The 41,152-nt window shown below is 72.2% G+C and carries 38 protein-coding genes and 1 pseudogene; 11 read left to right on the top strand and 28 right to left on the bottom strand.

All coding sequences use genetic code 11. The features are described from left to right. Positions 1–298, bottom strand: a pseudogene (locus tag B7P34_RS20015) (hypothetical protein); the annotation flags it as partial. A 120-nt stretch (positions 299–418) separates the two neighbouring features. Further along, complete coding sequence (locus B7P34_RS20010) at positions 419–1,822, bottom strand: transcriptional regulator (RefSeq protein WP_106678310.1); 1,404 nt, start codon at positions 1,820–1,822, stop codon at positions 419–421. Between the two features lie 323 nt (positions 1,823–2,145). Between B7P34_RS20010 and B7P34_RS20005 the strand changes: the two genes are divergently transcribed. Further along, positions 2,146–2,820: a bifunctional DNA primase/polymerase gene (locus tag B7P34_RS20005; RefSeq protein ID WP_106678308.1), complete on the top strand. Its 675-nt coding sequence runs from the start codon at positions 2,146–2,148 to the stop codon at positions 2,818–2,820. A 52-nt stretch (positions 2,821–2,872) separates the two neighbouring features. Here the strand turns inward: B7P34_RS20005 and B7P34_RS20000 are convergent, their stop codons facing one another. From B7P34_RS20000 to B7P34_RS19950, 11 genes are all read right to left on the bottom strand, one after another. After that, positions 2,873–4,342: an FAD-dependent monooxygenase gene (locus B7P34_RS20000; RefSeq protein ID WP_106678306.1), complete on the bottom strand. Its 1,470-nt coding sequence runs from the start codon at positions 4,340–4,342 to the stop codon at positions 2,873–2,875. Positions 4,343–4,463: 121 nt separating this feature from the next. Continuing rightward, on the bottom strand, positions 4,464–7,550 hold the full coding sequence (locus B7P34_RS19995) for a BTAD domain-containing putative transcriptional regulator (RefSeq protein ID WP_106678304.1): 3,087 nt from the start codon (positions 7,548–7,550) through the stop codon (positions 4,464–4,466). A 115-nt stretch (positions 7,551–7,665) separates the two neighbouring features. Continuing rightward, positions 7,666–8,166, bottom strand: coding sequence for a pilus assembly protein TadG-related protein (locus tag B7P34_RS19990; RefSeq protein ID WP_106678302.1), 501 nt, complete (start codon positions 8,164–8,166; stop codon positions 7,666–7,668). Continuing rightward, positions 8,163–8,621 carry a TadE/TadG family type IV pilus assembly protein gene (locus tag B7P34_RS19985; protein WP_223268029.1) on the bottom strand — a complete coding sequence of 153 codons (459 nt, stop codon included), beginning with the start codon at positions 8,619–8,621 and terminating at the stop codon, positions 8,163–8,165. The genes B7P34_RS19990 and B7P34_RS19985 overlap by 4 nt, the downstream gene beginning before the upstream one ends. A 2-nt stretch (positions 8,622–8,623) precedes the next feature. Continuing rightward, a complete protein-coding gene (locus B7P34_RS19980; protein ID WP_106678298.1) occupies positions 8,624–9,001 on the bottom strand; it encodes a TadE family protein in 378 nt (125 codons plus the stop codon). Between the two features lie 237 nt (positions 9,002–9,238). Further along, entirely contained in the window at positions 9,239–9,496 is a 258-nt protein-coding gene (locus B7P34_RS19975) for a hypothetical protein (protein WP_106678296.1), read from the bottom strand. A gap of 38 nt (positions 9,497–9,534) precedes the next feature. Further along, a complete protein-coding gene (locus B7P34_RS19970) occupies positions 9,535–10,473 on the bottom strand; it encodes a type II secretion system F family protein (RefSeq protein WP_223268028.1) in 939 nt (312 codons plus the stop codon). Continuing rightward, positions 10,466–11,428: a type II secretion system F family protein gene (locus B7P34_RS19965; protein WP_106678294.1), complete on the bottom strand. Its 963-nt coding sequence runs from the start codon at positions 11,426–11,428 to the stop codon at positions 10,466–10,468. Before B7P34_RS19965 ends, B7P34_RS19970 begins: the two co-directional genes overlap by 8 nt. 4 nt (positions 11,429–11,432) lie before the next feature. Then, positions 11,433–12,740 (bottom strand): CpaF family protein, encoded by a 1,308-nt coding sequence (locus B7P34_RS19960; RefSeq protein WP_106678292.1) that lies wholly within the window; start codon positions 12,738–12,740, stop codon positions 11,433–11,435. Then, entirely contained in the window at positions 12,737–13,660 is a 924-nt protein-coding gene (locus B7P34_RS19955; RefSeq protein ID WP_106678290.1) for a hypothetical protein, read from the bottom strand. The genes B7P34_RS19960 and B7P34_RS19955 overlap by 4 nt, the downstream gene beginning before the upstream one ends. A gap of 60 nt (positions 13,661–13,720) precedes the next feature. Next, positions 13,721–14,482 (bottom strand): hypothetical protein, encoded by a 762-nt coding sequence (locus B7P34_RS19950; protein ID WP_223268027.1) that lies wholly within the window; start codon positions 14,480–14,482, stop codon positions 13,721–13,723. Positions 14,483–14,770: 288 nt separating this feature from the next. On the opposite strand from B7P34_RS19950, the gene B7P34_RS19945 reads away from it, so the two are divergent. The 6 genes from B7P34_RS19945 to B7P34_RS19925 all read left to right on the top strand — a co-directional run bounded on the left by B7P34_RS19945 (position 14,771) and on the right by B7P34_RS19925 (position 18,679). Then, positions 14,771–15,445 carry a hypothetical protein gene (locus B7P34_RS19945; protein ID WP_223268026.1) on the top strand — a complete coding sequence of 225 codons (675 nt, stop codon included), beginning with the start codon at positions 14,771–14,773 and terminating at the stop codon, positions 15,443–15,445. Between the two features lie 65 nt (positions 15,446–15,510). Continuing rightward, complete coding sequence (locus B7P34_RS19940) at positions 15,511–16,485, top strand: hypothetical protein (protein ID WP_223268025.1); 975 nt, start codon at positions 15,511–15,513, stop codon at positions 16,483–16,485. A gap of 33 nt (positions 16,486–16,518) precedes the next feature. After that, entirely contained in the window at positions 16,519–17,253 is a 735-nt protein-coding gene (locus B7P34_RS19935; protein WP_106678286.1) for a hypothetical protein, read from the top strand. Between the two features lie 183 nt (positions 17,254–17,436). Then, on the top strand, positions 17,437–17,991 hold the full coding sequence (locus tag B7P34_RS19930; RefSeq protein WP_146166866.1) for a hypothetical protein: 555 nt from the start codon (positions 17,437–17,439) through the stop codon (positions 17,989–17,991). 44 nt (positions 17,992–18,035) lie between these two features. Continuing rightward, positions 18,036–18,161 carry a hypothetical protein gene (locus B7P34_RS39430; protein WP_286157493.1) on the top strand — a complete coding sequence of 42 codons (126 nt, stop codon included), beginning with the start codon at positions 18,036–18,038 and terminating at the stop codon, positions 18,159–18,161. Between the two features lie 98 nt (positions 18,162–18,259). Further along, positions 18,260–18,679 carry a hypothetical protein gene (locus B7P34_RS19925; RefSeq protein WP_146166865.1) on the top strand — a complete coding sequence of 140 codons (420 nt, stop codon included), beginning with the start codon at positions 18,260–18,262 and terminating at the stop codon, positions 18,677–18,679. 72 nt (positions 18,680–18,751) lie between these two features. Here B7P34_RS19925 and B7P34_RS19920 read toward each other — a convergent pair whose 3' ends face one another. The 3 genes from B7P34_RS19920 to B7P34_RS19910 are packed head-to-tail and all read right to left on the bottom strand — an operon-like array spanning position 18,752 to position 21,335. Beyond that, positions 18,752–19,531, bottom strand: coding sequence for a hypothetical protein (locus B7P34_RS19920; protein WP_106678280.1), 780 nt, complete (start codon positions 19,529–19,531; stop codon positions 18,752–18,754). Further along, positions 19,528–21,042, bottom strand: coding sequence for a C2 family cysteine protease (locus B7P34_RS19915; protein WP_106678278.1), 1,515 nt, complete (start codon positions 21,040–21,042; stop codon positions 19,528–19,530). Before B7P34_RS19915 ends, B7P34_RS19920 begins: the two co-directional genes overlap by 4 nt. Beyond that, positions 21,042–21,335 carry a hypothetical protein gene (locus B7P34_RS19910; protein ID WP_223268024.1) on the bottom strand — a complete coding sequence of 98 codons (294 nt, stop codon included), beginning with the start codon at positions 21,333–21,335 and terminating at the stop codon, positions 21,042–21,044. Before B7P34_RS19910 ends, B7P34_RS19915 begins: the two co-directional genes overlap by 1 nt. A gap of 293 nt (positions 21,336–21,628) precedes the next feature. Between B7P34_RS19910 and B7P34_RS19905 the strand changes: the two genes are divergently transcribed. Then, positions 21,629–22,219, top strand: a complete 591-nt coding sequence (locus tag B7P34_RS19905; protein WP_106678274.1) for a hypothetical protein — start codon at positions 21,629–21,631, stop codon at positions 22,217–22,219. A gap of 226 nt (positions 22,220–22,445) precedes the next feature. Here the strand turns inward: B7P34_RS19905 and B7P34_RS19900 are convergent, their stop codons facing one another. From B7P34_RS19900 to B7P34_RS19890, 3 genes are all read right to left on the bottom strand, one after another. After that, positions 22,446–23,885 (bottom strand): PE-PGRS family protein, encoded by a 1,440-nt coding sequence (locus tag B7P34_RS19900; RefSeq protein WP_106678315.1) that lies wholly within the window; start codon positions 23,883–23,885, stop codon positions 22,446–22,448. A 156-nt stretch (positions 23,886–24,041) separates the two neighbouring features. Beyond that, a complete protein-coding gene (locus tag B7P34_RS19895; protein ID WP_106678272.1) occupies positions 24,042–24,869 on the bottom strand; it encodes a hypothetical protein in 828 nt (275 codons plus the stop codon). A 66-nt stretch (positions 24,870–24,935) separates the two neighbouring features. Further along, positions 24,936–25,196 (bottom strand): hypothetical protein, encoded by a 261-nt coding sequence (locus B7P34_RS19890; protein ID WP_106678270.1) that lies wholly within the window; start codon positions 25,194–25,196, stop codon positions 24,936–24,938. Between the two features lie 214 nt (positions 25,197–25,410). On the opposite strand from B7P34_RS19890, the gene B7P34_RS19885 reads away from it, so the two are divergent. Next, a complete protein-coding gene (locus B7P34_RS19885) occupies positions 25,411–25,683 on the top strand; it encodes a WXG100 family type VII secretion target (RefSeq protein WP_223268023.1) in 273 nt (90 codons plus the stop codon). A 147-nt stretch (positions 25,684–25,830) separates the two neighbouring features. Here the strand turns inward: B7P34_RS19885 and B7P34_RS19880 are convergent, their stop codons facing one another. From B7P34_RS19880 to B7P34_RS19870, 3 genes are all read right to left on the bottom strand, one after another. After that, on the bottom strand, positions 25,831–30,270 hold the full coding sequence (locus B7P34_RS19880; protein WP_106678268.1) for an FtsK/SpoIIIE domain-containing protein: 4,440 nt from the start codon (positions 30,268–30,270) through the stop codon (positions 25,831–25,833). Between the two features lie 100 nt (positions 30,271–30,370). Further along, on the bottom strand, positions 30,371–31,240 hold the full coding sequence (locus B7P34_RS19875; RefSeq protein ID WP_106678266.1) for an alpha/beta fold hydrolase: 870 nt from the start codon (positions 31,238–31,240) through the stop codon (positions 30,371–30,373). Between the two features lie 581 nt (positions 31,241–31,821). Further along, positions 31,822–32,514: a metal-dependent transcriptional regulator gene (locus B7P34_RS19870; protein WP_106678264.1), complete on the bottom strand. Its 693-nt coding sequence runs from the start codon at positions 32,512–32,514 to the stop codon at positions 31,822–31,824. A 197-nt stretch (positions 32,515–32,711) separates the two neighbouring features. Here B7P34_RS19870 and B7P34_RS19865 point away from each other — a divergent pair, with 197 nt between their 5' ends. After that, positions 32,712–33,470 carry an SIS domain-containing protein gene (locus B7P34_RS19865; RefSeq protein WP_106678262.1) on the top strand — a complete coding sequence of 253 codons (759 nt, stop codon included), beginning with the start codon at positions 32,712–32,714 and terminating at the stop codon, positions 33,468–33,470. Positions 33,471–33,603: 133 nt separating this feature from the next. Here the strand turns inward: B7P34_RS19865 and B7P34_RS19860 are convergent, their stop codons facing one another. Both B7P34_RS19860 and pdxH read right to left on the bottom strand, forming a co-directional pair. Next, entirely contained in the window at positions 33,604–35,016 is a 1,413-nt protein-coding gene (locus B7P34_RS19860; RefSeq protein ID WP_223268022.1) for a PAS domain-containing protein, read from the bottom strand. Positions 35,017–35,448: 432 nt separating this feature from the next. Continuing rightward, on the bottom strand, positions 35,449–36,144 hold the full coding sequence (gene pdxH / locus B7P34_RS19855; protein WP_223268021.1) for a pyridoxamine 5'-phosphate oxidase: 696 nt from the start codon (positions 36,142–36,144) through the stop codon (positions 35,449–35,451). A 398-nt stretch (positions 36,145–36,542) separates the two neighbouring features. Here pdxH and B7P34_RS19850 point away from each other — a divergent pair, with 398 nt between their 5' ends. Continuing rightward, entirely contained in the window at positions 36,543–37,661 is a 1,119-nt protein-coding gene (locus tag B7P34_RS19850; RefSeq protein ID WP_106678258.1) for a citrate synthase 2, read from the top strand. Positions 37,662–37,703: 42 nt separating this feature from the next. On the opposite strand, the gene B7P34_RS19845 is transcribed toward B7P34_RS19850, so the two are convergent. Genes B7P34_RS19845 through B7P34_RS19830 form a run of 4 tightly spaced genes read right to left on the bottom strand, consistent with a single transcriptional unit; the run spans position 37,704 to position 41,097 of the window. After that, complete coding sequence (locus B7P34_RS19845) at positions 37,704–38,303, bottom strand: TetR/AcrR family transcriptional regulator (RefSeq protein ID WP_106678256.1); 600 nt, start codon at positions 38,301–38,303, stop codon at positions 37,704–37,706. Further along, positions 38,291–39,019, bottom strand: a complete 729-nt coding sequence (locus tag B7P34_RS19840; protein WP_106678254.1) for an enoyl-CoA hydratase family protein — start codon at positions 39,017–39,019, stop codon at positions 38,291–38,293. The genes B7P34_RS19845 and B7P34_RS19840 overlap by 13 nt, the downstream gene beginning before the upstream one ends. A 15-nt stretch (positions 39,020–39,034) precedes the next feature. Further along, complete coding sequence (locus B7P34_RS19835; protein WP_106678252.1) at positions 39,035–40,192, bottom strand: acyl-CoA dehydrogenase family protein; 1,158 nt, start codon at positions 40,190–40,192, stop codon at positions 39,035–39,037. Next, entirely contained in the window at positions 40,189–41,097 is a 909-nt protein-coding gene (locus B7P34_RS19830) for an acetyl-CoA carboxylase biotin carboxyl carrier protein subunit (protein WP_223268030.1), read from the bottom strand. Before B7P34_RS19830 ends, B7P34_RS19835 begins: the two co-directional genes overlap by 4 nt. Positions 41,098–41,152: the final 55 nt, after the last annotated feature.

Raw genomic sequence — 41,152 nt, 5'->3', positions numbered from 1 at the left:
GTCCCGCGCCGCCCTGGGCGTAGGGAGCCGGCGGCCGCGGGGCGCCCGGAAGCGGGCCGGAAGCGACCGGCGGCAAGTACTGGGTGGCCTCGGAGGAGGCGTCGGGCGCGGCCGGTGCGGGGGCGGTGCCCAGGACGGGTGGCATGTACTGCGTCGCTTCGGAGTCGCCGGGGCCCGCGGGGCCGCCCGGCGGCATCTCGGGCGGCAGGGGGGCGCGCTGCGCGTCGGGCCCCCACGGCTCGCTCCAGGGCCGGCCGGCGGCCGGCTGAGGCGCGTTGCCCTGTCCGCTCTGCGTCACCGGGACTCCTCAAGCTGTACGGCAACTTATCGATAGCGCGGCCACGCTACCGGGTCACCGCACGACAGGGCCATGCGGCCGGATCCGGCCGCACCCCCCGCGCCCCAACCGCGGCGCCCCCTACGCCGCCTGCACCTCCAGCCGTGCCCCGAACTCCCGTACGACCGGCTCCTCCCGGTACGGAGCCAGCCGCTGCTGGAAGTCCTCCAGGTACTCCGCGCCCCGGTTGGACCTCAGCGTGCCCAGCAGGTCCAGCGCCCGGACCCCTGTGGCGCACGCCTCGTCGACGTCCCGCTGCTGGACCTGCGCCGTGGCCAGCAGCAGCATGCCGATGGCGCGCCTGCGCACCCGTCCTTCCGCGTGCCCGGCGATGGCGTCCTCCGCGTGCCGGCGGGCCTGCTCGGCCTGGCCGAGGTCGCGGTGGCAGTGCGCGAGCTCGTCCGCCAGGTAGGCGTGGTCGAAGTGCCGGATCCACGAGGGGTCGTCGCCGGAACCCGCGGACGCGGACGCGGAGGGCTCACCGGCCTCCTCGAGTTTGGCCATGGCCTTGGCCGCGACCGTCTGGCAGGAGCGGGCGTCGCCGAGCAGCGCGTGCCCCCGCGCCTCGGCGGCGTAGAACATGGCTTCGGCCCGCGGTGTGACGTGCCCCCGCGCGCCTTCCTGCGCGGCCTTGGCCAGTTGGGCGATCTCCCTCGGGTTGCCCAGTGAAGCCGCCAGGTGACTCATGCTGGCGGCCAGCACATACCCCCCGTACCCACGGTCCCCCGCAGCCTGGGCGAGACGCAGTGCCTGGATGTAGTACCGCTGGGCGAGGCCGGGCTGGCCGGTGTCGACGGCCATATAGCCGGCGAGTTCGGTCAACCGTGCGACGGCGGCGAACAGTTCGCGGCCCACGGACTCCCGGTACGAACCGGCGAGCAGCCCGGAGACGACGCTGTTCAGGTAGTGCACGACGACGGGCCGGACATGCCCGCTGCCGTACCGGTGGTCAAGTTCGACCAGCGCCTCGGTCGTGGCGCGCACCGCGTCGACGTCCGAAGCCCCGACCCGCGCCCCGGCGTTGCGCGCGACTTGTGGATCGGCCCCGGTGATGAGCCAGTCGCGGCTCGGTTCGACGAGGGCGGACGAGGCGACGGACGTCCCGCTGAGGAAGTCCCGGCGCCCTACGTCGCTCCGCCACAGCTCACACACCTGCTCGATCGCGCCGAGCACGGTGGGCGAGAACTGCAGGCCGACCCCGGAGGCGAGGTTCTTGCCGTTCGCCATGCCGATCTCGTCGATGGTGACGGTGCGCCCGAGCTTGCGGCCGAGCGCCTCGGCGATGATGGCGGGGGCCCGCCCGCGCGGCTGCTGTCCGCGCAGCCAGCGGGCTACGGACGTTTTGTCGTAGCGCAGGTCGAGCCCGTGCTCGGCACCGCACATATTGACGCGCCGGGCGAGGCCGGCGTTGGAACAGGCGGCTTCCTGGATGAGCGCCTGCAGCCGTTCGTTCGGCTGCCGCGCCACGAGTGGCCGTGCGGCCATGCTGTACCCCCTGGGACTGCTAAGCGTTCGCGGCGCGGTCCGCCGCGGAATGCGGAGAAGCTGAGACAGCTGACTGCGTCTTCCCCTGTGATCTTTGCCCCCTGAATGTCCGGAGAATGCGGACTTAACGGTAATGACAGCAAAGGCGGCAATGGCCAGACATTGACTGTCTCGCCCCGTCGCCGCACAGGTGGCTACCCAGCCTCGGCGGCCAACCCGCGTCTGCGCCCCCGTACATGCATCCGTGCGCCCCACGTGCATGTCCTGGCACCGCCCACAAGCGTGAGCCTGAGCCGTAACCCCTCGTGACAGGGGGAGTTGTGATGGGCGTGGAAGAGACCATCGCAGTAGGAGCCCCGCACCTCCCCCAACAGCGCAGCGACCAGCTGCTGGACGCCGCTGTCAGGTACGCGGAGGAGCGGCACTGGGACGTATTCGGCGGCACGTGGCTGAAGGTGGAGGAGGGGCGGGAGTACTGCTCGTGCGGTGATCTCGGCTGCCCCTCCCCCGGTGCGCACCCGGACCGCCCGGACTGGGCCACGCAGGCCACCGGCAGCGCGGTCGCCATCCGCCGCATGTGGCAGAAGCAGCCCGCCGCTTCGGTCCTGCTTCCGACGGGCCGCACGTTCGACGCGCTGGACGTCCCGGAGACGGCGGGCTGCCTGGCGCTGGCCCGGATGGAGCGGATGAACATCCAGCTGGGGCCGATCACGTGCACCCCGTTCCGCCGGATGCTGTTCTTCGTGCTGCCGGGCGGGGCGCTGAAGGTGGGGGACGCCGCCCGGAAGCTGGGCTGGCACCCGACGTCGCTGGATCTGATCGCGCGCGGCGAGGGCGACTACGTGGTCGCGCCGCCCACCCGCGTGGGGACGCGCGGTTCGGTGCAGTGGGCGCGCCAGCCCACGGTCGCCAACCGCTGGCTGCCGGACGCGGACGAGCTGGTGAGCGCGCTCGCCTACGCGTGCGGGCGCGATGCGGCGGACGCCCGCCGCAGGTGACCGCGGCGGGCGCCGGACGGGCCCCGGCGGCGGCCCCGGGCCCGAGTCCGGGTCAGCCGAGCTCGCGCGCCTCGGCCACGTACCCGTCGGGCCGTACGAGGAGGGCCGTGCCACGGGCGTCGGCGCGGGTGACCGCGGTGACGCCCGTCTCCTTCTGTTGCGGTGCGCCCGCCCCGCGCGGCAGCACGCGCACGTGCGTCCCGGCGCGCAGCGCCTCGTACAGGCGGGTGGGTCCGCCGGCGCGCTCCGCGAGCGGCAGGTCGGGGGCGCGGCGCCCGGTCATCGGGTGCGCTCCGGGCGGGGCGGGGTAGTGGATGCCGATCCCGGAGACCAGGAGCGCGCCGCGGTCCGCGGCGAACGGGAGGGACACGGCGGCCACGGCGGCGGCGTCGCGCAGGCGGCGGGTGACGGGCGAGGTGAGCAGGACGCCCCGCACGATGGTGCCGCTGATGCGGAGCACCTGCTTGCCGACGGGGTGGCGCTCGTCGTGGTAGCTGTCGAGCAGGGATTCCGGTGCCGTTCCCTTGAGGACGGCTGCGAGCTTCCAGGAGAGGTTGGCGGCGTCCTGCAGGCCCGTGTTCATGCCGAGCCCGCCGGCGGGCGAGTGGACGTGGGCGGCGTCGCCGGCGAGGAAGACGCGGCCCGCGCGGTAGTGCGGCACCTGCCGCTCGTCGCTGTGGAAGCGCGAGGTCCAGCGGGGGTCGTGCATGCCGAAGTCGGTGCCGAAGGCGGACCGGGTGACGGCCTTGAGCTCCTCGAAGTCGACGGGCGCGGTGGACGGCAGGTCCGAACCGTGCACCCAGGCGATGGCGCGGTAGTAGCCGTCGCCGAAGGGCACCAGGAAGGCGACGCCTTCGCCGGAGCTCCGGAAGGCCGGCAGCCCCGGCGGCTCGCTCGTGAGGCGCACGTCGGCGAGCATGACGGACCGGAGCACGGACTTCCCCGGGAAGGGGAGACCGAGCTCCTTGCGGACGGCGCTGCGCACGCCGTCGGCGCCTACGGCGTAGGCGGCGCGCAGGGTCTCGGTGGTGCCGTCCGCGGCGCGGAGGTCGGCGTCGACGCCGTCCGCGTCCTGGCGCAGCCCGGTGACCTCCTCCCCGCGCCGCAGCACGGCCCCGGCCTGCAGGGCACGCTCCTCCAGCACCCGCTCGGTCTCGTACTGCGGCGTGAACAGGACGCCGGGGAAGCGGCTGGGCAGCCGGGACAGGTCGACCCCGGCACCGCCGAAGAGCCGCAGGCCCGAGGTGAAGGTCCCGGTGGCGATCAGGGGCTCGGCGATGCCGCGGGCGTCGAAGGTCTCCAGCGTGCGCGCGTGCACGGCGAAGGCCCGCGTCAGGTTCGACTCCTGAGCCCGCTTCTCCACCAGGGTCACCCGCACGCCGGCGGCGGCGAGATCCCCGGCGAGCAGCAGCCCGGTGGGGCCGGCGCCGACGACGAGGACGTCGGTGGAGGCGGGGGCGGGGGCGGGGACAGGGCCGGGGATGGGGGCGGAGGCGGCCTGGGAGGAGAGCGAGGAGGACATGACGGCACCTCGGATGGCTCGTGCGGGCATCTGGCCTTACTGCCAGTGCACACCCGCGCCCGAGATATGTCAACGCTTGTTGAATTAATGTGCAGCGCGCCGGCCGCCGCCCCTTCCCTTGTCAGTTGGCCTGCGCCCCGCGCCACGCGGGCAGCAGTTCGTCCAGCAGCGCCTCCGTCCGCGGCGGCAGGCCGCGGGCCGCACCGCCGAGCGCGGCGTTCCGGGCGACGAGGGAGCTCGCCGTCTCCGCGAGCAGCGCCACGTCGCCCGTCGCGTGCACAGCCCGGAGCAGCTGATTCCACAGCCGCTCGTCGGCGGGCGCCGTCACCAGCGCCGCGTTCACGGCCTCGGCGGCGGCCTCCGGCCGCCCGGCCTCCATGCGGTGGCCGGACAGCGCGAGCGCGACGTCGGCCACCAGCAGGGGCAGCTGGGCGTCGATGATCTCGTGCTCCAGCCAGCCGTAGCGGCCCGCGGGGCGGTCGGCGAGCAGCGGCCCCCGCGCGAGGCCGAGGGCGTCGGCGAGCAGGCGCTCCCGGACGGCGGGCCGCCCGGCTCCCTTGCCCTCCATCGCCTCGTGGTGGAGCGTGCGCAGCACGTCCAGGTCCGAGACCACCGAGGGGGCCAGGGTCAGCCTGCCCGCGGCGTCGGTGCGGAGCCGGTGCGTGCCGTCCGGCTCCGTACCGAGCCAGTCCCGCAGCCTGGCCACGAGCGCGTCGCGCACCTCGGTGGTGACGCCGCGCGGCCACAGACCGGAGGCGAGGACCCGCGGGTGCACGCCCTCGCGGTGGAGCAGGAGCATGGCCAGGGCCTCGTGCAGGAGGGGGCTGCGCTCGTCCTCGGGTGCCGCCGGCCCCATGACCTCGTACGAGCCGACCAGGCGGGCGTAGACCGCGGGCCTGCCGGCCTCGGTGATGTCGACCAGGAAGGGGCTGTCCGCGGGGTCCGGGTCGTGCTCGGGCCCGCGGTCGGCGTCGGCCGCGGAGAAGAGCTCCACGACCGCCTCGACCTGCGACTGCGGCAGCCTCTGGGCGTCGAGCTCCAGGCCGAGGAGCGGCGCGAGCAGCCGTCCGGCCGGGGTGATCTCCAGCTCCCACGCCGCGCCCGGCAGGCCCGCCCCTCCGGTGCCGACGAGGTAGCCGATGCCGAGCCGGTCGGAGCCGGCCGCGAGCTCGGCCAGGGCGGCGGCCCCGGCCTCGTCCGGCTCGGCGGCCACGATCACCAGGTGGGGTGCCCACTGCGCGTGCTGAGCCCGTCCCGCCCGGCCGGTCAGCACCGAGTCGTGGCCGGCCGTGCTGAGGGCGGCCCGCCGCTGCCGGGTCTCGACGCGCATGGTGTCGACCAGGGCGTCGATGTCGTCGAGCCGGCGGATGCGGGCGGGGGCCAGGGCCCGGAAGTCCTGGCCGAAGCCGACGAGGGTGAGCGTGAGCCGGTCGGACCAGCCGTTGGTGGCGAGCTCGGCGGCCACGGAGGCGAGCACGGCGGCGCGGTCGGCGGCGGAACCGGTCAGGGCGACGAGGCCCGGAACGGCCTCCAGGTTCAGCAGCAGCCGTGAAGCGCCGTCGGTTCCCAGGCTGACGAGACCGGGGTACGGGGCGGCGGTGTCCGCGGTGCTCCCAGTGTTCGCAGTGTCCGCAGTGCCCGCGGGCAGGCGGATCGCGGAGCGCGGCACGCTCCACAGCAGCGGGCCGGAGCCCTGCCGCCAGGGCGCGGGCGGCTCGCCCGACGGCTGGGCGAGCTGGAGCTGGAGTTCGGTGCCGGTGAGCCAGGCCGCGTAGACCGCGGGCAGCTCGCGGGAGTCGGCGGACAGCGCGGCGGACAACGAGCGCAGCCCGCGGTCCAGGTCCCGCACCGCCTCCGGATCCGCGCCGACGAGCAGCGCGTCCCGGGCGTTCGCCGGGTCCCCGGCCGGTACGGTCCCGGCGCGGCGGTGACCGGCCACGGTGGCCGCCGCCTGCCACAGCGACGTGCGGCGCCTGCGCCCCAGGGCGGCGAGCAGGCCCGCGGCGAGCAGGGGCGCCGCGACGAGGGCCTCGCCGACGCCGAACGACTCGGAGCCGGCGGCGGGGGCGGCCGCGGAGGCGCCCGGGGAGGCGTCCTGGGCGGGCTCGGCGGGGTGGATCGGGGCTTCCAGAGGCTGGTCGGGTCGGTCCACGGGCCGGTCGGCGGGCCGATCCGCGGGCCGGTCGGCGTTGATGTCCTGCGCGGGCTGCTGGTGTCCAGGCTGGTGGTGCTCGTGTCCGGGCTGCTGATGCTCGGATCCGGGCTGCTGGTCCTGCCGCCCCGGCTGCTGGTCGCCGGTCTGCCGGTCCTCCGCGTGGGGGCCCGTCCGGTCGTAGTCCCGGATCTCCTGGCGGACCTGCTCGGGGACGCGGGGCGCCTCGTCCGGCATCTCCACGAGTTCGCCGCCGTGCGCGTCCGCCGGCATCTCCATGATCCAGCCGGGGCGGATCAGGCTGGCCTCGGTGAGCTTCTCGCCGTCGGGCTGCACCCGGTCCTTGTTGAGCTCGTAGATCTCCTTGTAGCGACGGCCGTCGTCCAGGTGCCGCTCGGCGATCTCCCACAGGGAGTCGTGGTGCCGGCCCTCGGGCGGGTGGACGCGGTAGAACTTCGTTCCCCTGCGCAGCTCCTCGGCCGTGGAGTCGGCCGGCGCCGGACGGGCCCGGTCCGCGGCCGCGCCGGGCGCACCGTCCGCCCGGTCACCGGCCTGCTGCTCCTGTCCGCCGCCCGGAGTCCGCTCGGCCGCGGCCACGGCCGGGTGGTGGTTGCCCCCGTCCAGCGTGTGCCCCAGCTGCGACAGGCCGGGGGTGAGGCTCGCCGCCGTGGCGCCGACCAGCAGGACGGCCGCCACGAGCTGACGGGCGAGGAGCTGGCTCGCGCCGGCGCCGGGCACCCGCGGGGGCAGTCCGACGCCGGAGACCTCCGCCTTCACCTCGACCAGCACGCACGCCGCGAACTGGGCCCAGGCCAGCCAGACGAGGGCCGTCAGGGCCTTGATGAAGACATCGGCCGTGATCTCCCGCTGGAAGACGTCGGCGGAGGGCATGGAGTGCGGCAGCGGCCAGCCGACGAAGTGCGCGAGCGCGCCGGGCACCCCGACGAGGAGCGCCGCGAGCGCCACGAACGCGAGGAACGCCTTGACGAAGTCGCCCGCGGTGCGGCGGTGCCGGGGCAGCCCCGGCCCGGGGGTCCTGGTGGTGTTGCGCGCCATGGCTCTCTGCTCCCGTGGACGACGGTGACAACTGCTGTGATGACTGTGAAGACGGTGGTGACGGTCGTGACTGTGAAGACGGTGAGGACTGATCGGTGGGACGGCGGGGCCCGGCTCAACCGGTGCGGGACTCCGCCTTCGAGGTTCCGTGCACGGTGAGGTCACCCTTGTAGAACAGGCCGGTCAGCACCGGCCGGTACGTCAGCCGGACCTCGACCTCGACCTGCCGGGGCCCGCTGGCGTCCGTGCAGTGCGAGGCCGCGACGTCGGCGCCGGACATCCCCGCCTCGGCCATGTACGCGCGGGCCCTGGCCGTGCAGTTCTCGTAGTTGATGGGCGCGGAGCCCCGGCCGGCGCGCAGGGCCGACTCGTCGATGTCCTGCGCGGCGTACCGGGCGGCCTGCTCGGCGATGTCGGCCGCGCGCTCCCGCTGGGAGATGGACATCCCGCCGTCGACGACGAAGGCGGCGAGGGCCAGGAAGAGCAGCGCGAAGACCAGCACGGCCGCCGCTCCGGACCCCCGGTCGCCGAACCGCCCCCCGAGCCGGCCGAGCCGTCCTCCGAGCCGCCCTCCGGACCGCCGGAGGAGGCCGGCGGCGCGTTCCCGGGCCGTCATGCCGCCCTCCGGTACGGGTCGATGGGTGAACTGGAGTGCCCGGTCATCGTCTTGCCGATGTCCAGGCCGAGCATGGCCAGCCCCCGGACCTCGCAGCTCACCTCGACGGTGAAGAAGCCGCCGGGCCGGAACTCCGACGTCATGCGGACCGTCACCGGCCCGGTGCACACGTCCTCCAGGTCGGCCTCGGCCGCCTTGCGCGCCTCGCTCATGGCCACCGGGTAGGCGTGCTGGATCGACCCGGCACGGGCGGCGTCCCGGGCCGCGCCGTCCACGGCGCCGCGCCCGTCGACCATCTGCCCGAAGGCGACGAGGACGAGGATGAAGAGGATCATCACCGGGGCGAGGATGACGACTTCGATGGTCGACAGCCCCGCGTCACCGGCCCGCTCCCACCGCCGCTCGCACCGCCGCTTCCACCCCTGCGCCACGCTCACCCGGGGTCCCTGCGTCACGCTCACCCGCGGTCCTCCACGAATCGCTCCACAGGGCCCTGCGACTGCGCGTGCACGGTGAGCCGCATGCCCGGGAAGATGGTCGGGACCCCCGCTTCGATCTCGACGCCCACGGTGCCCGGGCCGGGCTGGACCGTCTTGACCTCCGGGTGGACGAGCAGGCTGGGGCCGAGCTGGCGGATGTACGAACGGGCCTGCGCGCCGGCCTTGCCCCGCCAGCCGCCGGGGTTCTCGTCCGCCTCGGCGCGCGCCTTGCGCGCCCCGGCCTGGGCGGCTGCCTGGGCGACGTGGTCGGCCCAGAAGTAGAGGGCGAACTGCACCGTCGCGAAGATCATGAAGAACAGCACGGGGGTGAGCAGGACGAACTCGATGGCGGTCATGCCACGGTCGCTCGTACGGCCGCGACTGCCGCCGCCCGTACGGACCTTGCCCGTACAGACCTTGCCCGTACGCGTGACCGTGCCCGTACCCGCAACCCTGCTTGTACGCGAGCCCCCGCCCGTACGGACACCACAGCCCGTACGGACGCCGCAGCCGGCGTCACCTCGTACGGCTTCCACCCGGCGGCGCACTGCCCGCCGCACTGTCCGCCGCACGGCCCCCGGTCGTCCCATGCGTCACTTGCTCGTGCAGGTCTTGTCGGCGTCGGCGCCCTCGATGCAGTGGCTGACCTTGTCCGCGCCGCCCTTGAGGGCCTTGCTGATGATCGCGGCGACCACACCGACGATGGCGACGACCACCGCGGAGATGATCACCCACTCCACCGCCGACGCGCCGCGGTCCGTCTCGGCGGAGCGCGCCTTGGCCACGCGGCCCTGCAGGAAGACGACGAGGAAGTCCACGGCCGGGTGGCTGATACGGAATCGGGATGTCACTGGGTGTCCTTTCGGAGAAGAAGAAGGGCTGCGGCGGGTCATCCCTGCTGGAAGACCCGCATCGCCGCCGGGAAGATCAGGAAGACCAGGAAGCCGGCGCAGAGGAGCAGCTGGGCGACGAGCATCGACTGCGACTTCTCGCCCGCGCTTCCCTCGATCTCCGCCATCTCCCGGTGCCGCATCGTTTCTGCGCGGGAACCGAGCGACTCCCGGACCTTCGCGCCGTCGTCGGCCACCAGGGCGAGCGAAGCGGAGAGGTCCTTGAGCTCGTCGATCCCGAGCTCCTCGCCGAGGTTCCCGAGGGCCTGCCACTGGCTCATGCCGGTGATGCGGGCGTCGGCCAGGGCGTTGCGCACCCGCCGGATCGCCCAGCCGTCGCTCACCTCGGCGGCCGCCATCAGCGCCTCGGGCAGGCCGCGGCCCCCGGCGAGGTTCATGGCGACGAGGTCCAGGTAGGCGCCCACCACCCTGCGCAGGTCGCGGCGCTTGCCGGCCGCGTCCCGCCGGACCTCCAGGTCGGGCAGCATGAAGAAGACCGCCGCGAACACCAGGGCCAGCCAGACGGGGATCACCGGCCCGCTGCCGAAGCCGAGCGTCCACACCACCACGAAGACGAACGGTCCGAAGACCAGGCCGGCTGCCGCCAGCAGGACCTTCGTCGCCAGGAACGTCTCCCAGCTGCGGTCGAGGACGGCGAGATCGGCGCGGAGCGAGCGCTGTTCCCAGCCCTGCTGCCGGTAGAACTCGGCCGCCCTGAGACCCACCCGCGCCCGCAGCGACCCGAGCCGGCGGGCCTCCTCGTCGGACGGCGGCTGATCGGCGGCGAGGGCCGCCGCGCCCCGGGCCCGCAGCGCGTCGATCCGCGCCACCTGCGACAGGGCGCTGCGCTTGCCGGGCACCAGGGCCCGGATCAGGAGGAAGAGGCCGAGGCCGAAGACCGCCCCGACGAGCACGGGCATGGAAAGCGCGTCACCCACGCGGTCCCACCTCCTCCTGGGCCGTGCGCGGCCTCACGAACTGCACCGCCGGCTCGTCGCGGACGAGGAAGCGGTCGGGCGTCTCGATCCGCGACAGCTTCCGCAGCCACCAGAAGCCGAGGCCGAACAGGCCGCACACGCAGGCCAGTACGAGCTGGCCGAGCGGCGAACCGTACGGGGAGACGAACTCCCGGTTGAAGACGGACAGGCCGAGCACGAAGGCCACCGAGACCCCGACGACGATCTGCACGCTGCGCCGGGTCGACGCCCGCTGGGCCATGACGCGCCGGCGCATGTCCACCTCCTCGCGGGCGGACTTGGCGAGGGCGCCGAGCACTTCGCGCAGGCCGGGGCCGCGCAGCCGCGCGTTGAGGATGAGCGCGGCGACGACGATGTCGGCCGACGCGTCGTCGATCTCGTCGGCGAGCGTCTGGAGCGCGTCGGGCAGCGGCGTACGGGCGCGCAGCCTGTCCACCAGGGCGTCCAGGTGGGGGCGGAGCGCCGGGGCCGCGCCGCGGGCGGACGCGGGAATGGCCTGTTCCAGGCCGACCGCGCCCGCGATGGTGTCGCGCAGCGACTCGGTCCAGGCCGCGAGCGCCTCGATCCGCCGCATGCCCGCCCGCTCTTCGGCGGCGCCGCCGAAGAGCCGGTCCCAGACGAAGACGAGCAGGCCGGCGGCGATGCCCGCCACCAGCCACCGGGTCAGGAGCAGCACGGCCAGGCCGACGCCGGCCGCCAGCGTGCCGCGCCGGCCGGCGAACCGGGCCAGCTCGGCGAGCCGGTCCCTGCCCTTCGCCTTCTCGTGGGCGGGCTTCGCGGGCAGCCCGCGCACCGCGACGATCAGCAGCGCGAGGCCGCCGCCCGCCACGACGCCGCAGAGCAGCGCGTACAGCACGGGGAGGGAGAAGAAGCCGCCCGCGCCGGTCGCGGAGAGGCCGCTCGGGAAGAAGCCCATGCCACTACCTCCAGTGCCCGGTCGGCCGGTACCCCTGGGCGACCAGATCGTCGAGACACGCGATGGGCGCGTGCGGCAGCACCCTGCCGTCCGGGCCCTCGGCGAACACCTCGCTCGACAGCACCCGGCCGTCGACGCCGTTGACCTCCCGCACGGAGGTGACCATGCGGCTGAGCCGGCCCCCGTTCTGGTACTGGTTGCGGCGCTCGACGAAGACGACGAAGTTGACGGCGCCCGCGATCAGCATCTGGCTCGCCTCGATGGGCAGCCGTTCGGCGGCCTGGAGCGCGTACGTCGAGATGCGGTTGAAGACCTCGGCGGAGCTGTTGGCGTGGATGGTGGACAGCGAGCCGTCGTTGCCCTGCGACATCGCGTTGAGCATGGTCACGATCTCGTCGCCGAGGACCTCGCCGACGATGACGCGCGAGGGGTTCATGCGCAGGGACCGGCGTACGAGCTCCGCCATGGCGATGGAGCCGAGGCCCTCCGAGTTGGGCAGCCGCTCCTCGAACGCCACCACGTTGGGGTGCAGTTCGGGGAACTGGTCCAGGCCGAGTTCGAGCGCCCGCTCCACGGTGATCAGCCGCTCGTGGGCGGGGATCTCGTTGGCGAGGGCGCGCAGCAGGGTCGTCTTGCCCGCGTTCGTCGCCCCGGCGATCATGATGTTCTTGCGGGCCCGGACCGCGCAGGTCAGGAAGTCGCCGAGCTCCGGCGTGAGGGTGCCGTTGCCCACGAGGTCGGCCAGGAACACCTTGCCCAGGCGGGCGCGGCGGATCGACAGCGCCGGCCTGCGGGTGACGTCCATGACGGCCGAGAGGCGGGAGCCGTCCGGCAGCCTCAGGTCGAGCTGGGGGTTCGCCGAGTCGAAGGGGCGCGACGACAGGCCCGAGTAGGCGCCCAGGATCTGGATGAGCTCGATCAGCTCCTCGTCGCTCTCGGCGACGGGCTCCCCGCGCAGCTCCCTTCCGTCGGCGTAGCCGATGAAGACCTGGTCGCAGCCGTTGATGTCGATGTTCTCGACGTCCGGGTCGTCCAGGAGGGGCTGCAGGCGGCCGACGCCGAAGAGGGCGGCGTGCACGGCGTTGGCGTACTGCTCCTCGGTCACCGCGTCCAGCGGGGTGCGGCCGGCGCCGATCTCGGCGCGCGCGTGCTCCTCCAGGATCTGGGCGATGACCGCCCGCGCGTACTGCCGCTCGTCCTCGCCCGACATCGGGGACAGGCCCGAGGCCTGGTCGAGGCGGCGCTGCTCGGCTATGCGGTCGCCGGCTTCCTGCCGGAACTGCTTGACGAGGTGGTGGTTGACGACGCTCATCGCGGATCACCCGGCCTGTCGGGGGTGGCGAAGCCGGGGGCGACTCCTGGTACGGCTCCGGGGGCGGTCCTGGGCGCGGCGCCAGTGACTCCGGGTACGGCTCCGGGGGCGAATTCGGCTGCCCACGCCGGTCCGAACTGCCGGTGGAGGTCGACGGCCAGCTTGCGGACCGACCGCACCAGCAGCGACTTCCCCGCGCTGCCGCGGCGGCGGCCGGCGAGCTGCTCGGCACCCGCGGGGTCGTGCGCGACCACGCCGACGACCCGCGCCACCGACTGGGAGGCGACGAGCATGTCGTTCACCTGCCCGGCGATCTTCGCGCTGTCCCGCGCGCCCGTGACGAGCACCACGCCGATGAGGGGCGTGACGACGTGCGCGGTGCCGCGCTGGGTGCCGTGCAGCCGGTTGGAGAGCGCAGCCGCGCGGTCGCGCACGCGGGCGAGCTGCTCGGGCTCCGTGCGGGACACCAGCAGGACGAGGGAGGCCGGGGCGAAGAGGCCGGCGACCGCCGGGTCCACGCCGATGCGCCCGCAGTCGGCGATCACGTCGGCGGCACCCTGCTGCGAGCGGGCGAGCCCGGCGAAGGCGTTGCCCAGGACGGGCCACACTCCGCTGAGGCCGACCGACTGCTCCGAGTTGCCCAGCCCGACGAGCACCTCCAGCCCGCCGGAGACCGGCTGGGCGTGGTCCCAGAGCTGTTCGGCGACGAGACCCCGCCGCGCGGCAGCGGCGAGGGACAGCATTCCGGTATTGGGGTCGAGCGGGCCGCCGTGCGCGGCCGCGCACCGGTAGACCAGGTCGCCGCCGGCGGGGTCGGCCTCCGCGAGCAGGGCGCGCCGGGGCCAGACCGCGGCCAGGGCGACGGCCGTCGTGGTGACGCCGGGGGACCCCTTGTCGGCAGCTATGGCGATGAGGGCCATGTGTTTTCTACGTCTCCGCCGTGTCCGCGGCCATCGATGACATCAATTCCTGCCGGGCCATCAGCCCGCGCTCGCAGGCACCTTGACGACGGCGACCTGTCCGGCTGCCGCGGCCTGCGTCAGCGCGGCGCTCTCCGCCTCGGTGACCACGACGGTCACGGGCAGACCGCCACCGCCGAAACCGTCCTTGTTCCCGGAGGGAACGGACTGGACCTTGGCGGAACGGGCCAGCAGATTTCCGCTGCCGGTCGCGGTATTGGGGGTTCCGTTGTTCCTGTCGCCGGAATTCCCGGATCCGGAAGACTTGTCGCCCGAACCCTTCTGGGCGTCGGAACCGACGTGGTAAACGGAGACCGTATCGCCCTCCGCGAGCCCCTGCGGATACTGCCCTTCCTTGAGGGAAAGCCCGACGACGACCTTCCCTTCGGCAAGGCCTTCCTTACCGGTCAGCATCGAGCCCACGAGAAGGCTGCCCGGGACGATGTCCGAGACGGCGTGGTACTTGGCGAGCAGCCCCCGGTCGCTCCAGCGCACGTACTTGATGGACGGATCCTCGGCCACCATGACGGGCTCGATGACGTCCCGGGAATCGGAGATCTTCTTACCCGCGGTCACCCGCTGCTTGACCTTCACGACCTCAATGCGTTCACCGGCGCGCATGACCAGCACGGTGGCGCCGAGCGCGCCCACGAGAATCAGCAGCACGGCGAGCGCGGCCAGAGCGGGTTTGCGCTCACGCGGCGCGGAGGGAAGCCTCTCCCCCGCCGCGGCACCGGCTCCCTTGAGACCCGCAGCCGCACGCTCCTGGACCTTCACGCCCATCGCCCCCGCAACGTTTGTCCGGATTAATGCTCTTGATCCACCCTCACCCCGCCCGGACCGGCGCACCCCGGACAGGCGCTTCCTCATGGTCGACGGGGCGTCAGTTGACACGGCACGTTATCAGCCACCCATATCCACCTCAACGCGCACCAGCCCCGTCCGCCGCACCACCCCGGCAACTCCCACCGGGAACTGCAGGCACGCAGCTGTCGTCTTGCGCCATGTACATCCATGCCATCATCACGTAAGCACGCCGAATGGACCGGAACGCCCTGGGAGATGGGGAAGTTGACTATCCACGTACGAAGCCGGGCCGGTATTGCCTTTGTCACAGCGACGGCCGCACTCGCCCTGACGGCGTGCGGCGGCGGAGCGAAGCGGGCGGACGACGGCAAGATCGACGGCGCGGAAGGCTCGGCATCCGCCTCCGCCGACCCGGCTTCGCCCTCACCGAGCGGTGGTCCGGGCGGGGACGGGGTGGAACGACCCAAGATCACTTTGCCGGATGACGTGAAGCACGTCTTCGAGCCGCGTTCCACCGGCGACGCACGCCAGGATGCCGTGCTCGCGGACAACGAACGAAACATCATCTCCGAGGACGACGCCATTCTCCGTGGCGACCCTCGTTCCACCGCGCTGTCCTTCTACAACACCGGAAGCGCATTGGCCGGGGCCGTGGACTGGGTGAAGAAGTTCCTGGATGCCGACCTCACCCTCACCGGCACGACCCGCTACTACAACCGGCATGTGAAGCTCGACGGCGACAAAAAGGCCACACTCACTTACTGCGGCGACGAGAGCAAAGCGTTCAACAAGAACCGCAAGACGGGCAAGGTGGACCGGGACGAGCCGTCCAAGGACAGCTACGTCCTCTACAACACGCGGCTCGTCAAGAGCGACAAGGGCGTGTGGCAGACCACAGAAATGCTTTCCTGGCGGGGGTCGGATTCATGCCAGCCGTAAAACGAACCGGACGAATCATCACGACGGCGGTCGTCACCGCTGCACTCTCCTGTGCGCTCACGCCCATGGCCTCAGCCAAGACCGGCCCGGGCGGGTCACGCGGCTCTGCGAGCGGTGGTGCCGGAGACGGGAAGATTTCCGCCGGCGCCCAGGTCTCGGGGGTGCAGACCACGGTCAACGGCGGTTCCGAAGGATCGAAGACCAAGGCGCTCACACCCCAGAACTCCAACTGGACGCCGCCTGCCTGCTGGTACGAGCCCGTCATCTCTCCCAAGGACCTCAAGGAGAGAATCGAGACGCTGGAGAAGGACAAGCCCATCCTCGGCATGGGGGGCTTCGGGCAGATATTCGCCGGCCTCTACAAGGTGATCTACCAGACGGACAAGTACGACGACTACAACATGGCCAAGCAGGGCAAAGGCATGTTCTGGGGCCCCGTCGTCAATCCTGCCCGCAAGGACGACCCGGAAGCGATGTCCTGCGACAAGCTCCCCTTCTGGGTGGACGACAACACGACTCCCGACATACCGCTCGCCGTCTCGCCGAAGATCCTCGCCGAATACGCCTACGACGAGCTGCCCATCCCGTCCACGGACTTCTCCATGAGCCCGGACGGCAAGCAGACCGTCAACCTCTCCACCTGGATCTGGGCCGACAAGGCCCGTTTCAAGCCGGTCTCCGTGACCGCCTCCCTGCCCCACACCAACCTGTCGGCGACCACCACGGCAACCCCGGTCTCCCTGAAACTCGAGCCCGGCACCGGCGAAGCGAACCTCCACCCCGCCTCGGGCGAGTGCCCCATCAACCCCGACGGCAGCATCGGCTCGCCGTACTCGGACGCGAAGAAGAACGACAGCCCGCCCTGCGGCCTCACCTACCTCCGCGCGAGCACGAAGTCCGGCACGTACCCGCTGAAGGCCACCGTCACCTGGAAGATCTCCTGGAAGAGCTCGACCGGCGAAGGCGGCAACCTGCCCACCGGCACCTACGGCAAGACCACCGCGGTCACCGTCCAGGAAATCCAGGCCGTCAACCGCTGACCGAAACAGCGCCGAAGTGCCCTGGGGAAGTGAATGCAAAACGCCAATCCAGAACATCTCGACCAGTTGGCCGACCTGCTGGCGGGGAAGCGCGGCGGGAGCCTGTCCAACGGCCTGGACGAAGCCTTCCGCAGGGCGTCGGCGCTCGGTGTCAGCGAGAGGCTGGCTCCGCTGAAGCCGATGCGGACCTGGACGTCCGACACCGCCCCGGACCTCCGCCGCCGGGCGACGGTCCTCAGGCTGGAGAACGGCGACCCTCAGGCAGGGCTGAAGTGGGCAGGTTTCACTCCCGAGGAGCTGCAGGCCCAACCCGGCCTCGCTCAGCATCCCATCGTTCTCCTGCTCTCCAACGCGGTGGCTTCTTCGAAATGGGTGGCCGAGAGCTATTACTTCCACCGCAAACCGAATGAATCGCTGGACGATTGGGTGAAGCGCCTGGAAGGCAAGTCCGTGTCCAAGGTCGTCGGGGGAGACCCGAAGAACTGGACCACCCTCCTTGCCGACGTGAGCGACGCACGCAGCATCCTCGACGCCGGATCCGTCGCGTTCGTCCAGGGCGGTGCGCTCACCCTCACCCTCGGCGGAAACTACCTGAAGAAGGCGTTCGACGAGTCGGTCAGGGTGACCCGGATCCGGAATGCCCTGGGCGCCAAGGCCACACAATGGCTGGCACATAGCAATATCTTTGTCCGAGGTCTGGGCTGGGGAACTCAGAAAGTTGCCGATTTCCGCTTTCCCATCCGGTCGCTCTCAGCACCCGGCGCCTGACTTCCGGGGAAGGTGGCAGGTCTGCTCTCGGGGAGCCAGCGATATCAGCAGCTGGCCGGGATCCCGGGTACGGGTGGATTTCTCGGCGACCGATGGGCTTGGGGCTGGGACTGGTTCCGCCGGCAAGCATTCATGAACTGGGCACCCAGGTCGGCGATGCTGCGTGGGATCACGCCCAACCGGATGATCGACTTGTTCGTCGGATCAGACGAAGCGGCGAAGGTTTTCGGCGGGCGTACTCACTCCGGCCAGCTCGTGCAACGCGCCGGACAGGTGGATCTGAGACGGGTCAGCAGGGGTGTCACCGCCCTCCAGCGGGAAGCCGGAATGGCTCACCCGAGGCTCGGAGGGATCGCCGCGGCCGCCAAGACCGCCGGCGCTTTCCGGTCCCTCAACATAGGCACATCAGCCGCCTCGACGGTGTATGACGTCACCAACGTGGCCTCTCAGGGCCGGCCCTGGAACGCCTTCAAGAAAAACAAGGTAGGGTATTCGGCCGACGTAGCTCAGACGCTCTTCGACGGCTCCATGACCGCAGCCCTCGTCGCACCCAATCCGGTGACCATCGGGGCGGCGGTCGTGACCGGCGCCGTCTACGGGGGCCTCAAGGTCGCCCAGCACTGGCCCGAAATCAAGAGCGGCGCGAAAAAGCTGGGGCATGCGGCGGTGAACGCGGGGAAGAGTCTCGCCGGCGGCGCAAAGAAAGTCGCCAAGAAACTCAACCCGTTCAACTGGTGATCCGTGGCGCGCCAGGATCCATTTCATCACGGAAGCGAGCGAGGATGACGACGTTCACCTTCGAGCTGTCGCCGTACGTCGTACCGGCCCCGGAGAACAAGCTCGTCGACCCTTCACAGGACCCGAGGAGGGTGGGGCGGAGCGGAACCTGGCCGGATTCGGCGACGTGACAGTGGAGTTCATGCACTGGGACAGCTCGAGTCCTCGTCGCGAGGCGGGCTGGAGAACGGTCAACGTCGAAGGCCAGGCGCTTCCACACACTGCGCTCATGGGCAGAGACTTCTCCGGCCAGCCGACACTGCCGGACTCCACTTTGCGGCTGGGAATCAAGTCCACCAAACTCAAGGTGCGGAACCTGGGGCTCACCAAGTCGGCCCGCGCCGTTCACTTTTCCATCGCCGACAGAAATTACGTGCTCAAATCCGCGGGCGCATACGGCAACGTGGCCGTACAGCGCGAGGATGTACAGGTTTACTTTCGGCAAGCCGACGACGTCGTGGATTGCTACAGGGCTCAGCGCAAGTCCACGCTAGGGACGGTCGAAGGACCGGCAGACGCTACCGACCTTGCGATCGCCCTTCTGTTCACCGAGGTCGACACCTATTCCTTCACGGCCGGAATGAGCACGTTCGTCGGTTCTTTGAAGGCCGTAGGGTCCCTGCTGCAGCCCGGCGGTGACGGCGTCTGAGGCGCGACGGCAGTGGTCTCCACCCGTCAGGCCGCCTGTGGGCCTCCGAACGGAGGCCCACAGGTCGCCGCCTCAGCCGATGGCGCGAAGGTCCACGTAGCCGGCCTTGAAGTCGTGCGAATTCGCCGGTACGTCCATGTTCCCGATGTTGATGTCCTCGACCTTCCAGAGGCGGCCGGCGATCTCCAGCGTGTCGCCGACGCGCGCGTCGGTGTAATTCGCCCTGTCGCCCTGGACGGCGCCGACGCCGATGTCGGCCCGCTTCGGGTCGTCCGAGACGTTCGACAGGACGGCGCTGTACCCCGCTCCCCCGTACTGGGTGTCCGGCACGTGCCAGCGCAGCCGCCAGCGGCCGTCGACGGTCGTGGGCCAGTTCTTCATCGTGTTTCCCTGTTCGCTGGGGGACGGGGCGGGTGTGGTGTCATCCGGGTTCTTGGGGGTGAGCACGACCCGGTACGTGCAGATCTGCCGGACGGTGTAGGCGTGCCCCTTGACGGTGAGGTCGTCCCCCGGCGCGACGGTCCAGTGCTGCCCGTCGCGGCGATCGGCGGGCGTCTCGCCTTCGGCGAGCACCGCCTTGCGGTGCGTGCCGTCCGCCGTGGCCTCCGCGTAGGCGATCGGCGCGCCACCCGGGAGCCGGGTGAAGCCGCCCCTGAGGATGCGGGTGCCCCCGACGCCCGGTCCGCCGTCCTTGTCCCCGTCGCAGAGCGGGCCCTTGTCGGGCGGCGGTGGTGCCGCGTCCGGCTTCGTGGGCGTGGCCCGGGGCATCTCGGACGGACCGCTGCCGGACGTGCCGCATCCGGCCGCGAGCAGCACCAGGCTCACGGCCGCAGCGATGCGTACGGCCCTCATCGCGGCACCTTCAGTGCTTGCGGGTCGTTGAAGAACTTCTCGTACTGCTCCGGCGTGGCCTTGATGTCCGAGAACGACGGCCCCCATGGGTTACCCAGCACGATCTTGCCGTCCTCGAAACCCTTGACGTAATAGACGTGCCGGGTCGAGAACGTGTTGCCCCACAGCGCGTTGCCTTCCTTCTGCAACTGCTCGCCGCTCGGAGTGCTCACCACGACGGGCCGCTGTTCCGTCTGGAACGCCTTCTTCGCCGATTCGAAGTCGTCGTCGATCGACTCTGAACCGTTGCCGGTGACGTACGGGGCGCCGTTCTTGGGGAAGTCCCACTCCGTGGCACCGTAGTTCCCGCGCTCGGCGCGGTCGTAGCGTTTGTCGCCCTCGTGCCCGTCGGGGGCACCGCCGTCGTCCTCCCCGTACATCAAGGCGAAGGCCTTCTCGTAGTACGCCGGCCACCTCTCGTGACTGACGCGGTTGTAGGCCGTCATCGGCTCGCCGTTCTCGTCCATCGGCAGGTCCGGCGTGACGGTCACCCAGTGATTGTTGCCGTCCTTGTCCCAGATGCGGACGTCAATGGTCCCGTTGGGGTTCTCCTTGATGCCCTCACGGATGAACTGGGGGTTCCGCTGGGCGGTGGCGGTGAGCTGCGAGATGTACCAGCAGTCGCCGAACCGGCCCTGGGATATCTCGCCCGCGGTCAGTTCCCGCCCCGGAGCGAACAACGGGTCCGTGGGCGTGCCCCAGTGCATCCCCTTGGCCTGCTGACCACTCTGGGCGTTCTGGCCGTCGAGCCAGGCGTCGGTGGTGTCGAATCCGGGCTGGACCTCGGGAAAGGCACCTTTCAGCTTCTCCCAGTTCGAGGGTCCGATGCGCGCCAGAAGGCGGCTCAGGTGGTCCCGCCTGGCCGACTCCGGAATGCCGTTGTGGTCCCACCACTTCAGCCAGCTGCCGTCGTTCTCGTTCGAGGCCAGCTTCCCGTACAGGCGGAAGTCGGCGTCCGGGACCTTGGCGAAGAACGCGTCGAGCTCGGCGCTCGTCATGCCGTCCAGCTGCTTCTGGACCTTCTCCAGGTCGTCCCGGTTGCCGTTGCTGCCGAAGTCCTTGCCCTTCAGCCCGCTCACGGCACGCAGGGCGTCCTCGATCTTCTGGGCGTCCGGGGGCTTCTCGTCGGAGAACGCGACGACGGGGTCGATCCGGTAGCCCTGCTCCGTCAGCTTGTTGCACGCCTCCAGCTGTGTGCAGCGCCGCTCGATCGACTTGGACATGTCGCCGAGTTCGCTGTCCAGGCTCCCGGGCAGGTTGCCTCCGCCGAAGAACGGCAGGGGGCCGAGGAGGTCGCCGACCAGCGGCGAGAGGAGTGGATCGGTCGTGGCGGGCTTGCTGCCCATCAAGGCGTTGGCCTGCGTCAGAACCACGGCGACGGAGGTGTGCAGGCCTCGGGCTCCTTCGCCCTGGCGCCCCAGGTCCTTGGCCAGGGCGCGGATCTTCCCTATGTCGAAGCCGTCGAAGCCCATCAGCCGCCGTCCTTGTTCTTCTTCTTGTCCTCGTCCGCGGCCTGCTCGTCCAGACGCCGCGCCTCGGCTTCCCACCGTCCGGCGTCGCTCATGAGGGCACTGGCCATCCGGCTGAGCTTTCCCTGGCGATCGGATATCTGCGCCGTCGCACTGGTCGCGTAGGGCCCCTTCCAGATGGCCGGTTCGGACTGCTGGGCCTGCTTGGCCGGGGAATCGAGGTACGGCCCCAGCCGCTGCGCCAGCAGCCGTGCCTGGCGCGCGCACGCCCGCAAGTCGTCGGCCCGTTTCTTCATCTGTGCAGGTGTTTCACCTGTCGCCTCACCAGGCGGCACGGTTCCCCCTTGTGCTCCATGAACCTCGCGCGCCGAACGGCGCCCGGGCTGTAGGCGCATGCTAGAGGGTGACGCGGCCTGTCGTGGCCTTGACAAACATGGGCGTGTCGCGCGCCGCCTGCCCTGTCCGCTCCCCGGGGCCCGTACGGCTCGTCAGTAGGGTTGGCCGCATGGCTTTCGGAAGAACCAGGAACAGCGAGCCGCCGGTCCCTGCCGTCGATTGGCGCGATGTCGCGCGATTCAAAATAGGCACCGTGGAACGGGACGTCGGTGCGGGCCGCAAGCGTCCCGTCATCGGGCAGAACGCCGTACGCGTCCCCCGGATCGAGGGCCAGGAACGCATCAACGCGCCGTGCGCGTTCTTCGGCTCCGGTGCGGCTCGTGCCCTCACCGGCGCCCGCTTTCTGTACGAGGACGAGCACGCGCAGCGGCTCCTCTGCTCCATCGGCGAGCCGCAGTCCGCCGGTGAAGAGCGCCATTACCTGGTGCAGGACGGCCAGGGGCGGGACATCGGCGTCATCCGGCGGATTCCGCCGGTGAACGAACTCGCGCGGCCCACGTGGCGCATCGAGCAACCGGGTCACCCCGAGATCACGGGGCTCAACAAGTGGGCCACGCTCAATCCTCTGGGCGTGGCGGCGCACGCCGCCGGCAAGGTGCTCGGCGGGCTGGCGATGGCCGTGTTCATGTCCGAGCCCGACGGCGGCGACCAGCGGGACCGGACGCTGCGGTGGTCCGCGGGCCGCGAGAAGGTGATGGAGTCGGACGACTACACCTTCACCATCATGGCGCCCTGGCTGGACCGCAGGCTGGCCTTCGCCGTCGCGGTCATCGGCGACCGCTGAGCGGCTGCAGACCTCAGGCACAGCCGCAGACCTCAGCACGGCCGCAGGCCCCGGCACAACTGCAGACCTCAGCGCAACTGCCGGCCTCGGCACGACTGCGGACCTCAGCGCGGCTGCAGCGCTCGGACCCGCCCGCGCCGTGACCCGCCGCAGAGAATGCGTGCTTCCCTCGCTGCCGGCAGCCCGCCGCAGGTCCGGGCTCCCCCCTCACCACGTCCGGCCCCGTCTAGAACCAATTCATGGGATTCGCCTTCTTCGCAAAGCTCTTCGCTTTGTCGCCGGTCCATTTGAGGGCCTTGCCGCCCTTGTCCTTGATGTCGTCCCAGTGCTCCACGGTCTTGGCACCGACATAAACGGCACCCGTCACCGCCACGGCTCCGAGCGTGACCGGGTTGGGCGCGACCGTCGCCGCGGTCAGCGAGGCGTTGAAGCCGACCTCGGCCACGTCCGCCACGTACTTGGCCCCGTGCTCCCGGTCGGTGAAATGCTTGGCCGGATTGCCCTGCGCCACCAGGTTGGCGGCGCTGTAGCCCGTCGAATAGACGCCGCCCACGACACCGAGTCCGCGAAGGGCGCCACCGGTCTTTCCGGCGACCTTGAGGCCTTCGCCCCAGGCGGCGAACCGTCCCTTGCCCTCCAGCATCCGGGCGTCCATGGAGACGTTCCTGCCGACTTTCCACAGGCTCGCGTGTGCCGCGCGGGTGGGGATCTGGCCGGCGTGCGTCCTGGCACCGTGCAGTGCGGCCAGTTCGTCATTGCCCACCAGTCCACGGACGATCTGTTTTCCGGAATACCCCCGGAACAGCGGGCGGTCCATGATCCCGGCGCTGAGTGCGGCGTTCCACCGGGCGCCGAGCTGATCGCTGATGAACATGCCGACGACCGGCCATTGCCTGGCACGCTGGAAGAGCTGGCTCCCCGAGGCCAGCGAACCGAGTTGTCCGGGAAGCCAGGTTCCCGGGGCCGAGAGATTCCGGACGACAGGGGCCGTCTGGGCCCACCGCTCTCCCCAGACGCCGACCTGGCCCGGCACCCACCAGCGCCCGTTGGGCAGGGTCTGCATGAGGCCGGCCACCTGAAGCTTCTTGGTCTGCAGGTAGCCCTGTGCCAGGGAGTTGAGCAGCAGTGTCTTCGGCACGTACACGCCGTAGAAGGCGGCGCGGCCGCCGTGGCCGATGGAGTTCTTGATGTCCCCCCAGGTGCCGAGCGCTTCCGTGATCTCGGCCTCGTACGGTTCGAGGCCGGGGATCCGCGCGATCTCGTGCGCGCGCATGCGGTCGATCCAGTCGTCGAGGGATTCGTTCTTCTCCCGGCGGAAGGCGTGCCCCCGCACGCTGTCGCTGGTCGCCATCGCGTTGGCGATCAGGAGGATGTCCGGGGCGAGGTAGGCGACTCCGGCCTTGGCGATGTCCTCGGCGCTGAACCCGGCCCACTTGAGGCCCGCCGTGGGGTCCCCGCTCTCGAGCCGGGCCACCGCCGCGCGTCTCCGGAGGTCCGGAGGCGTGTCCGTGGTCCAGCTCCGCATGGGTGTGAGGGACGGCAGCTTGTCGCTCACGCCCAGGCCCTGGGCTCTGGTGAAGGCCTCGTCGAGTTTGTCCCGCAGGCCGCCCCGTTCGTCGAAGAGCCTGGCGAGCTGGTCCAGATGATCCGGGTTGACGTTCCTCATGTGCATCCCCCTGACGCGTCGCGCGTCTCGTGCACGGCCGCTCCACGCTCGCTGCCGTACGTTTCGGGCGTACGCCGAAGCCGCCGTCGGAGGGGCCGGTGCGGGCGGCGGGCGTGGGCGCTCGCCGCTCGGGGCCCCCTCGGACGACGGCTCGGGTCAAGCCTCGTCGATCAGGTCTTCTTCGTCCGGCAGCAGGTCGGCGATCTTGTCCCAGATCTCGCCGGCCGTCGAGGGAACCAGGTGCAGCGCGCTGTCGGGGCCCACTTGGCCCGGCATGATCGGCTCCGCGGGCTGTTCGCGGATCCAGTAGCCGCGGGGGCCGCCGTCCCACACGGCGAGGGCGCGGACCATGCCCGCCCGCTCGCCCTCGTGCTTGCCGTTCCAGGCCACGGTGATGCGCCAGTGGGCGTTGAGCGCCAGGACCAGGTCGCCGAACTCGGTGAGCTCCGGCTCCTCGAGCCCCGACTGCCCGGTGAGGGCGGCGCGCGTCAGCCGTACGGCCTTCTCCTCGTCGCCCGCCGCCTCGTCCAGCGCGACGAAGGCGGCGTCCAGCACGCCCATGGTCGTCTCGATGCGCTCGGCCGCCGGCTTGTCCGTCTCGCGGCTGCGCAGGTTGACCATCCGGGCGAGAGCCCACACCAGCGTGGCCGGCTCGATCGGAACGTACTCCGACTCCTCCTCACCGGGCCAGCCCTCGTGGGTGAAGACGGTGTCCCGGCCGACGAGGATTCCGTGGTTCACCGGGCCGTGCTGGCCGGTGACCTCCACCTGGATGATGACCAGGGGATCGGCCAGTGTGGTGAGCAGGTCGCGCATCAGCGGGGCGAGTTCGCCTTCGGGGCCCACGAGGCCGATCTGCTGGAGTTCGCCCAGAGAAGGGAAGAGCTCCTCGGGCGGCGTCTCGCCGTCCAGCAGGTGGGCGAATACCGCGATGTGGCGATCGGCGAGCCGGAGTCGTTCGCGCGAGCTGTCGTAGGAAGGCATGGGGTCTCGTTCTGATCGGCGGTCGGAAGACGGATCGGGGGCCGGTCGGCCTCTACGGATGCCGGCTCACTTCTTCGGCTGCTGGAGGTCCTTGGCTTCCTGCGTGGCCTTTCCGGCCTCTTCACGCAGGGCCCGGGCCACCGTCTGGCAGGTGGTCTTCCACGTGCCGAGCTTGCCCCGGGTGTCGTCGGCGTTGGGACCGGACCACGTCTTCATGGACGTCGTGGCGTACGTGCGCGGCTTGTCGACCAGGGATTCGATGTGGTCGGCCAGAGAATTCAGCTTTCCTGCACGCTCGTTCAGCTCTTTGGCGTCCGGCTCAGCCATCTCTCTATACCCCCCTGACCTACGAGACGTCAGCATAACCCCAACGTCACAGCCGTTCGGGGACCCCCTCGCAGCCGCGTTCGAGCAGTGTACGGAATCTCCCATTCCGGATCGACGCGCGGACGTCCGGGCCGGGCACAGGAACGCATGTGCGGTAGCGTCCCTTCGAACACCCGGGCAGATCGTTTGCCCATGACTACGGGGAGGAACGCCCATGAGCGTGGACCACGGTGCAGATCTCAAGGCGCTGGAGCAGCTGTCCAAGGACTTCGGCAAGAAGGCCGGCGACCTGGCCTCGCTGATCAAGTTCCTGCAGACCCGCACCACCGGCAGCCGCGACTTCTGGAAGGGTCCCGGGGCGGACCACTTCCGCGAGGAGTGGGCCAACATCAAGCCCACCTTCGACAAGTTCGTGGAGACGCTCAACGCGGCGAGCAAGTCGGCGAAGACGAGCCACGACAACATCCAGCGCGCCACGGCCCGCTGACGCGTCGTTCGCAGCGAACACGGCGAACACGGCGACGGCACACGTCGCGAACGACGGCCGTGACGGAACGAACAGGAGTGCCCCGCCCCCGAACCAGGGGCGGGGCACTCCGTCGTTCCGTCACGGCCGGTCCGCCGACCGGCCTTTTCAGCCCTCCAGCACTCCCTGCACCGGCATCGCCTGACCGGCCCGCACGAGCAGGCCGTTCCCGGGCGTACCGCCGCCTCCGCTGTTCGCGGCGAGGCGGACGCCGAACAGCTCGCCCTCGGAGGCTCCCTGGGGCATCAGCAGCACGCCGTTGCGGGACTTGCGGGCCTCGACGACGAAGCCGCGGTACTGGGCGGCCAGGGAGTCGGTCGTGCCCGCGGCGATGAGGCCATGGTCGCCGTCCATGCCGCTGCGTATGACTTCTTCCAGGGCTTCATCCAGCGAGGTGTCGTAGAGCAGTTCGGCGTCGTCGACCACCACGACGTACGGCCGGCCCTCGGCCTTCTCCGTCAGCTCCTCCAGGTCACTGGTGGAGTCGTCCGAGCCCAGGAGGCCCAGAACGCCGGGCTCGTCCGCCAGGTCGCGCAGCGGGGAGCGGCGCGGGGTGATCAGGACGAGGGGCGTGCCGAGCCGGAGCAGGAGGCGGGCCGCGCCGAGCAGCATGGTGGAGCGGCCCGACTTCGGCGGGCCCGCGATGACGAATCCGGGGCCCAGCTCCTGGAGGTCCACGCCGACCGGCTGCAGCTCGTCGCCGCCGACGCCGACCAGCGTCCACAGCGGGGACGGCGTGAAGTCCGGTGCCAGGGCGAACGCCTGGGAGGCGGTGATGCGGGCCGGGAGGGCGTCGACGCGCAGGGGACGCAGCGCCGCGGGAGGCCGCTGCAGCCCCCGGGCCGCGTCCTCACCGATGCTCCGCAGCGCACTGACCTGCGCCTGGCCGGAGGGGTCGGCGGCCAGGAGCGCGAGCTGGGTCTCCTCCACGCCGTCGTCGGTCAGGCGCAGCGCCCGGCCGGCGGGCATCTCCTTGGGCACGTCCCGGCTGCGGAAGCCCGCCGAGGCGTAGTCGCCGGGGTCCGCGAGCCGCAGGATGAGCTTGTCCCCGAAGGCCGACGAGACGTGTCCGCCGAAGCCGGAGCGGTCCGCGGTCATGACCACCTTGAGCCCCACGGCGGAGCCTTCGCGGAAGATGCGCAGCATGGCTTCGACGAGCCGGCCGTAGTCGTAGTTCTCGAAGGACGAGGTGAAGCCCTCCCAGCCGTCCACGAGCAGGACCATCCAGGGCAGCCGGTCCTCCGGAGCCGCCGAGGCCCGCTGCTCGGCGACGCTGGAGATGCCGTCCGTGGCGAGGAGTTGCTGCCGGCGGGAAATCTCGGCCAGCAGCCGGTCGATGAGCCTGCGCACGCGGTCGGGCTGGTCGCGCGTGACGACCGCGCCGACGTGGGGCAGGCCGACCAGCGGCAGCAGGGCGTTGGATCCGCAGTCGACGGCGTAGAGGTGCACGTCCGTCGGTGCGGCGGTGCACGCCAGCGAGCCCGCCAGGGTGCGCAGGGTCGTCGAGCGGCCGGACCGGGGCCCGCCAATGATCAGCGTGTGCTCGCCGTGGACGAGGTCGAGGGCGAGGGGCGCCCGGCTCTGCTGGGCCGGCAGGTCGGTGAGGCCGTAGGCGGCGGGGGTGACGTCCTGGTGCGTGCGGGCGGGTGCCGGCAGTTCACCGAGGGACACCTGCTGCGGCAGGGGCGGCAGCCAGGGGCTGCGGGGGGCGCCGAAGCCCATCGCGGCGGAGCCGGCGCGGACGGCGTCGACCAGCACCGCGAGGTCGGTGACCATCGTGCCGTCGTCGTCCGGGCCGGCCGACCGGACCGGGGGGCGGCCGTACGCGCTGCCGGTCAGCAGGGACAGTGCCGCCTTCGGCCCGGAGCGCCCGTCCCCCGGCCGCCTCCCCCCGATCCGTGCCGACTGCACGCCCACCAGTGACTGCGCTCCCGAGCGGACGTAGGCCCGGCCGGGGGTGGACTTGGAGATGGCGCCGGCGTCGGGGGCGTCGATGACGTCGAGGGACTCGGAGGCGTCGGTGACGCGGAGGGCGATGCGCAGGTTGGTGTTGGCGCGGATGTCGGCGCTGACGACGCCCGCCGGGCGCTGGGTGGCGAGGACCAGGTGGACGCCGAGCGAGCGGCCTCGGCGGGCGATGTCGACGAGGCCGGCGATGAAGTCGGGGAGTTCGGCGACCAGGGAGGCGAACTCGTCGATGACGAGGACGAGGCGGGGCATGGGCTCCAGCTCGGGGCGGAGCGCGCGGGTGTCGTTGTAGTCCTCGATGTCCTTGGTGCCGGTGTCGAAGAGGATCTCCTCGCGGCGCTTGAGTTCGGCGGCGAGGGAGGCGAGGGCGCGTTCGGTGAGGTGGGCGTCGAGGTCGCTGACCATGCCGACGGTGTGCGGGAGGCGGGCGCAGTCCATGAAGGCGCTGCCGCCCTTGTAGTCGATGAGGACGAAGTTGAGGGCGTCCGGGCGGTTGGCGACGGCCAGGGAGGCGATCAGGGTCTGGAGGAGCTCGGACTTGCCCGCGCCGGTCGTGCCGGCGACGAGTGCGTGGGGCCCGTCGCGGCGGATGTCGAGGACGAAGGGGCCGTCGGCCGCGATGCCGATCGGGGCCGCGGTCGTAGCTCCTCCGGCGCGCCAGAGGCGTTCGATGTCGGCTCCGGTGGGGTCCGGCATGCCGAGGAGGCCGAGCAGGCGGGCGGCCGTGGGCAGGGCGCTGTCGGCGTCGTCGCGGCTGACGTCGCGGACGGGCGCGAGGGAGCGGGCGACGAGCTCGCACCAGTCGGCGCCGACCTGGTCGGCGAGGACCTCGCCGAGGGCTTCGAGCCCCGAGCCGCGCACGGCGGCCCGCGCGCCGGGCCCGGGCGGCCAGCAGACCGCGGCCCGGCACTCCTCGGGCAGCAGGCGCTCGTCCTCGTCGAGGCAGAGCGCGAACATGCCGTGCTGCGGGCCTTCCTGGAGCAGCTGGGGCACGCCGGGGACACGGCGCAGCAGGCGGGCTCCGTCCAGGACGACGAGGACGAAGGGGTCGGGGCGCAGGGCGGTGCCCATGCGGGCGCTCTCGGCCGTGGCCTTGCGCCGCTCCAGTTCGCCGAGGAGTTCGTTGACGCGGCGGGCGATGGTCTCGGCGTCGGTGCCGAGGAGGGCGACGCAGTCCTGCCCCTGCTGGGGGGCGGTGTGCGGGAGCCAGTGGGCCCAGGACCAGGCGGCGGCCGCCTCGGGCGTGGCCGAGAGCAGGACGAGGGAGAGGTCGCGGGGGCTGTGCAGGGCGGCGGCCTGGACGGCGAGCCAGCGCGCGGTGGCGGCGGTGCGGGCGCGGTCGCCGGCGATGCCGACGACGCCGAGTTCCGCGTACGGGAGCGTGGCGGGGACGTCGGGCAGGACGGGCGGGGCGGGGGGCTCCTCCGCGTACAGGCCGCCCTGGGCGGGGAGGATCTCGATGTCGGCGGGGAGGTCGGCGACGCCCAGGCGCAGCTGCATCGCGTCGGGATCGGTGTTCCTGCGCTCCCAGAGCCTGCGGCGCGGGCCGGTGGCGAAGAGGAGGATCTCCGCCGGGTCGGGGCAGGCGTTCCTGCGGTGGTGCTGGTCCTCGGTGCAGAGCGCGGCCAGCTCCGCCTCGTAGGCGGCCTTCTCCTTCTTGTACTGCTTCATCGACTTGCGGTGCTTCTTGCGGCCCTCGCGCAGGTCGCTGAGCCACTGGCCGAGCATCATCAGCGGGCTCATCAGGCAGAACAGCAGGGTGTAGACCTGCTTGGTGACGAAGTACATCACCAGGCCGAAGAGCAGGGGGACGAGCGAGGCGATGAGGTGGAGGCGGGCCCGCTCGGCGCGGCTCGGTTCGCTCGGCACGGCGATCCGCGGGCGGGGGCGCAGCGGGCTGAGGCGGGGCGGCCGGTTGTAGGCGAGCCCGCCTTCGCCGGTGGGGGCGAGGTGGGCGTCGGGCTCGCCGGTCCGGTCGAGCACGAAGAGGGAGTCGCCGACCTTCAGCACCGCGCCCGGCGGCCAGGGCTGTCCGCCGGCCACGGCCTTGTCGCCGAGCACGGTCAACATGCCGTCCGGCGGGACGACGGTGGCGTTGCCCGCGACGTCCACGGCGACGCGGAAGGCGAGGGGCGGCAGCTGCGGGTCGGGGACGGCGAGCCCGCACGTGGGGGCCGCGCCGACCGTCAGCGCGCCGGCTCCGAGCCGGATCACCCGGCCGGCTCCCGGCCCGCCCGCGACGCGCAGTTCGAGGCTGCCCACGGGCTCGCCGGTGCGCAGGAACGGGCCGACGGCGTCGTCGACGGTGATCCGCATGCCGTCCCGCAGGAGCCCGGCGGCCGGCGCCTGCGGGTCGCACCGCACGCCGTCGGCCCAGAGGGCGGGCGCGCTCCGGGCGGGGGCGGGCTTGCCGAAGGGGCCGGGGAGGGGGACGACGACGCCGGCACCGCTCCCGGGCCCCGGGCCCCGCGTCGCGGCCAGCGCCTCCGCCACGTCCGCGACGGTGGCCGCGTCATCCACGTCCACCATCACGTCCTGCGGCTCGGCGCCCTCCCGCACAGCCGTCACCAGGACTCGCACGACTGGGCCCTCCCCCTCGTCCCCGTACGCCGGCCCGAACACGTTTTTGCCGGCGCGTCGAGGCTATCCCGGCGCGCCGGGGCGGCCTGCGGGGGCACTCCTACGCGGGCAGCGCCGACTCCAGGAACGACTCCACGGCCCGGCGCCAGCCCTCGGGCTGTTCGTAGTGGACGAGGTGGCCCGCGTCGGGGATCTCGGCGTACGTGCCGCGGGGCAGGACGCGGACCATCTCCTGGGCCTCGGCGCGGCCCAGCTCGCCGTCGGGGCCGCGGACGACGAGGGCCGGGCACTCGACGAGGGCGAGCTCCTCCCAGTGGGCGTCGTGGGCGTAGGTCTCGCGGGCCTGCAGCATCTGGCGGCGGGAGAAGGCCGGGCGCCAGCCGTCGGCGCGCTCGGCCATGACCTCGGCGTAGTAGTCCCCGCGGGCGGGCCTGGGGCGCTCCAGGGTGGGGTCGCCCTCGGCGAACCACTTGCGGACGTCCGCGAGCGTGGCGAAGGGGACCGGCCAGGAGCGGAACCACTCGCCCCACTCGCGCTGGGTGGCGGCGCCCAGCGCGGACGCCCGCATGTCGCAGATGACCACGGCGCGGACCAGGTCGGGGCGGCGGGCGGCGAGCTGCCAGGCGGTGAGCGCGCCCATGGCGTGGCCGATCAGGACGGCGGGGGCGAGCTCCAGGCGCTCGATCGCGGCCACGGCATCGGCGACGTAGGCGTCGCGGGTGTACGGGCCCTCGGCCGGGCGCTCGCTGCGGCCGTGGCCCCGCTGGTCGAGGGCGACCGCGCGGTGCCGGCCGGACAGCCAGCGGGCGGTCTCCGCCCAGTGCGCGGCGCGGCCCATCAGGCCGTGGAGCAGCAGCACCGCCCCGGGGCCGCCCTCCCCGGCCCCGCAGGGGCGCTTGGGCGGATCGGCGAACTCCCAGGCCGCGAGCCGTACCCCGCCGCTCCCACTCACGTCGATGCGCCGAACCATGAGACCTGGCACCTCCTACTCTTCCCCGAGCAGTTCCACGATCACGATATAGAACCCACGTTCGATTGGATGCTCAACGCGCACAACACCCCTCGTTCGAGTGACCTCGGGGAAGGGTTGACCGGCGGCACCCAGGGGATTAATCGACCTGGGCGCGGACTGCTCGGGGAAGAAGGTCCGCGGGGCGGACCCTGGGAGCTCGGGGCTCCGGGTCGCCACGGGGGTATATGGGGAGGCAGGGCCCCGGCTGCCCGGAAGGGCGCCGGGGCCCTTGTCACGCCCCGCCGGCCTCATCGCAGCCCCCCCTCCCCGAGACAGCGGCGTGCCGCGCATATGCGCGCCAGCGCCAGCGTGGCACGGCCGGGGCGGCTCCGCGCCCATTCCACCGACTCCAGCCAGATTCAGGGGAGTTGGCGCAGCAAGACGCCCCGCGGCGGGCCGCACGGGGCGGCCCGGGCCTGCGGGGCGTGAGTGAGACGGGGGACGGCGGCTCAGCGCTCGGCCACGAAGGACTCAGCGCTCGGCCACGAAGAGGCCGGCGCTCGGCGACGAAGCGGCTCAGCGCTCGGCTGCGAAACGGCTCAGCGCTTGGCGACGAAGACGTGCGCCGCGATGTCCGGCTCCAGCTCCGTGGCCTCACCGCTGCTGCCGACGATCACGCCGCCGGCCGAGTCCGTCACGCTGACCACCGCACCGGGCTGCACGCCCGCGCGCCGCAGCGAGTACATCAGCTGGGCGTCCGTCTGGATCGGCTCACCGATCCGGCGTACGACCACGGTCTTGCCGTCGGACCCGGCGTCCAGATCCATCAGGCTGACCATGTCCTCATTGAGCAGCGGGTCCGCCTCGGCCTTCTCGCCCAGCTCCTCCAGGCCCGGGATGGGGTTGCCGTACGGCGACTCGGTGGGGTGGCGCAGGAGCTCCAGCACGCGGCGCTCCACCGCCTCGCTCATCACGTGCTCCCAGCGGCAGGCCTCGGCGTGGACCTGCTCCCACTCCAGGCCGATCACGTCGACCAGCAGGCACTCGGCGAGGCGGTGCTTGCGCATGACGCGCGTGGCCAGCCGGCGGCCCTCCTCGGTGAGCTCCAGGTGCCGGTCGCCCGCGACGGACACCAGGCCGTCGCGCTCCATGCGTGCCACGGTCTGGCTGACCGTCGGGCCGCTCTGGTCGAGCCGCTCGGCGATTCGGGCACGCATGGGGACCACACCCTCCTCCTCCAGCTCGAGAATGGTGCGGAGATACATCTCCGTGGTGTCGATCAGTCCGGACATGCGTGCCCCTCGATAAGTCGTGCGCGTGGCCCCTGGACCCAATTCTGACGCATGCCACCGACAACGGTGGCGGGTACGGCCCCGGCCCGCCCGCCGTATTGACAGGGCCCTGGTCCAGACCGCAACGTGATCCGCGCCACGAGCGTACGCCCAGACCGTACGCGCCACCGGATCCCGATCTAAGGAGCCCCGCAGCGATGAGCGAGAAGAAGCCGGCCGGGCAGTTCTTCGACGCCGCGATCGGGCTGCTGCGGCGGGTGCGCGACGAGGAGGCCGGGCACATCGCGGACGCGGCCTCCCTCCTCGCCGACACCGTGGCGGACGGCGGCCGGCTCTTCGTCTTCGGCGCCGGCCACTCCTCGCTCCCCGCCCAGGACGTCGTCTACCGCGCAGGCGGCCTCGCCCTGATCAACCTCCTCGCCGTCCCCGGCGTCGTCGGCCTCGACGTCATGCCCGCCACGCTCGGCAGCGCCCTGGAGCGCGTCGACGGCCTGGCGGGCGCGGTCCTCGACACCAGCCCCGTCCAGGCCGGCGACGTCCTCATCGTCATCTCCCTCTCCGGCCGCAACTCCCTGCCCGTCGAGATGGCCATGAACGCCCGCGCGCTCGGCGTCCGCGTCATCGGCGTCACCTCCCTCGCCTACGCCGAGCACACCAAGTCCCGCCACTCCTCCGGCACCTTCCTCAAGGACCACTGCGACATCGTCATCGACAGCAAGATCGGCATCGGCGACGCGGAGCTCACGGCGGACGGCATCGCGGCCCCCTTCGGCCCCGCGTCCACGGTCGTCACCAGCGCCCTGATGCAGGCCGTCGTCGCCGCCGCCGCGGGCGAGCTGGCCGCCCGCGGCATCGACCCGCCGATGCTGCGGTCGGGCAACGTGGACGGCGGGCACGAGTGGAACGGGCGGGTGCTGGACGAGTACGGGGACCGGATCTTCTTCAGGCGGCGGTGACGCCCCGCCGGGGTTACGGGTATGCGGGCCGGTTACCCAGCTGCAGGTCCGTCGTGGCTGATCGCGACCGCGCGGCGGAGCCGCGGATCGAACACTGTCCCGCGCCCCTGACGGGGCACGCCGCCGCACGGGCCTACGGTGTCGGGCCCGCCAGGTCGATCGACGCCGCCACCCGGCACGCGATGTCCTCCGCGTACGTCGCGTCCGAGCGGTCGAACGGGCGGCGGGACGGGCCGCGGAGGAAGGTGACCGCGCCCAGGGTCCGGCCGCGGCTGCGGAGGGCCGTGGCCAGGGCGTGCACCGTGCCTTCGGGCCACTTGCGGGCGGTGGCCCAGGTCTCGGTGCAGTCGGAGGCGGCGCGGACCGAGCCGCAGCGCTCGACGGCCTGGAGAGCGGGGTGGCCGTCCGGGTACGGCACCGGAAGGCCGCCGCGGCCCGTCGCCGGGCAGGGGCCCGGCGTGCCCGCGGGCGTGGCGGTGGCTCTGATCAGCCGGACCGGGGAGTCGGGGGTCGCCTGCGCCTCGGGAAGCAGGTCGATCAGGGCGTGGTCGGCGAAGCCGGCGAGGGCGAAGTCGAGGTAGAGGGAGGCCGCTTCCATGGGGTCCTCGCACTCGGCGACGGCCCGCCCGGCCCGGTGCAGCTGGCTGGCGCGGAAGCGCAGCCGGGCGCTGTCCTGCTCGGTGAGGCGGGCGGCGGTGACGTCCAGGAACAGCCAGGCCACGCCGAGCGGCACCGGTTCCTCGGCGAGCGGCGAGGCCAGCCGTACGAAGCCGCTGCGCCAGCAGCGCCGCTCGGGCGGGGCGCCGCCCTGGTCGCGGAGGGTCACCCACAGGTCGGTGGGGGCGGGCGGGGCGCCCGCCGCGAGGACGTGCTGGAGGGCGCCCTCGACCTCTTCCACGCCCTGCTCCAGCAGTTCGCCGAGCGGGCGGCCGAGCAGCGCGGTGCGGCCCGTGCGGAGGGCCCGTGCGGCGTGGGCGTTGGCGAGGGCGGGCCGCAGGTCGGCGTCGACGAGCACGACGCCCCACGACGCGTCTCCGAAGAGGGCCTCGCTGAGCGCGATGGAGCGCTCCAAGTCGATCTGGGTGTGGACCTCGCTGAACGCGCAGTACACCCCGGCGGGCCGGTCGCCCGTGCCCGGCACGGCCGACAGCTGGGTGCGGACCAGCACGCGCCCGCCGTCCTTGGTCAGCAGCGCGAACTCGTGAACGTGCCGTCCGGGGGCCGCCATCGCCCCGTCCAGCCGGGCCGCGACCTCGGCGGCGTCCGCGGGCCGCACCGCCCAGCCGGCCAGGCCCTGCCGGCCGACGGCCTCGGCCGCGGTCCAGCCCAGTATCCGTTCGGCCTCGCGGTTCCAGTGGGTGACCGTGCCGTCGGCGTCGAAGGCGCACAGCGCGGTGTCCATGCCGTCGAGGAGCGCCGCGAGGAGGCCGGAGTCGTCGCTGTCGGGGGCGCGTTCGGAGCCGCGCCCGGCATCGCCCGCGGCTTCCCCGGCACCGGGCGCCGGGATCGCCGGGCGGGCAGGGCCTGACTTGTGTGGTGCGGTCACGAGGTACCCCCAGCTGGACGCGTCTGCATGTCCTGCACGACGGGTCATTCAACTCGACCGTGATGGGCACCACACCGTCTTCGGGGAAATCGTTGCCCACCGGAAATTCGGTTGTCGCTCATCCGCGCGCTTCCTAGGGTGGTGCGCACACGAGAAGGGAGGTGGTTCGGGACATGGTTTCATTCCGGACGCGTGAGGTGACTGCGGGCTAGCGCCCGTCGTCGCGCCAAGCGCAACGCCGGGGCCTCCCAGACTGCAGCTGGGGGACGCGCCGGCCAATCCCAAGCAGTCACCCGATCCGTGGGCCGCCGAGTCGTCCGCTCGGCACCGCCGCGCCGCAGGGCGCGGCGGTAACCGGCCCACGGATCGTCTGCTTTATCGCTTTATCGCCTTACGGGCCTCGCGAGCCTTACGGCACAGGCCTTACGAGCCTTACGGGCTGAGGCGCTCCACTCGCCACGCCTCGCCTTCGCCGCCCTCCCGCACGTACCGCAGCCGGTCGTGCAGCCTGTTCTCGCGCCCCTGCCAGAACTCCACGCTCTCCGCGGTCACGCGATAGCCGCCCCAGCCCGTCGGCACGGGCACGGGCTCCCCCTCCGGATAGCGGGCGAGCAGCCGCGCGTACGCGGCGTCGATCTCCTCGCGCGACGGCACGACGGCCGACTGCGCGCTCGCCCACGCGCCCAGCTGCGAGCCGCGCGGGCGCGAGTGGAAGTAGACGGCCGTCTCCGCCGGGTCCACGCGCTCGGCCGTGCCGGCGACGATGACCTGACGGCCGATCGGGTGCCAGGGGAACAGCAGCGAGACGTACGGGTTGCGCGCGAGGTCGGCGGCCTTGCGGGAGCCGTAGTTGGTGTAGAAGACGAAGCCGTGGTGGTCGTAGCCCTTGAGGAGCACGGTCCGGGAGCTCGGCCGGCCGTCGGGGCCGGCCGTGGAGACGACCATGGCGTTGGGCTCCCGCAGCCCGGCCGCGAACGCCTCGGCGAACCAGAGCGCGAACTGCTCGTAGGGATCGGGGGCGAGGTCCTTCTCCGACAGGCCTTCGGAGCGGTACTGCTCGCGCATGGCTGCGGCGTCCAGCGCGCCGCCGTGGAACTCGGGGGCGGGGAACTCGTCGGCGTGGGTCACGGGCCCATCCTGTCAGCAGGCACGCCCTGATCAGCAGATGTACTTGCCCCCTGGCGGCACTCCGTAACCCTCTCGCGGGCAAAACCCCCACTGTGCCGGACATCACCTTTCGCCGCATGTGGCGAACCCCCCAAAATCGCAGGGCGGGAAGCTGTGGTACCCGCACATCACCGGCTATCGTTTCCGGCCGGAATCCGGAACGAGCCCGCCCGTCAGGGGTCCGGGCGCGGAACCGGGTGAAGACCCGCCGCACGGGGCATGACCCGGTTGACCGATGACGGACCGCAAGGCCGTACGCAGCGACGCACGGACCGCGGACCGCACCAGGGACAGGCAAGCAGCCGCGCCCGACCGGGCCTCGCGCCCCAGCTGTCGCACACGTCATGAGGAGCCGCCTGATGTCCGACTTCGTACCCGGACTCGAAGGAGTCGTCGCGTTCGAGACGGAGATCGCCGAACCCGACAAGGAAGGCGGCTCCCTCCGCTACCGAGGCGTCGACATCGAGGACCTGGTCGGCCAGGTGTCCTTCGGCAACGTCTGGGGCCTGCTGGTCGACGGCTCGTTCAACCCCGGCCTGCCGCCCGCCGAGCCCTTCCCGATCCCCGTCCACTCGGGTGACATCCGCGTCGACGTCCAGTCCGCGCTCGCGATGCTCGCCCCCGTGTGGGGCCTCAAGCCGCTCCTCGACATCGACGAGGCCACCGCCCGCGACAACCTCGCCCGCGCCGCCGTCATGGCCCTCTCCTACGTCGCGCAGTCGGCGCGCGGGCAGGGCCTGCCGATGGTGCCGCAGCGCGAGATCGACAAGGCGGAGACCGTCGTCGAGCGCTTCATGAAGCGCTGGCGCGGCGAGCCCGACCCCCGGCACGTCAAGGCCGTCGACGCGTACTGGACGTCCGCCGCCGAGCACGGCATGAACGCCTCCACGTTCACGGCCCGCGTCATCGCCTCCACCGGCGCGGACGTGGCCGCGGCGCTGTCCGGCGCGGTCGGCGCCATGTCGGGCCCGCTGCACGGCGGCGCGCCGTCCCGCGTCCTCGGCATGATCGAGGAGATCGAGCGCACGGGCGACGCCACGGCGTACGTCAAGCGCGCCCTGGACAACGGCGAGCGCCTCATGGGCTTCGGCCACCGCGTCTACCGCGCCGAGGACCCGCGCGCCCGCGTCCTGCGCCGCACGGCCCGCGAGCTGGCCGCGCCGCGCTACGAGGTCGCCGAGGCCCTGGAGAAGGCGGCCCTGGAGGAGCTCCACAACCGCCGCCCGGACCGTGTCCTCGCCACGAACGTCGAGTTCTGGGCGGCCATCGTCCTGGACTTCGCCGAGGTCCCGGCGCACATGTTCACGTCGATGTTCACCTGCGCCCGCACGGCCGGCTGGAGCGCGCACATCCTGGAGCAGAAGCGCACGGGCCGCCTGGTCCGCCCGTCGGCCCGCTACGTGGGCCCGGGCTCGCGCGACCCGCGCGAGATCGAGGGCTTCGCCGACATCACGGGCAAGGCGGCGGTCGGGGGCTGACCAGCTGTGTGCGGGCGGTCGTGCGACCGCCCGTACACACCGTCACAGCAGGTCGCTGAGGACCGCCGTCCAGTGCTTCACCAGGCGTTCGCGCCGGGCGCTGTCGTCGGTCAGGAGGGTCGCGAGGCCCAGGCCGCGGCACATGTCGAGGAAGCCCTGGACGGTTTCGCGGACGCCGGGGCGGCGCTCGTCGGCGCCGAGGAGCTCCACCGCCATGCGGTGCACCTCGCGGCCGACGCGCGCCTCCAGTTCGGTGACCGGACCCCGCAGCGCCGCGTCGTTCGCGGCGGCCACCCACAGGTGCAGGGCGGCGCGGAACAGCGGCCCCGTGCAGAGGCCGACGAGCTGGCCGACGGCCACGTGCGTACGGGCCGGGCCGGTGATCAGCTGCACCTGCGGCAGCAGGCCGCGCACGGCTGCCGACCGCTCTTCGGCGACGTACTCGACGGCCGCCGTGAAGAGCTCCTCGCGCGTGCGGAAGTGGTGCTGTGCGGCCCCGCGCGAGACGCCGGCCCGCTCGGCGACGACGGAGACCGTCGACCCGGCCCACCCGCGCTCGGCGAGGCAGGCGACCGCCGCCTCCAGGAGCCGCTGCCGCGTGGCGCGGCTGCGGTCCTGCTTGGGGAGGCTCAGCGGGCCCATACCGGCTCCCTGCGCTCAAGAAAGGCGGTCATGCCCTCGCGGGCCTCCGCGGAGGCGAAGAGCCGGGCGGACAGGGCGGTGAGAGACTCCGCGTCCCGCTCGAAGGCCCTCCGCACCTCGGCCGTGGCCAGGGCCTTCGACTCGGCGAGGCCCTGCGGAGAGCCGCGCCGCAGTCCGTCCAGGATCGCGTCCAGCTCCTGCTCCCCGGCGGTGACGAGCCCGATCCGTACGGCCTCGGCGGCCCCGAACCGCTCGCCGGTCAGGTAGTAGCGGGCCGCGGCGCGCGGGTCGAGGCGCGGCAGCAGCGGCAGCGATATCACCGCGGGCGCGAGCCCGAGCCGGGCCTCGGTGAACGCGAACGTGGCGCCCTCCCCCGCCACGGAGATGTCACAGGCCCCCAGCAGCCCCAGGCCCCCGGCCCGCGCGTGTCCGTCCACCCGCGCCACGACCGGCTTGCGCAGCCCGATCACAGCGCGCATGAGCCGTACGAGGGCCTGCGGCCCGTCCGGGCCCGCCTCCGTCAGATCGGCCCCGGAACAGAAGGTGTTGCCGGTGTGGGTCAGCAGGACGGCACGCGTCCCGGCGTCCTCCCCCGCCTCCGCAAGCCCTGCCAGCAGTTCGGCGACGAGGCGGGACGACAGGGCGTTGCGGTTGTGGGGGGAGTCCAGGGTCAGGGTGGTGATGCCGTGCTCGGCGGAGCGGCGGACCAGCGTCACAGAAAGCCACCTTTCTCAGTACGACTTGGGGAGTCCCAGCGTCGTGTGCGACACGTAGTTCAGGATCATCTCCCGGCTGACCGGGGCGATCCGCGCCACGCGCACCGCGGTGAGCAGGGAGGCCAGCCCGTACTCGCTCGCCAGCCCGTTGCCGCCGAGGGTGTGGACGGCCCGGTCGACGGCGCGGACGGCGGCGTCGGCGGCGGCGAACTTGGCCATGTTGGCCGCCTCGCCCGCGCCCATGTCGTCGCCGGCGTCGTAGAGATGGGCCGCCTTGAGCATCATCAGCCGGGCGAGCTCGATCTCGACGTGGGACTCGGCCAGGGGGTGCGCGACGGCCTGGTGGGCGCCGATGGGCTCGCGCCAGACGGTGCGCGTGCGGGCGTAGTCGACGGCGCGGGCCAGGGCGTGACGGGCCATGCCGAGGGCGAAGGCGGCGGTCATGACGCGCTCGGGGTTGAGGCCGGCGAACAGCTGGAGGAGCCCTGCGTCCTCATCGCCGACAAGAGCGTCCGCAGGCAGCCGCACTTGATCGAAGGTGAGCTCGAACTGCTTCTCAGGCGCCGCCAGTTCCATCGGAATGGCGGCCTTCAGGAAACCCGGTGCGTCCCTCTCCACCACGAACAAACAGGGTTTGAGCTTCCCCGTACGCTCGTCCTCCGTTCGCCCCACGATCAGCGTCGCGTCCGCGATGTCCACGCCCGAGATGAAGACCTTGCGGCCGTTGAGCACCCACCCGTCCCCTTCCCGCCGCGCGGTGGTCGTGATGCGGTGGGAATTCGACCCCGCCTCCGGCTCGGTGATGCCGAAGGCCATCCGGTACGTGCCGGCGGCGATGCCGGGCAGCCACTTCCGCTTCTGCGCCTCGGTGCCGAAGCGGGCGATCACGCTGCCGCAGATGGCGGGCGAGACGACCATCATCAGCAGGGGGCAGCCCGCGGCGCCGAGCTCCTCCAGGACGACGGCGAGCTCGGTTATGCCGCGCCCGCCGCCCCCGTACTCCTCGGGAAGGTTCACACCGAGGTATCCGAGCGCCCCGGCCTCGGCCCACAGCTCGTCGGGGTAGCGGCCTTCGCGGACGACCTCGGTGACGTAGTCGCGGCCGTAGCGCTTGCCGAGCGCGGCGACGGCGGCGCGCAGGTCGCGGTGTTCCTGGGATTCGGTGAAGCTCATGGCGTCGGCTCCTCGGTGACGACGGCGAGCAGGGACCCGACCTCGACCTGACGGCCGGGGGCGGCGTGCAGGGCGGTGAGCGTGCCGGTGGCCGGCGAGACGACGCGGTGCTCCATTTTCATGGCCTCAAGCCACAACAACGGCTGCCCGGCCCGGACTTCGGCGCCTTCGGTGATTCCCTCCGCGATACGGACCACCGTGCCGGGCATGGGGGCCAGGAGGGATCCCGGCTCCGGCAGCGCGGCGGCGGGGTCGGGGAAGCGGGGCAGGAGCGTGAAGGCGTGGGCGCCCCAGGGCGTGTCCACGTAGACGTCGTCGCCGTACGCGGCCACGTCGTAGCGGGCGCGGAGGCCGTGCGCCTCCAGGACCACGTGGGTGCGGGTCGCCTCCAGGAGGCGGACTCCGCCTTCGGCCTCCAGGCCGTGCCGGGTGAGGCGGTACCGCACGGTGCGCTCCTCGCCGTCCGGTTCGGAGCGGTAGCGCTTCTCCTGCGGCTGGGAGGGGAGGTTGCGCCAGCCGCCGAAGCGGGAGCGGCCTTGCGCGTCGGCAACGGCCGCGGCGAGGGCGGCGGTTGCGGCGCCGTCGGCGCGTGGCGCGGTGAGGGCGTCCAAGTGCCGTTCGTAGAAGCCGGTGTCCATCCGCGCACCGGCGAATTCCTCGTGCCGAAGGGAGCGTACGAGGAGATCGCGGTTGGTCACCGGGCCGTGGATGCGGGCGCGCTCCAGTGCGCGGGCCAGCAGGCGGACGGCCTCCGGCCGGGTGGGGGCCCAGGCGATGACCTTCGCGAGGAGGGGGTCGTAGTACGGGGTGATCGCGTCTCCCGCGGTGACGCCCGCGTCCACGCGAAGATATCCCGTGCCTTCGGCACGGGATTCCTCCCACCCGCCCGCCCGTTGAGGGAGCACGTATTGACGTGGGTGGTGTGCGGCGGTCGGCCGGCTGGTACGGGAGGGGCCGGGG

This window comes from Streptosporangium nondiastaticum (genome assembly GCF_003011965.1).
Taxonomy (GTDB): domain Bacteria; phylum Actinomycetota; class Actinomycetes; order Streptomycetales; family Streptomycetaceae; genus Streptomyces; species Streptomyces nondiastaticus.
Note: the sequence above shows the minus strand (reverse complement) of the source record. Positions and strands in the feature narration are given on the sequence as shown.

Coding starts and splice junctions, on each gene's coding strand:
- B7P34_RS20000 (WP_106678306.1), bottom strand. CDS start 4,342: ATGTCCTCCTCGCTCTCCTCCCAGGCCGCCTCCGCCCCCATCCCCGGC.
- B7P34_RS19950 (WP_223268027.1), bottom strand. CDS start 14,482: ATGGGCGTGAAGGTCCAGGAGCGTGCGGCTGCGGGTCTCAAGGGAGCC.
- B7P34_RS19925 (WP_146166865.1), top strand. CDS start 18,260: ATGGGCAGAGACTTCTCCGGCCAGCCGACACTGCCGGACTCCACTTTG.
- B7P34_RS19870 (WP_106678264.1), bottom strand. CDS start 32,514: ATGTCCGGACTGATCGACACCACGGAGATGTATCTCCGCACCATTCTC.
- B7P34_RS19935 (WP_106678286.1), top strand. CDS start 16,519: ATGCAAAACGCCAATCCAGAACATCTCGACCAGTTGGCCGACCTGCTG.
- B7P34_RS19875 (WP_106678266.1), bottom strand. CDS start 31,240: ATGGTTCGGCGCATCGACGTGAGTGGGAGCGGCGGGGTACGGCTCGCG.
- B7P34_RS19930 (WP_146166866.1), top strand. CDS start 17,437: ATGATCGACTTGTTCGTCGGATCAGACGAAGCGGCGAAGGTTTTCGGC.
- B7P34_RS20010 (WP_106678310.1), bottom strand. CDS start 1,822: ATGGCCGCACGGCCACTCGTGGCGCGGCAGCCGAACGAACGGCTGCAG.
- B7P34_RS19865 (WP_106678262.1), top strand. CDS start 32,712: ATGAGCGAGAAGAAGCCGGCCGGGCAGTTCTTCGACGCCGCGATCGGG.
- B7P34_RS19885 (WP_223268023.1), top strand. CDS start 25,411: ATGAGCGTGGACCACGGTGCAGATCTCAAGGCGCTGGAGCAGCTGTCC.
- B7P34_RS19980 (WP_106678298.1), bottom strand. CDS start 9,001: ATGACCGCCATCGAGTTCGTCCTGCTCACCCCCGTGCTGTTCTTCATG.
- B7P34_RS19850 (WP_106678258.1), top strand. CDS start 36,543: ATGTCCGACTTCGTACCCGGACTCGAAGGAGTCGTCGCGTTCGAGACG.
- B7P34_RS39430 (WP_286157493.1), top strand. CDS start 18,036: ATGACGACGTTCACCTTCGAGCTGTCGCCGTACGTCGTACCGGCCCCG.
- B7P34_RS19955 (WP_106678290.1), bottom strand. CDS start 13,660: ATGGCCCTCATCGCCATAGCTGCCGACAAGGGGTCCCCCGGCGTCACC.
- B7P34_RS20005 (WP_106678308.1), top strand. CDS start 2,146: ATGGGCGTGGAAGAGACCATCGCAGTAGGAGCCCCGCACCTCCCCCAA.
- B7P34_RS19900 (WP_106678315.1), bottom strand. CDS start 23,885: ATGAGGAACGTCAACCCGGATCATCTGGACCAGCTCGCCAGGCTCTTC.
- B7P34_RS19910 (WP_223268024.1), bottom strand. CDS start 21,335: ATGAAGAAACGGGCCGACGACTTGCGGGCGTGCGCGCGCCAGGCACGG.
- B7P34_RS19940 (WP_223268025.1), top strand. CDS start 15,511: ATGGCCTCAGCCAAGACCGGCCCGGGCGGGTCACGCGGCTCTGCGAGC.
- B7P34_RS19845 (WP_106678256.1), bottom strand. CDS start 38,303: ATGGGCCCGCTGAGCCTCCCCAAGCAGGACCGCAGCCGCGCCACGCGG.
- B7P34_RS19920 (WP_106678280.1), bottom strand. CDS start 19,531: ATGAGGGCCGTACGCATCGCTGCGGCCGTGAGCCTGGTGCTGCTCGCG.
- B7P34_RS19895 (WP_106678272.1), bottom strand. CDS start 24,869: ATGCCTTCCTACGACAGCTCGCGCGAACGACTCCGGCTCGCCGATCGC.
- B7P34_RS19890 (WP_106678270.1), bottom strand. CDS start 25,196: ATGGCTGAGCCGGACGCCAAAGAGCTGAACGAGCGTGCAGGAAAGCTG.
- B7P34_RS19965 (WP_106678294.1), bottom strand. CDS start 11,428: ATGGGCTTCTTCCCGAGCGGCCTCTCCGCGACCGGCGCGGGCGGCTTC.
- B7P34_RS19960 (WP_106678292.1), bottom strand. CDS start 12,740: ATGAGCGTCGTCAACCACCACCTCGTCAAGCAGTTCCGGCAGGAAGCC.
- B7P34_RS19835 (WP_106678252.1), bottom strand. CDS start 40,192: ATGAGCTTCACCGAATCCCAGGAACACCGCGACCTGCGCGCCGCCGTC.
- B7P34_RS19915 (WP_106678278.1), bottom strand. CDS start 21,042: ATGGGCTTCGACGGCTTCGACATAGGGAAGATCCGCGCCCTGGCCAAG.
- B7P34_RS19990 (WP_106678302.1), bottom strand. CDS start 8,166: ATGACGGCCCGGGAACGCGCCGCCGGCCTCCTCCGGCGGTCCGGAGGG.
- B7P34_RS19995 (WP_106678304.1), bottom strand. CDS start 7,550: ATGGCGCGCAACACCACCAGGACCCCCGGGCCGGGGCTGCCCCGGCAC.